The 56,326-nt window shown below is 74.0% G+C and carries 51 protein-coding genes (1 of these 51 cut by a window edge); 28 read left to right on the forward strand and 23 right to left on the reverse strand.

Annotated elements, in window-relative coordinates; genetic code table 11:
* Positions 1-377: 377 nt before the first annotated feature.
* Positions 378-1,439, reverse strand: coding sequence for a ribosome small subunit-dependent GTPase A (gene rsgA / locus ACFVU9_RS08050; RefSeq protein ID WP_380441041.1), 1,062 nt, complete (start codon positions 1,437-1,439; stop codon positions 378-380).
* Positions 1,440-1,852: 413 nt separating this feature from the next.
* Positions 1,853-2,848: a cytochrome c oxidase assembly protein gene (locus ACFVU9_RS08055; RefSeq protein WP_387591141.1), complete on the reverse strand. Its 996-nt coding sequence runs from the start codon at positions 2,846-2,848 to the stop codon at positions 1,853-1,855.
* Between the two features lie 309 nt (positions 2,849-3,157).
* Here ACFVU9_RS08055 and ACFVU9_RS08060 point away from each other — a divergent pair, with 309 nt between their 5' ends.
* The gene (locus ACFVU9_RS08060; protein WP_387591144.1) at positions 3,158-4,939 is read left to right on the forward strand and encodes an FtsW/RodA/SpoVE family cell cycle protein; all 1,782 of its coding nucleotides are present in this window, start codon (positions 3,158-3,160) and stop codon (positions 4,937-4,939) included.
* Positions 4,940-5,082: 143 nt separating this feature from the next.
* On the opposite strand, the gene ACFVU9_RS08065 is transcribed toward ACFVU9_RS08060, so the two are convergent.
* A complete protein-coding gene (locus ACFVU9_RS08065) occupies positions 5,083-6,378 on the reverse strand; it encodes a YihY/virulence factor BrkB family protein (RefSeq protein WP_380440932.1) in 1,296 nt (431 codons plus the stop codon).
* 189 nt (positions 6,379-6,567) lie between these two features.
* Between ACFVU9_RS08065 and ACFVU9_RS08070 the strand changes: the two genes are divergently transcribed.
* The 11 genes from ACFVU9_RS08070 to ACFVU9_RS08120 all read left to right on the forward strand — a co-directional run bounded on the left by ACFVU9_RS08070 (position 6,568) and on the right by ACFVU9_RS08120 (position 16,385).
* Positions 6,568-6,651: a putative leader peptide gene (locus ACFVU9_RS08070; protein ID WP_310593185.1), complete on the forward strand. Its 84-nt coding sequence runs from the start codon at positions 6,568-6,570 to the stop codon at positions 6,649-6,651.
* A gap of 197 nt (positions 6,652-6,848) precedes the next feature.
* Positions 6,849-8,573, forward strand: a complete 1,725-nt coding sequence (locus ACFVU9_RS08075; protein ID WP_387591147.1) for a nitrite/sulfite reductase — start codon at positions 6,849-6,851, stop codon at positions 8,571-8,573.
* Positions 8,570-8,767, forward strand: coding sequence for a hypothetical protein (locus tag ACFVU9_RS08080; RefSeq protein ID WP_380440937.1), 198 nt, complete (start codon positions 8,570-8,572; stop codon positions 8,765-8,767). Before ACFVU9_RS08075 ends, ACFVU9_RS08080 begins: the two co-directional genes overlap by 4 nt.
* Entirely contained in the window at positions 8,748-9,449 is a 702-nt protein-coding gene (locus ACFVU9_RS08085) for a phosphoadenylyl-sulfate reductase (protein ID WP_380440940.1), read from the forward strand. Before ACFVU9_RS08080 ends, ACFVU9_RS08085 begins: the two co-directional genes overlap by 20 nt.
* 40 nt (positions 9,450-9,489) lie before the next feature.
* Positions 9,490-10,089: an adenylyl-sulfate kinase gene (gene cysC / locus ACFVU9_RS08090; RefSeq protein ID WP_387591150.1), complete on the forward strand. Its 600-nt coding sequence runs from the start codon at positions 9,490-9,492 to the stop codon at positions 10,087-10,089.
* Positions 10,086-11,024, forward strand: coding sequence for a sulfate adenylyltransferase subunit CysD (gene cysD / locus ACFVU9_RS08095; RefSeq protein WP_380440943.1), 939 nt, complete (start codon positions 10,086-10,088; stop codon positions 11,022-11,024). Before cysC ends, cysD begins: the two co-directional genes overlap by 4 nt.
* A 2-nt stretch (positions 11,025-11,026) precedes the next feature.
* Positions 11,027-12,373: a sulfate adenylyltransferase subunit 1 gene (locus tag ACFVU9_RS08100; RefSeq protein ID WP_380440946.1), complete on the forward strand. Its 1,347-nt coding sequence runs from the start codon at positions 11,027-11,029 to the stop codon at positions 12,371-12,373.
* A 244-nt stretch (positions 12,374-12,617) separates the two neighbouring features.
* Positions 12,618-13,781 carry an aliphatic sulfonate ABC transporter substrate-binding protein gene (locus tag ACFVU9_RS08105; RefSeq protein WP_380440948.1) on the forward strand — a complete coding sequence of 388 codons (1,164 nt, stop codon included), beginning with the start codon at positions 12,618-12,620 and terminating at the stop codon, positions 13,779-13,781.
* A gap of 171 nt (positions 13,782-13,952) precedes the next feature.
* Entirely contained in the window at positions 13,953-14,756 is an 804-nt protein-coding gene (locus ACFVU9_RS08110; protein WP_380492873.1) for an ABC transporter ATP-binding protein, read from the forward strand.
* A complete protein-coding gene (locus ACFVU9_RS08115; RefSeq protein WP_380440950.1) occupies positions 14,743-15,645 on the forward strand; it encodes an ABC transporter permease in 903 nt (300 codons plus the stop codon). Before ACFVU9_RS08110 ends, ACFVU9_RS08115 begins: the two co-directional genes overlap by 14 nt.
* An 11-nt stretch (positions 15,646-15,656) precedes the next feature.
* Positions 15,657-16,385, forward strand: a complete 729-nt coding sequence (locus tag ACFVU9_RS08120) for a sirohydrochlorin chelatase (protein ID WP_380492709.1) — start codon at positions 15,657-15,659, stop codon at positions 16,383-16,385.
* 21 nt (positions 16,386-16,406) lie between these two features.
* On the opposite strand, the gene ACFVU9_RS08125 is transcribed toward ACFVU9_RS08120, so the two are convergent.
* From ACFVU9_RS08125 to ACFVU9_RS08140, 4 genes are all read right to left on the reverse strand, one after another.
* Positions 16,407-16,595 carry a hypothetical protein gene (locus ACFVU9_RS08125; protein ID WP_387591156.1) on the reverse strand — a complete coding sequence of 63 codons (189 nt, stop codon included), beginning with the start codon at positions 16,593-16,595 and terminating at the stop codon, positions 16,407-16,409.
* A 299-nt stretch (positions 16,596-16,894) separates the two neighbouring features.
* Positions 16,895-18,580: a DEAD/DEAH box helicase gene (locus ACFVU9_RS08130; RefSeq protein ID WP_387591159.1), complete on the reverse strand. Its 1,686-nt coding sequence runs from the start codon at positions 18,578-18,580 to the stop codon at positions 16,895-16,897.
* A 180-nt stretch (positions 18,581-18,760) separates the two neighbouring features.
* Complete coding sequence (locus tag ACFVU9_RS08135) at positions 18,761-18,964, reverse strand: cold-shock protein (protein ID WP_218202470.1); 204 nt, start codon at positions 18,962-18,964, stop codon at positions 18,761-18,763.
* A 404-nt stretch (positions 18,965-19,368) separates the two neighbouring features.
* Positions 19,369-21,555 (reverse strand): MMPL family transporter, encoded by a 2,187-nt coding sequence (locus ACFVU9_RS08140; protein WP_380440961.1) that lies wholly within the window; start codon positions 21,553-21,555, stop codon positions 19,369-19,371.
* Positions 21,556-22,089: 534 nt separating this feature from the next.
* Between ACFVU9_RS08140 and ACFVU9_RS08145 the strand changes: the two genes are divergently transcribed.
* The 4 genes from ACFVU9_RS08145 to ACFVU9_RS08160 all read left to right on the forward strand — a co-directional run bounded on the left by ACFVU9_RS08145 (position 22,090) and on the right by ACFVU9_RS08160 (position 27,384).
* Entirely contained in the window at positions 22,090-24,306 is a 2,217-nt protein-coding gene (locus ACFVU9_RS08145; RefSeq protein ID WP_387591286.1) for an MMPL family transporter, read from the forward strand.
* A gap of 113 nt (positions 24,307-24,419) precedes the next feature.
* Complete coding sequence (locus tag ACFVU9_RS08150) at positions 24,420-25,313, forward strand: phosphotransferase (protein WP_380440963.1); 894 nt, start codon at positions 24,420-24,422, stop codon at positions 25,311-25,313.
* A 206-nt stretch (positions 25,314-25,519) separates the two neighbouring features.
* Positions 25,520-26,518: a polysaccharide deacetylase family protein gene (locus ACFVU9_RS08155; protein ID WP_387591164.1), complete on the forward strand. Its 999-nt coding sequence runs from the start codon at positions 25,520-25,522 to the stop codon at positions 26,516-26,518.
* A 65-nt stretch (positions 26,519-26,583) separates the two neighbouring features.
* Entirely contained in the window at positions 26,584-27,384 is an 801-nt protein-coding gene (locus ACFVU9_RS08160) for a hypothetical protein (RefSeq protein WP_387591167.1), read from the forward strand.
* Positions 27,385-27,395: 11 nt separating this feature from the next.
* Here ACFVU9_RS08160 and ACFVU9_RS08165 read toward each other — a convergent pair whose 3' ends face one another.
* Positions 27,396-27,863, reverse strand: coding sequence for a GNAT family N-acetyltransferase (locus tag ACFVU9_RS08165; RefSeq protein ID WP_380501163.1), 468 nt, complete (start codon positions 27,861-27,863; stop codon positions 27,396-27,398).
* A gap of 28 nt (positions 27,864-27,891) precedes the next feature.
* Positions 27,892-28,593, reverse strand: coding sequence for an exonuclease domain-containing protein (locus ACFVU9_RS08170; RefSeq protein ID WP_380492725.1), 702 nt, complete (start codon positions 28,591-28,593; stop codon positions 27,892-27,894).
* A gap of 216 nt (positions 28,594-28,809) precedes the next feature.
* Here ACFVU9_RS08170 and ACFVU9_RS08175 point away from each other — a divergent pair, with 216 nt between their 5' ends.
* Positions 28,810-29,142, forward strand: a complete 333-nt coding sequence (locus ACFVU9_RS08175; protein ID WP_387591170.1) for a hypothetical protein — start codon at positions 28,810-28,812, stop codon at positions 29,140-29,142.
* A 33-nt stretch (positions 29,143-29,175) separates the two neighbouring features.
* Here the strand turns inward: ACFVU9_RS08175 and ACFVU9_RS08180 are convergent, their stop codons facing one another.
* The 4 genes from ACFVU9_RS08180 to ACFVU9_RS08195 all read right to left on the reverse strand — a co-directional run bounded on the left by ACFVU9_RS08180 (position 29,176) and on the right by ACFVU9_RS08195 (position 33,707).
* The gene (locus tag ACFVU9_RS08180) at positions 29,176-31,113 is read right to left on the reverse strand and encodes an FtsX-like permease family protein (RefSeq protein ID WP_387591173.1); all 1,938 of its coding nucleotides are present in this window, start codon (positions 31,111-31,113) and stop codon (positions 29,176-29,178) included.
* The gene (locus ACFVU9_RS08185) at positions 31,110-31,853 is read right to left on the reverse strand and encodes an ABC transporter ATP-binding protein (protein ID WP_387591176.1); all 744 of its coding nucleotides are present in this window, start codon (positions 31,851-31,853) and stop codon (positions 31,110-31,112) included. The genes ACFVU9_RS08180 and ACFVU9_RS08185 overlap by 4 nt, the downstream gene beginning before the upstream one ends.
* A gap of 43 nt (positions 31,854-31,896) precedes the next feature.
* Positions 31,897-32,373 carry a GNAT family N-acetyltransferase gene (locus tag ACFVU9_RS08190; RefSeq protein WP_387591179.1) on the reverse strand — a complete coding sequence of 159 codons (477 nt, stop codon included), beginning with the start codon at positions 32,371-32,373 and terminating at the stop codon, positions 31,897-31,899.
* A gap of 62 nt (positions 32,374-32,435) precedes the next feature.
* The gene (locus tag ACFVU9_RS08195; protein WP_380440981.1) at positions 32,436-33,707 is read right to left on the reverse strand and encodes an SAV2148 family HEPN domain-containing protein; all 1,272 of its coding nucleotides are present in this window, start codon (positions 33,705-33,707) and stop codon (positions 32,436-32,438) included.
* A 388-nt stretch (positions 33,708-34,095) separates the two neighbouring features.
* On the opposite strand from ACFVU9_RS08195, the gene glgX reads away from it, so the two are divergent.
* The 3 genes from glgX to treZ all read left to right on the forward strand — a co-directional run bounded on the left by glgX (position 34,096) and on the right by treZ (position 40,517).
* On the forward strand, positions 34,096-36,264 hold the full coding sequence (gene glgX / locus ACFVU9_RS08200) for a glycogen debranching protein GlgX (RefSeq protein ID WP_387591183.1): 2,169 nt from the start codon (positions 34,096-34,098) through the stop codon (positions 36,262-36,264).
* 72 nt (positions 36,265-36,336) lie between these two features.
* The gene (gene treY / locus ACFVU9_RS08205) at positions 36,337-38,787 is read left to right on the forward strand and encodes a malto-oligosyltrehalose synthase (protein WP_387591185.1); all 2,451 of its coding nucleotides are present in this window, start codon (positions 36,337-36,339) and stop codon (positions 38,785-38,787) included.
* Positions 38,784-40,517, forward strand: a complete 1,734-nt coding sequence (gene treZ, locus ACFVU9_RS08210; RefSeq protein ID WP_387591188.1) for a malto-oligosyltrehalose trehalohydrolase — start codon at positions 38,784-38,786, stop codon at positions 40,515-40,517. The genes treY and treZ overlap by 4 nt, the downstream gene beginning before the upstream one ends.
* 10 nt (positions 40,518-40,527) lie before the next feature.
* Here the strand turns inward: treZ and ACFVU9_RS08215 are convergent, their stop codons facing one another.
* Positions 40,528-41,421 carry a transketolase family protein gene (locus ACFVU9_RS08215; RefSeq protein WP_380440989.1) on the reverse strand — a complete coding sequence of 298 codons (894 nt, stop codon included), beginning with the start codon at positions 41,419-41,421 and terminating at the stop codon, positions 40,528-40,530.
* 104 nt (positions 41,422-41,525) lie between these two features.
* Complete coding sequence (locus tag ACFVU9_RS08220) at positions 41,526-42,245, reverse strand: transketolase (RefSeq protein WP_387591289.1); 720 nt, start codon at positions 42,243-42,245, stop codon at positions 41,526-41,528.
* Between the two features lie 126 nt (positions 42,246-42,371).
* On the opposite strand from ACFVU9_RS08220, the gene ACFVU9_RS08225 reads away from it, so the two are divergent.
* Both ACFVU9_RS08225 and soxR read left to right on the forward strand, forming a co-directional pair.
* Positions 42,372-42,524: a hypothetical protein gene (locus ACFVU9_RS08225; RefSeq protein WP_380440991.1), complete on the forward strand. Its 153-nt coding sequence runs from the start codon at positions 42,372-42,374 to the stop codon at positions 42,522-42,524.
* A gap of 118 nt (positions 42,525-42,642) precedes the next feature.
* Entirely contained in the window at positions 42,643-43,146 is a 504-nt protein-coding gene (gene soxR, locus ACFVU9_RS08230; RefSeq protein WP_380492742.1) for a redox-sensitive transcriptional activator SoxR, read from the forward strand.
* 12 nt (positions 43,147-43,158) lie between these two features.
* On the opposite strand, the gene ACFVU9_RS08235 is transcribed toward soxR, so the two are convergent.
* Entirely contained in the window at positions 43,159-43,680 is a 522-nt protein-coding gene (locus ACFVU9_RS08235) for a GNAT family N-acetyltransferase (protein ID WP_387591191.1), read from the reverse strand.
* Between the two features lie 103 nt (positions 43,681-43,783).
* On the opposite strand from ACFVU9_RS08235, the gene ACFVU9_RS08240 reads away from it, so the two are divergent.
* The 3 genes from ACFVU9_RS08240 (at position 43,784) to ACFVU9_RS08250 (ending at position 46,546) form a co-directional block, all read left to right on the forward strand.
* Entirely contained in the window at positions 43,784-44,215 is a 432-nt protein-coding gene (locus ACFVU9_RS08240) for an SRPBCC family protein (RefSeq protein ID WP_380440996.1), read from the forward strand.
* Between the two features lie 239 nt (positions 44,216-44,454).
* Positions 44,455-45,180: a class I SAM-dependent methyltransferase gene (locus ACFVU9_RS08245; protein ID WP_387591194.1), complete on the forward strand. Its 726-nt coding sequence runs from the start codon at positions 44,455-44,457 to the stop codon at positions 45,178-45,180.
* A gap of 106 nt (positions 45,181-45,286) precedes the next feature.
* Positions 45,287-46,546, forward strand: a complete 1,260-nt coding sequence (locus ACFVU9_RS08250; RefSeq protein WP_387591197.1) for an alpha/beta hydrolase — start codon at positions 45,287-45,289, stop codon at positions 46,544-46,546.
* 614 nt (positions 46,547-47,160) lie between these two features.
* Here ACFVU9_RS08250 and ACFVU9_RS08255 read toward each other — a convergent pair.
* Complete coding sequence (locus ACFVU9_RS08255) at positions 47,161-47,718, reverse strand: hypothetical protein (protein WP_380441002.1); 558 nt, start codon at positions 47,716-47,718, stop codon at positions 47,161-47,163.
* A 94-nt stretch (positions 47,719-47,812) separates the two neighbouring features.
* Complete coding sequence (locus ACFVU9_RS08260; RefSeq protein ID WP_380501139.1) at positions 47,813-48,712, reverse strand: LysR family transcriptional regulator; 900 nt, start codon at positions 48,710-48,712, stop codon at positions 47,813-47,815.
* Positions 48,713-48,790: 78 nt separating this feature from the next.
* Between ACFVU9_RS08260 and ACFVU9_RS08265 the strand changes: the two genes are divergently transcribed.
* On the forward strand, positions 48,791-49,522 hold the full coding sequence (locus ACFVU9_RS08265; protein ID WP_380441008.1) for a hypothetical protein: 732 nt from the start codon (positions 48,791-48,793) through the stop codon (positions 49,520-49,522).
* A gap of 37 nt (positions 49,523-49,559) precedes the next feature.
* On the opposite strand, the gene ACFVU9_RS08270 is transcribed toward ACFVU9_RS08265, so the two are convergent.
* Positions 49,560-50,111 (reverse strand): GNAT family N-acetyltransferase, encoded by a 552-nt coding sequence (locus tag ACFVU9_RS08270; protein WP_380441011.1) that lies wholly within the window; start codon positions 50,109-50,111, stop codon positions 49,560-49,562.
* A 121-nt stretch (positions 50,112-50,232) separates the two neighbouring features.
* Between ACFVU9_RS08270 and ACFVU9_RS08275 the strand changes: the two genes are divergently transcribed.
* Complete coding sequence (locus tag ACFVU9_RS08275; protein ID WP_380441013.1) at positions 50,233-51,450, forward strand: sensor histidine kinase; 1,218 nt, start codon at positions 50,233-50,235, stop codon at positions 51,448-51,450.
* Here the strand turns inward: ACFVU9_RS08275 and coaE are convergent, their stop codons facing one another.
* The gene (gene coaE, locus ACFVU9_RS08280; protein WP_380501133.1) at positions 51,451-52,044 is read right to left on the reverse strand and encodes a dephospho-CoA kinase; all 594 of its coding nucleotides are present in this window, start codon (positions 52,042-52,044) and stop codon (positions 51,451-51,453) included.
* 33 nt (positions 52,045-52,077) lie between these two features.
* Positions 52,078-52,716: an MBL fold metallo-hydrolase gene (locus ACFVU9_RS08285; protein WP_380441017.1), complete on the reverse strand. Its 639-nt coding sequence runs from the start codon at positions 52,714-52,716 to the stop codon at positions 52,078-52,080.
* Between the two features lie 75 nt (positions 52,717-52,791).
* Here ACFVU9_RS08285 and ACFVU9_RS08290 point away from each other — a divergent pair, with 75 nt between their 5' ends.
* Positions 52,792-53,217: a MarR family winged helix-turn-helix transcriptional regulator gene (locus ACFVU9_RS08290; protein ID WP_380441019.1), complete on the forward strand. Its 426-nt coding sequence runs from the start codon at positions 52,792-52,794 to the stop codon at positions 53,215-53,217.
* A 110-nt stretch (positions 53,218-53,327) separates the two neighbouring features.
* Here the strand turns inward: ACFVU9_RS08290 and ACFVU9_RS08295 are convergent, their stop codons facing one another.
* Positions 53,328-55,547 (reverse strand): MMPL family transporter, encoded by a 2,220-nt coding sequence (locus tag ACFVU9_RS08295; RefSeq protein WP_387591205.1) that lies wholly within the window; start codon positions 55,545-55,547, stop codon positions 53,328-53,330.
* Between the two features lie 198 nt (positions 55,548-55,745).
* Positions 55,746-56,326, reverse strand: partial view of a 30S ribosomal protein S1 gene (gene rpsA / locus ACFVU9_RS08300; RefSeq protein WP_218202410.1) — the final stretch only. It continues 910 nt past the right edge of the window; the window shows 581 of its 1,491 coding nt (coding positions 911-1,491); the start codon falls outside the window, past its right edge; its stop codon occupies positions 55,746-55,748.

Raw genomic sequence — 56,326 nt, forward strand, 5'->3', positions numbered from 1 at the left:
ACTCTGTGGGTGGGGGCCACCCCCCCCCCCACCCCCCCCCCTCCCCCGCCGCGTTCCCCCCCCGGGGCGCGCCCGCCCCCCGGCGGCCCCCCCCACGGGACCGCTGCTTGAGAGTTACGGACCTGACCGGCCGGGCCCCCTCCCCTCCCCCCTCCCCCTCCCACCCTCCGCCACCCACCCACCCGCGCGCGCCCACCACCCACCTCGGCCGCCTCGGCCACCTCACCCACCCACCCGCCCGCCACCCGGCGCGGCCCTCTGGCACAGCCATCAGGTACAGCCCTCAAGTGCACCCCTCTGCCACAGCCCTCCAACCCTCGCCACCCTCCGCCGGCTGGGCACCGGGCCCGGTGCCCAGCCTTGCGGGGTGTGCGGTGTCAGCGCCGGACCGGGCCGTTCTCCTTCCGCATCGACTTGGTGATCGTCTTCCACTTCTTCAGCCGCGCCGAGGCGAGCCGGGCGTCCGACCGGGACGCGATCCACTCGTTCTCGCGCTGGAGCTTGCGGTAGCTCTCCCACCTCCGCTGCGGCAGCGTGCCCTCCTCCAGCGCGGCCTGGACGGCGCAGCCGGGCTCGGTGTGGTGGCCGCAGTCGTGGAAGCGGCACTCCTCGGCCAGCTCGGCGATGTCGGCGAAGGCCAGGTCCACGCCCTCACCGCCGTAGAGGCCGACTTCGCGCAGTCCGGGGGTGTCGATGAGCACGCCGCCCCCGGGCAGCGCTATGAGTTCGCGGGTGGTCGTGGTGTGGCGTCCCTTCTGGTCGACGTCGCGGGCGGCCTGGACGGTCATGACAGCCGCGCCCGCGAGCGCGTTGGTGAGGGTGGACTTGCCGACGCCGGACTGCCCGATGAGGGCGGTGGTGCCGGGGGTGCAGGCGCGCAGGACGTCCATGCCCTCCCCGGTCTCGGCGCTGACGACGAGCACGGTGACGCCGGGGGCGACGCCTTCGACGTCGGCGCGGATGAACTCGGCGTCGTCGACGAGGTCGGCCTTGGTGAGGACGACGACGGGTTCGGCGCCGGACTCCCAGGCGAGGGCGAGGAAGCGTTCGATCCGGCCGAGGTCGGGGTCGGCGGCGAGGGAGGCGGCGATCAGGACGGTGTCGACGTTGGCCGCGAGCACCTGGCCGTCGGAGCGCTTGCCGGCGACCTTGCGGATGATCGCGGTGCTGCGCGGCAGCAGCGCCGTGACCGCGGCCATGGGCTGGGCGTCGAGGTCGACGGCGGCCCAGTCGCCGGTGCACGGGCAGTTGATCATGTCGGCGTCGCCGACCGGCCGGGTGTCGAGCCGGACGGTGCGCGCTTCGCCGGTTTCGGGGTCGGCCAGGACGGCGTCGCACTGGCCGCGGTCGACGCGGACGATGCGGGCCGGGACGAGACCGGCCTCGGCGAGCGGGTTGAACAGCTCGTCGAGCTCGGCCGTCCAGCCGTAGCCGGACAGCGCGGCGGAGAGCTCAGAGCTCTCGGCGTGCTCAGGGCGCTCGAAGTGCTCAGAGCGCTCGGCGTGCTCAGGCAGCTCGATGTGCTCAGCGGCCGGGGAGGACGAGGAGGAAGAAGAGGGGTACGACGGAACGGAGGCAGCGTTGAACAACGCAGTGGGCCCTTCGGGAGGAGATGATCCCGGCGGGCTGCGGCTGGCTCGGAACGTCAGCCGGCGGCCGGGAAAAGGAGGTGATCGCGCGTGCTGCCCAGGGCAGCTATCGGGGCAACGACGGCCATGGGGCTCACCTCCTGCTCTCTACTCCTCGGGCGGCCCGAAGAGGGCGCCCGAACCGGACGGGAGAAACGCTAGCGAAGAACAGTTCCCGCGCCAACAGGTTTTTGACCTGCGGAAATGCGCGGGTGAGGGCGGGATCAGCCGCCGTAGCGGTGCTTGAGGTTGGGGTCGTCCAGCCACCAGGGCCGCATCCCGGTCTCCTCTTCCTCCTCGCGACCCTCCGCGCGCGCCTGGGCCGCCGCCTCCTCGAAGCGGGCGTCCAGCTCGGCGTCCACGGCCTTGATCTCCTCGCGCCCCTGCACCACCATGCGCCGCACGAGCGCGGCCAGGAACGGCAGCCCGACGAGGTCCCCCAGCACCCAGAAGGCGTTGCCGCCCCAGGTCTGGTCCTGCGCGAGGCTCGGCCCCCAGGGCCGCCCGAGGGCGACGTAGTGGTGCTCGGCGACGAGGTGGCCGCCGTAGATGAGGACGATCCCGAGCCCGGCGTCGAAGATCACCTCGGCGAAGGTGATGAACAGCCCGACCAGGTGCGGGTACTCGTGCCCGACGGGGTCGATCTGGAGCCGCGGCCAGAAGTAGGCGAGCCCGAGCAGCACGAGCACCAAGTGCAGCACGAGGTTCCCGGCGCCGCTGGAGACCGACCACTCGTACCAGGGCGTGAAGTAGAGGAGCCACGGCGGCGCCATCAGCAGCGCGGTCGAGACGGCCGGGAACATCAGCACCTTGGACGGCTTGCTGCGCAGCGCCCGCAGGATCCGCTCGCGCCGCCGCTCGGACGCGGACCCGACGAGCAGCGAGACCGGCGCGCCGAGCGCGAGCAGCAGCGGGACGACCATGAGCAGCAGGACGACCTGGACGGCCCGGTCGGTGAAGAGGACGCGGTCGTAGAGGCCGAGGCCGGAGCAGGTGGCCCAGATCCACAGGAGCAGCCCGCCGAGGAAGGCCGCGGTGCGGGTGGGCTGCCAGCGTTCGCCGCCGGTGCGGTGGACGGCCCGGACGGCAAGGAGGTACCAGGCGCCGAGGAGGACGGAGAGGCCGAGGACGAGGGGTTCGGCGGTCCACGAGGTGGCGAGGTCGGACCACTGCCAGGCCGGCGGCCCGCTGTAGCCGAGCGCCTGCACCGAGCCGTCCATCCGTCCGCCACCTCGTCCACGCCGTGCTGCCGCCGGCCCCGTGCCCGGGCGGGCTCGGGGTGCGCCGGGGTCCGTTCGCGGTGTCCGGCGCCCCGCCATGATGGCCGGTGGGCAGTGGATCACCGCGGCCAGGGGGCCTCTCTATACCCCACCCTGAACAAGGCTTTGCCAAACCTTGCCGAAGCTTTGCCGAGGCAAAGTTTTCGCCCCGTTCCGTCCCCATGCGCAACCGGCGGAGGGGCACGTTCGTCTGGCAGGATGCACCGTCGGCATACCGGCCACGTGGGTGACAACAAGGGGACGACAAGGGTGCAAAGCACTGCACGCGGCGAGGGCCGCCGGCTGGCGGCGCGCCACCGCAACATCGAGCTGGGCCTGCTGGCCCTCGCGGTGGCCGTCTGTGTGGCGGGACACATCGACGCCGATCTGGCGCTGACCGGCAAGATGCCGCCGAACCTGCTGATGCGGCTCCTGCCCCTGGTCGGGCTGGTGGGCGCGGCGCACATGGCGGTGCGCCGGTTCGCCCCGTACGCGGACCCGCTGATCCTGCCGCTGGGCGTGTTCCTGACCGGTTTCGGGCTGATGCTGCTGGACCGGCTGGACATCTCCTACGCGGCGGCGCACGCGAAGAAGGGCGACTTCCAGAAGCTCCCGGCCGCGCCGCAGCAGTTCATGTGGGTGTTCATCGCGGTCGTGGTGTCCCTCGCGCTGGTGGTGTTCATCAAGCACCACCGGTTCTTCCAGCGCTACGTCTACATCCTGATGGCGGGGGCGCTCGTCCTGCTGGCCGCGCCCGCGTTCTTCCCCGGGCGTCCGGAGGACTTCGGCGCCAAGCGCTGGATCCGCCTGTTCGGGCTCTCCTTCGAACCGGACGAGTTCGTCAAGGTCGCGATCACGATCTTCTTCGCCGGCTACCTGATGGCCTCGCGGGACGCGCTCGCGCTGGCCGGCCGCAAGATCTGGGGCATGACCCTGCCGCGCGGGCGGCACGCCGGGCCGGTGCTGGCGATCTGGGTGATGAGCCTGCTGGTGCTGATCTTCGAGCGCGACCTCGGCACCTCGCTGATCTTCTTCGGCATCTTCGTCGTGATGCTGTACGTGGCGACCGAGCGCACCAGCTGGGTGGTGCTCGGCCTGCTGATGGCGGTCGGCGGCGCGGCGGTGGTCGGCACCCTGGAGCCGCACGTGCACGGCCGCGTCGAGGCGTGGCTGCACCCGCTCGACATCTACAAGCCGGTGCACGACAAGGCGATCATCTCCGACCAGCCGGCCGAGGCGCTGTTCAGCCTGGGCACCGGGCACCTGACCGGGACGGGCCTGGGCTCGGGCCGGCCGTGGCTGATCGGCTTCGCCGGGCGCAGCGACTTCGTCTTCACGACCATCGGCGAGGAGCTGGGCCTGGCCGGGGTGACGGCCGTGCTGCTGGTGTACCTGCTGCTGGTGCAGCGGGGTCTGCGGACGGCGGTCGGGCTGACCGACCCGTTCGGGAAGCTGCTGGCGACGGGTCTGTCGACGGCGCTGGCGCTGCAGGTGTTCGTGGTGGTCGGCGGGGTGAGCGGCCTGGTGCCGCTGACCGGCAAGGCGTTGCCGTTCCTGGCGGCGGGCGGTTCGTCGCTGCTGGCGAACTGGCTGACGGTGGCACTGCTGATCAAACTGAGCGACTCGGCGGGGCGGACGGCGCTGGAGCCGGCGCTGCCGAGCACGGACTTCCCGGCGCAGGTGGCCTCGAAGCGCCCGGCCCAGGGCGACCAGAGGGCCGGCCAGGCCGGTCAGGGGGACGGCCAGGCCGGTCAGACCCCGGGCCGGACGCCCGCGCACGGCACGCCGTCGGGCCCGGGGTCCGAGCCCGCGCCCGAGGCGAGTGGGCAGCAGGCAGGCCGGCCGGGCGCGGTGGCGGACTTCCCGACGGCGCCCGGCTACGGCACCGCCCCGGATCCGTCCCGGCCGGACGGCACGCTGGGCGGCGGCTTCCACACGCCGGCGCAGCCGTCCGGACCGCACTCGTCGACTCCGCACTCGTCGACTCCGCAGCCGTCGACTCCGTACCCGCCCGGCCCGTACCCGCCGAACCAGAACCCGGCGACCGCCTGACGGGCCGCAAGGGCGCCCCGGAAACACCGGGACACCGGGCACACCGGGCACACCGGGCACACCGGCCGCAGCGAAGCAGCAAGCGAAGCAGCGAACGACACAGGGCCTCCCCCGCACCCGCGGGGGAGGCCCGGTCGCACGTCCTACCGCTGCTGGTCCCAGGGCGGCCGCGGCGGGTAGCCGGGCGGCGGGTACTCCGGGGGCGGGGCGGTGGGCCGGTCGCTGTCGGGCGGCGGCGGGGTGGGCCGGTGGTGGGGGCCGCCGCGGGCGGTGAGGCGGCCGCGCACGTTGTCGGCGGCGAGGACGTCGGCCCAGCGCTCGGGGTACTCGGAGGGCACGTCGACGTCGTCGCCCTCGTCCTCGCCCCACTCCTCCTCGGCGCCTTCGGCGAGGCCGAGTTCGCGGGCCCGGCGGGCGCGTTCGGCGGCGCGCCGGGCGGCGACCTCGCGGACCGTGGCCGCGGCGGCGGCCTCGTGGGCGCGCTCGTTCTCGGCGCGGGCGTCGGCGGTCTCCAGGGTGGGCCAGCGCCGGTCTATGGCGGCGTTCATGGCGGCGCCGATGAGCACGGCGAGCGCCACGACGAAGATCCACAGCAGGACGGCGACGGGCGCGGCCAGCGAGCCGTAGACGGAGGGGCCCTCGACGGAGCTGACGAGGTACAGGCGCAGCGCGACGCTGCAGAAGACGAGGACGACGAGGGCGACGAGGGCGCCGGGGATGTCCTCGCGCCAGGGCGTGGAGACGGGCACGGCGAGGTGGTAGAGCGTCGTGAGGGAGACGATCAGCAGGGCGATGGCGACGGGCCAGTAGGCGGCGCCGACGAGCCCGGCGATGCCCGGTACGGCGTTCTCGACGAGGCCGGGCCCGGCCATGAGCAGCGGCAGCACGAGGGAGCCGATGAGGAGGGCGCCGAGGTAGAGGCCGAGGGACATGAGGCGGGTCTTGACGATGCCGCGCTTGCCGTCGAGGCCGTACATGACGGTGATGGTGTCGATGAAGATGTAGAGGGCCCTGGAGCCGGACCACAGCGAGAGCAGGAAGCCGATCGAGATGAGGTCGGGCCGGGTGGTGTCGAACACCTGGTTGAGCAGCGGCACGACGACGTCGTTGATGGAGGAGTCGGAGAGGACCGTCCCGGAGGCCGAGACGATGTCGTGCTTGAGGCGCTCGATGGTGCCGGCGCCGAGGACCTGGTCGAGGTAGCCGAGGGTCGCGGCGAGGCCGAGGAGCAGCGGCGGGATCGACAGCAGGGTGAAGAAGGCCGCCTCGGCGGCGAGGCCGGTGACCCGGTACTCGACGCAGGTGTTGGTGGTGTCCCGGACCAGTTCCCACGCCGTGCGGCGCCAGGTGGCCTGCTTGGCCGCGCGCCGGGAGCCCTTGCCCCGGCGTCGGGAGGGCCGCTCGGGGTGCGGTCTGCTCGTATCGCCTGCTGCTTGCACAGGGCTAACGGTATCGGGCCGGGCCCGGCCGGTTGATCTCAGCGGGGCCCCGGGCGTGCGTCCGCCGGTTTCCGGGCGGGCGGCGGGGGGAGCGGCGGGAACGCGGCGGCGTCCCGCATTCCGAAACCACAGCGTCCATGATGCGGACGTTAGTGGACCGCGAGTCGTGCGCCGTGCGAATCTCTTGCCATGCCTAGCGCCGGAACCACCCTGGTAGGTCGACTCCACGTCGATCTCCTTCGCGTGTCCAGCGCCATCTGTCCGGTGACCTGAGCCCCACCCCGCCGCCACCACCGCACCCCGGCGCCACCACCTCGCCATCCCCGCCGACGTGGATGCGCACGGCGCCCGCCCGGCCCGGTCACTGCCCTCACGGTCCTGAGAAACAGCAGGTCACAGGAGCACCGCCCGGTCGAGCACGCCCAGCGACCCACCCGGCGTCAGAGCCACCTGCCCCGAAGGACTTCACCATGGCCACCTCCCCCGAGACCGTCGAGCCCACGGCCGACAGTGCCGCCGAGCGCCGCCCCGCCGGGGTCCGCAAGGTGACCCGCCACCGCGGTGAGGGCCAGTGGGGCATGGGGCACCACACCCCGCTGAACGCCAACGAGCAGTTCAAGAAGGACGACGACGGTCTCAATGTGCGGACACGCATTGAGACGATCTACGCGCACCGCGGCTTCGACTCGATCGACCCGGCCGACCTGCGCGGGCGGATGCGCTGGTGGGGGCTGTACACCCAGCGCAAGGAGGGCATCGACGGCGGCAAGACCGCGATCCTGGATCCGCACGAGCTCGACGCCGAGTACTTCATGCTCCGCGTGCGCGTCGACGGCGGCCGGCTGACCGTCGCCCAGCTGCGGGCGATCGCCGAGGTGTCCGAGCAGTACGGCCGCAACACCGCCGACCTGACCGACCGCCAGAACGTCCAGTACCACTGGATCCGGATCGAGGACGTCCCGGCGATCTGGCAGAAGCTGGAGGCCGTCGGCCTGTCCACCACCGAGGCCTGCGGCGACACCCCGCGCGTCATCCTGGGCTCGCCGGTGGCCGGCGTCGCCGAGGACGAGATCATCGACGGCACCCCCGCCATCGAGGAGATCCAGCGCCGCTTCATCGGCAACCCGGACTTCTCCAACCTGCCGCGCAAGTTCAAGTCCGCGGTCTCCGGCTCCCCGCTGCTCGACGTCGCGCACGAGATCAACGACGTCGCCTTCGTCGGCGTCGTGCACCCCGAGCACGGTCCCGGCTTCGACCTGTGGGTCGGCGGCGGCCTGTCCACCAACCCGAAGCTCGGCGTGCGCCTGGGCGCCTGGGTCCCGCTGGAGGACGTGGCCGACGTCTACGGCGGCGTCATCGGCATCTTCCGCGACTACGGCTACCGCCGCCTGCGCAACCGCGCCCGCCTGAAGTTCCTCGTCGCCGACTGGGGCCCGGAGAAGTTCCGCCGGGTGCTGGAGGACGAGTACCTCGGGCGCGCGCTGACCGACGGCCCCGCGCCCGCCGAGCCGGCCGGCCGCTGGCGCGACCACGTCGGCGTCCACAAGCAGAAGGACGGCCGCTTCTACGTCGGCTTCGCCCCGCGCGTCGGCCGGGTGGACGGCAAGCTGCTCGGCCAGATCGCCGACCTCGCCGAGGCCCACGGCAGCGACCGGGTGCGCACCACCGCCGAGCAGAAGATGCTGGTCCTCGACATCGCCGAGGACCGGGTCGAGTCGCTGGTGGCCGGCCTGGAGGCGCTCGACCTGCGCGTCACGCCGTCGCCGTTCCGCCGCGGCACGATGGCCTGCACCGGCATCGAGTACTGCAAGCTCGCCATCGTCGAGACCAAGGAGCGCGGGCGCACCCTGATCGACGAACTGGAGGAGCGCCTTCCGGAGTTCGCCGAGCCGCTGACCATCAACATCAACGGCTGCCCGAACGCCTGCGCCCGCATCCAGGTCGCCGACATCGGCCTCAAGGGCCAGCTGGTCACCGACGAGCACGGCGACCAGGTCGAGGGCTACCAGGTGCACCTGGGCGGCGCACTGGGCCTGGAGGCCGGGTTCGGCCGCAAGGTCCGCGGCCTGAAGGTCACCAGCGCGGGCCTGCCCGACTACGTCGAGCGGCTCCTGACCCGCTACCAGGCCGACCGCACCGAGGACGAGCGCTTCGCCCAGTGGACGGCCCGGGCCACCGAGGAGCAGCTCTCATGAGTGAGCGAGCCGCACCGTTCTTCTGCCCGTACTGCGGGGACGAGGACCTGCGCCCCTCCGAGGCCGGGCACGGCTCCTGGGAATGCCACGGCTGCCGCAGGGCCTTCCAGTTGAAGTTCCTCGGCCTGCTGTCGCCCGCCGCCGCGGGGGGACCGAGCGAAGGGGGAAGCGCAGTTGACCGGCACGACGACTGACTACGAGGCGATCGCGACCGCCGCGGGCCGCGACCTGGAGGAGGCGACCCCGCAGGAGATCCTGCGCTGGGCCGCCGACACCTTCGGCAAGCGGTTCTGCGTCACCTCCTCCATGGAGGACGCGGTCGTCGCCCACCTCGCCTCCTCGGTGTTCCCCGGCGTGGACGTGGTGTTCCTGGACACCGGCTACCACTTCGCGGAGACCATCGGCACCCGGGACGCGGTCGCCGCGACGATGCCGGTCAACGTCATCACGCTCACGCCGCTGAGGACCGTGGCCGAGCAGGACGCCGAGCACGGGCCGCACCTGCACGACCGCGACCCGGACCTGTGCTGCTCGCTGCGCAAGGTCGAGCCGCTCAACCGCGGCCTCGGCGCCTACGACGCGTGGGCGACGGGCCTGCGCCGCGACGAGTCGCCGACCCGGGCGAACACCCCGGTGGTGTCGTGGGACCCCAAGCGCCGCAAGGTCAAGCTCGCCCCGATCGCCCGCTGGACGCAGGACGACGTGGACGCCTACGTCGCCGCGAACGGGGTGCTGCTCAACCCGCTGCTGTGGGAGGGCTACACCTCGATCGGCTGCTCGCCGCTGTCCTGCACCCGCAAGCCCGCCGAGGGCGAGGACGCGCGGGCCGGCCGCTGGTCCGGCTCCGGCAAGACCGAGTGCGGCATCCACCTCTGAACCTCCGAACCACCCTCAACCGACCAGAAGGAACCCCACCGTGACGACAGCCGACACACCGGCCGCCAACGGAGCCGCAGAGGCGGCCCGCGCGGCCGCCCCCTGCGAGCGCGGCGCCACCGTGTGGCTGACCGGGCTGCCGAGCGCGGGCAAGACCACGCTCGCCTTCGCCCTCGCCGAGCGGCTGCGCGCCGAGGGCCACCGGGTCGAGGTCCTGGACGGCGACGAGATCCGCGAGTTCCTCTCCAAGGGCCTCGGCTTCTCCCGCGAGGACCGGCACACCAACGTCACCCGGATCGGCTTCGTCGCCGAGAAGCTGGCCGCCAACGGCGTCAAGGTGCTCGCCCCGGTGATCGCCCCGTTCGCCGACTCGCGCGCCGCCGTCCGCGAGCGCCACGCCGCCGCCGGCACCGAGTTCCTGGAGATCCACGTCGCCACCCCGGTCGAGCTGTGCGCCGAACGCGACGTCAAGGGCCTGTACGCCAAGCAGGCCGCCGGGGAGATCTCCGGCCTCACCGGCGTCGACGACCCGTACGAGGCGCCGGAGCACCCGGAGCTGCGCCTCCAGACGCAGGGCCGCGCGGTCACCGAGTCCGCCGCCGAGCTGCACGCCTTCCTGACCGAAAGGGGCCTCGCATGACCACCGCGACCCAGCACACGGTGCAGGCCGACGACACCCCGTTCGCGCTGTCCCACCTGGACGCGCTGGAGGCCGAGTCGGTGCACATCTTCCGCGAGGTCGCGGGGGAGTTCGAACGCCCGGTGATCCTCTTCTCCGGCGGCAAGGACTCCATCGTCATGCTGCACCTGGCGCTCAAGGCCTTCCGGCCCGCCGCGGTGCCCTTCTCGCTGCTGCACGTCGACACCGGGCACAACTTCCCCGAGGTCATCGCCTACCGCGACCGCGTCGTCGCCGAGCACGGCCTGCGCCTGCACGTCGCCCACGTCCAGGACTTCATCGACCGCGGCGTCCTGCGCGAGCGCCCCGACGGCACCCGCAACCCGCTGCAGACCGTCCCGCTGCTCGACGCGATCGAGACCAACCGCTTCGACGCCGTCTTCGGCGGCGGGCGCCGCGACGAGGAGAAGGCCCGCGCCAAGGAGCGCGTCTTCTCCCTGCGCGACGAGTTCGGCGCCTGGGACCCGCGCCGCCAGCGCCCCGAACTGTGGTCGCTCTACAACGGCCGGCACGCCGTCGGCGAGCACGTGCGCGTCTTCCCGCTCTCCAACTGGACCGAGCTCGACGTGTGGCAGTACATCGAGCGCGAGGGCATCGACCTGCCGGAGATCTACTACGCCCACGAGCGCGACGTCTTCTCCCGCAGCGGCATGTGGCTCACCGCCGGCGAATGGGGCGGGCCCCGCGAGGACGAGCCCGTCCAGCGGCGCCTGATCCGCTACCGCACCGTCGGCGACATGTCCTGCACCGGCGCCGTCGACTCCGACGCCACCACGATCGAGGCCGTGATCGCCGAGATCGCCGCCAGCCGCCTCACCGAGCGCGGCGCGACGCGGGCCGACGACAAGCTGTCCGAGGCCGCGATGGAAGACCGCAAGCGCGAGGGGTACTTCTAGCCATGACCAGCACCACCCAGGCCGGCATGACCCAGACCGGCACCGCCACGTCGCTGCTGCGCTTCGCCACCGCCGGCTCCGTCGACGACGGCAAGTCCACCCTCGTCGGCCGCCTCCTGCACGACTCCAAGTCCGTGCTCGCCGACCAGCTGGAGGCCGTCGCCCACGCCTCCCGCAACCGCGGACAGGCCGCGCCCGACCTCGCGCTGCTCACCGACGGCCTGCGCGCCGAGCGCGAGCAGGGCATCACCATCGACGTCGCCTACCGCTACTTCGCCACCCCCCGGCGCCGGTTCATCCTCGCCGACACCCCGGGCCACGTGCAGTACACGCGGAACATGGTCACCGGCGCCTCCACCGCCGAGCTCGCCGTCGTCCTCGTCGACGCCCGCAACGGCGTCGTCGAGCAGACCCGCCGGCACGCCGCCGTCGCCGCCCTGCTGCGCGTGCCGCACGTCGTCCTCGCCGTCAACAAGATGGACCTCGTCGACTACGCCGAGCCCGTCTTCGCCGCCATCGCCGCCGAGTTCACCGCCTACGCCGCCTCCCTCGGCGTCAAGGACGTCCTCGCCGTGCCGATCTCGGCCCTCGCCGGCGACAACGTCGTCGAGCCCTCCGCCCACATGGACTGGTACGGCGGCCCGACCCTGCTGGAGCACCTGGAGACCGTCCCGGTCGGCAGCGACCCGAGCGCCGAGCCCGCCCGTTTCCCCGTCCAGTACGTCATCCGCCCGCAGACCGAGGCGCACCCCGACTACCGCGGCTACGCCGGCCAGCTGGCCTCCGGCGTGCTGCGCGTCGGCGACGCCGTCACCGTCCTGCCCTCCGGCCACACCACCACCGTCGCCGGCATCGACGCGCTCGGCGAGGAGACCGACATCGCCTGGGCCCCCCAGTCGATCACCGTGCGCCTCGCCGACGACATCGACGTCTCCCGCGGCGACCTCATCGCGGCCGGCCCCGCCCCCGTCCCCACCAAGGACATCGAGGCGACCGTCAGCCACCTCAACGAGCGCCCGCTGCGCGCCGGGGACAAGGTGCTGCTCAAGCACACCACCCGCACCGTCCGCGCGCTCGTCAAGGAGATCTCCTACCGGATCGACATCGACACCCTGGAGCGTCGTTCCGGCGCCGACGGGCTGAACGTCAACGACATCGGCCACGTGGTGCTGCGCACCGCCGAGCCGCTGGCGCTCGACACCTACTCCGCCAACCGCCGCACCGGATCGTTCCTGCTGATCGACCCGGCCGACGGCACCACCCTCACCGCCGGCATGGCGGGCGAGGCCTTCGACACCGTACGCAGCACCGACGTCAACGACGCCACCGAAGAGGAGGACTGGGTCTGATGCCCAGCGAGGCGTTCTCGGGCATGGACAAGGAAGGCGGCCGCATCGGCAGCGGCGTCCTCGGCAGTGGCCAGGGCGGACTGACCCGATGTGTGGGCCGACAGGGCTGAGAACGCCCTGTCACCGGGCCGCCTCCCCCGCAGCCGCCCGGCTTGCCCGGCATCCGCGATGCCGCAAGCACCACCTTCCGAACTCCAGCCCCGAGACCGCCTCCTGACGGTCCGTCCGCGAACGGGACATCACCATGGCACCGATCCAGGCCCTCCTGCATACCCGCATCCGCCCCAACGCCGGGCGGATCAGACGCGCCGCCGCGGCCGCCGTCGCCGGCCTGGCGACCGTCGCCCTGCTGTCCGCGTGCAGCTACGGTTCCAAGGCCGAGGGGAAGTCCTCCGGCGACGCCGGCTCCTCCGCCGCCGGGGCTTCGGCCGCCGGCGACAAGCTCTCCGCCGACACGGTCAAGATCGGCTACTTCGCCAACCTGACCCACGGCACCGCCCTGGTCGGCCTCCAGGAGGGCCTCTTCCAGAAGGAGCTCGGCGCCACCAAGATCAAGACCCAGGTCTTCAACGCGGGCCCGGCCGAGATCGAGGCGCTCAACGCCGGCTCCATCGACATCGGCTGGATCGGCCCCTCCCCCGCGATCAACGGCTACACCAAGTCCGACGGCAAGTCGCTGAGGATCATCGGCGGTTCGGCCTCCGGCGGGGTCAAGCTGGTCGTCAACCCGGACAAGGTCTCCTCCCTCGACGACCTCAAGGGCAAGAAGATCGCCACCCCGCAGCTGGGCAACACCCAGGACGTGGCGCTGCTCAACTACCTGGCGGGCAAGGGCTACAAGGTCGACCCGAGCACCGGCGCCGGGGACGTCTCGGTGGTGCGCACCGACAACAAGGTCACCCCCGACGCCTACAAGCAGGGCTCCATCGACGGCGCCTGGGTGCCCGAGCCCACCGCCTCCAAGCTGGTCACCCTCGGCGCGAAGGTCCTGCTCAACGAGAAGGACCTCTGGCCGGACAAGAAGTTCGTGATCACCAACATCATCGTCTCGCAGAAGTTCCTCAAGGAGCACCCGGACGTGGTGGAGGCCGTGCTGCGCGGCTCGGTGAACGCCAACGCCTTCATCAAGGCCAACCCGGACAAGGCCAAGGCCGACGCCAACGAGGCCATCAAGAAGGAGTCCGGCAGCGCGCTGGAGCCGGCCATCCTCGACCCGGCCTGGGCGGACATCGACTTCCTGGACGACCCGCTGGCCGGCACCCTGCAGGCCGAGGCCGACCACGCCGTGACCGCGGGGCTGCTCAAGAAGCCCAACCTGAACGGGATCTACGACCTCGGCCCGCTGAACAAGGTGCTCGCGGCCAAGGGCCAGGCCCCCGTGGCGGACGCCGGACTCGGCGCCAAGTAGCGCCGTCTCCCCTCCAGTTCCGCGGTCCGGACCCCCGCCCGCCCGGTCGATCCCCGATCGATGCCCACCGGACGGGCGGGGCCGGACCCCGGCTCCCAAGCTCCCCGCCCCTCCCTCCTGCCCGCCGACGGGCAGGAGGGGCCCATGACCACTCACGCAGGAGGTGCCCGGATGACCTCGGCACTGACCACCTCGGCGGACGCCCCCGGCACCGCCGGCGCCGCGCCCGCGCCCGCCGTCCGGATCTCGCACGTGCACAAGTCCTTCGGCCGCCCCGGCGCGCAGACCCACGTCCTGGACGACATCACCCTCGACGTGGCGCCCGGCGAGTTCGTCACGCTGCTCGGCGCCTCGGGCTGCGGCAAGTCCACCCTGCTGAACCTCGTCGCCGGCCTCGACCGCCCCACCCGCGGCAGCATCGAGGTGCCCGGCGCCCGGCCCGCCCTGATGTTCCAGGAGCACGCGCTGTTCCCCTGGCTCACCGCCGGGCGCAACATCGAACTCGCCCTCAAGCTCGCCGGCGTCCCCCGCCCCGAGCGGCGCGCCGAGGCCGAGCGGCTCCTCGAACTCGTGCGCCTGAGCGGCTCCTACGGCAAGCGCGTGCACGAGCTGTCCGGCGGCATGCGCCAGCGCGTCGCGATGGCCCGCGCCCTCGCCCAGGGCAGCAAGGTGCTGCTGATGGACGAGCCGTTCGCCGCGCTCGACGCCATCACCCGCGACGTCCTGCACGACGAGATCACCCGGATCTGGGCCGAGCGGCAGCTGTCCGTCCTGTTCGTCACCCACAACGTGCGCGAGGCCGTGCGCCTCGCCCAGCGCGTGGTGCTGCTCTCCTCCCGCCCCGGTCGCATCGCCCGCGAGTGGCACATCGACCTGCCGCAGCCGCGGCGCATCGAGTCCGCCGGCGTCGCCGACCTGTCCATCGAGATCACCGAAGAACTGCGTGGGGAGATCCGTCGCCATGTCCAGCACTGACACCACCCCCGTCCTGGACAAGCGCGGAGCCGCCGACACCGCCGACGTCGGCGCCGGCCTGGACGCCCTGGACGCCGTCTCCGCCCGGCGCAGCTCGCTCGGCGAGGTGCTGCGGCAGAAGGCGCTGCCGCCGCTGCTCGGCGTCCTGGTCGTGCTCGCGCTGTGGCAGGGCGCGTACAGCCTGCACCTCACCACGTCCGACAAGCTGCCCAGCCCGGCGGCCGTGTGGCACTCCGCGCAGGACCTCTGGTACCAGGGCACGCTGTTCTCGATCATCTGGACGAGCGTGTGGCGCGGCCTGTCCGGCTTCCTGCTGGCCGTCGTCATCGGCACCCCGATCGGCCTGGTCGTCGCCCGCGTGAAGCCGGTGCGCACCGCGATCGGCCCGGTCCTGCAGGGCTTGCAGTCGCTGCCGTCGGTCGCGTGGGTGCCGGCCGCGGTGATCTGGCTCGGCATCAACGACTCGATGATGTACGCGGTGATCCTGCTCGGCGCCGTGCCGTCCATCGCCAACGGCCTCGTCGCCGGGATCGACCAGGTGCCGCCGCTGTTCCTGCGCGCCGGGCGCACCATCGGCGCCACCGGCCTCACCGGTGCCCGGCACGTGCTGCTGCCCGCCGCGCTGCCCGGCTACCTGGCCGGGCTCAAGCAGGGCTGGGCGTTCTCCTGGCGCTCGCTGATGGCCGCCGAACTCGTCGCCTCCTCCCCCGACCTCGGGCTCGGCCTCGGCCGGTACCTGGAGAACCAGCGCGAGTTCTCCGACATGCCGGGGGTGCTGCTCGGCATCCTCCTGATCCTGTTCGTCGGGATCGCCATCGAGCTGCTCGTGTTCACCCCGGTCGAGCGCCGGGTGCTGCGCAACCGCGGCCTGCTGGCCGCCGCGAAGTAGGGACGCACCGCATGACCGCCCTCCTCCTCATCGCCCACGGCAGCCGCGACCCGCGGCACGCCGCGACGGTGGCCGCGCTCGTCGACCGGGTGCGGGCGCAGCGGCCCGGGCTCGACGTCGCGACGGCGTACCTGGACCACTGCGCGCCGCGGATCCCGCAGGTGGTCGGGCGGCTCGGGGCGGCGGTGGCGGTGCCGCTCCTGCTGAACCGGGCGTTCCACGCCAAGCACGACATCCCGGCGGCCCTGCGCGCGGCGGGCGCGGGGCTGCCGGTGGCGGACGTCCTCGGTCCGTCGCCGCTGCTGCTCGCCGCGCTCGACCGGCGGCTGGCGGGGGCGGGCCTGGACGTCGCGTCGGCGGCGGTGCGGGCCCGCACGGGCGTGGTGCTCGCGGCGGCGGGTTCCTCCGACCCGGCGGCGGACGCCGCCACCCGCGCGGTGGCCGCCGAGTGGCGCCGCACCCGCGGCTGGGCCGCGGTCGAGGTCGCCTACGCGGCCGGCACGGGCCCCCGCGTCCCCGAGGCCCTGGCCGCCCTGCACGCCGCGGGCGCCGCGCGCACCGCCGTGTCCCCCTACCTCCTGGCGCCCGGCCGCCTCCCGGACCGTATCGCCGAGGCGGCCACCGAGGCCGACCTTTGCGCCGACGTCCTGGGCGCGGCCCCCGAACTGGCCACCCTCCTCCTGGAGCGCTACGACGAGGCCCTGCGGACGTCGCGAGCAATCCCCGCCCTCACGGCCTGAGCCCGCGAGCCGACGGTCACCTCACAGCCTTCCTGCCCAGTGCGTCTCCTCGGCGTCCTCAACGGCCGCCCAGCGGCGCGCCCGCTTGAGGTGGCGTTCGAGCGCCGGCACCGGCTCGGCCGGCTCGGCACTCATGATCTCCTCCTCGGTCAGCTCGTGCGTCTCGTAGTACTCGGCGATCGCTTCGAGATCCGCTTCACTGTCGGTCATCCTTCGCCACCCTCTCCTCCATGCGCGACGGCACTCTCGACAGGATGCTGACGAACGGCCGCATCTCTCAAGTCGTGTAATCCCGAAGGGTGATGACGCCCAAGGTCACCAGGCTGCCGCTGGCCACGGTGCGCCCCTGAGCGCCGCCGACACCTCATGGGCGGACGGGCGGTTGCGGCTGCTCGCGCCGGCCCCCGCCACGGTCTGAGCGCGGCCCTGAATGCGGCCCGACGACGGCGAATACGGCGAAGGGCGCCCTCCGGAGTCCCGGAGAGCGCCCTTCCGCGCGTGTGTGTGCGTCAGTCGAACGTGCGGCGCTGGCGGCCCGTCCCGTAGTTGGAGCCGGACTTGGCGCCGCTTCCGGGCTTGGCACGGCCGGAGGAGCGGCCGATGAAGCCGGCCGCCTGCGGGCGCTCGCCCTGGGCCTGGGCGGCGGCGCCCATGCGCTGCTTGGGGCGGGGGCGGCGCGGGTTGCCGTTCATGTCGACGTCGGCGGGCAGCCCGGAGCGCTTGCCGGGGCGGCGGCGCGGGGCGCCCTTGCCCTCGGCCTTGGGCTTGGCGTCGGCCTCGGCGGCGGGCACCGGGACGGCGACGGTGACGGCGACGCCGCTCGGGGTGCGGGCGCCGGTGATCTTGGCGAGGTCGGCGTCGCCGGGGCGGACCTTGGTGACGGTCGGGCGGATGCCGGCGACCGTCATCAGCCGGTTGACCTCGCGGCGCTGCTCGGGCAGGACGAGGGTGACGACCGTGCCGGACTCGCCGGCCCGGGCGGTGCGCCCGCCGCGGTGCAGGTAGTCCTTGTGGTCCACCGGCGGGTCGACGTTGACGACGAGGTCGAGGCCGTCGATGTGGATGCCGCGGGCGGCGACGTTGGTGGCGATCAGCGCGGTGACGTGGCCGTCGCGGAACTGGTCGAGGACGCGGTTGCGCTGCGGCTGGGACTTGCCGCCGTGCAGCGCGGCGGCCTTGACGCCGTTGGCGAGCAACTGCTTGGCGAGCCGGTCGGCGCCGTGCTTGGTGTGCACGAACATGATCAGGCGGCCGTCGCGGGAGGCGATGTGCGCGGTGGTGGACGCCTTGTCGGCCGGGTCGAGCTGCAGGACGTGGTGGTCCATGGTGCTGACCGCGCCGGCCGAGGGGTCGACCGAGTGGGTGACCGGGTCGGAGAGGAAGCGCTTGACCAGGCGGTCGACGTTGCGGTCCAGGGTGGCGGAGAAGAGCATCCGCTGCCCGCCCTCGGCGACCTGCTCCAGCAGCTTGGTGACCTGCGGCAGGAAGCCCATGTCGGCCATCTGGTCGGCCTCGTCGAGGACGGTGATCGCGACGTCGGACAGGATGACGTCGCCGCGGCCGATCAGGTCGTCGAGCCGGCCGGGGGTGGCGACGAGGACCTCGGTGCCACGGCGGACGGCGTTGGCCTGGCGCCCGATCGACATGCCGCCGACGACGGTGGTGATCCGCAGGTTGACGGCGGTGGCGTAGGGGGTGAGCGCCTCGGTGACCTGCTGGGCGAGCTCGCGGGTGGGCACCAGCACGAGCGCGAGCGGGTGCCGGGCGTCGGCGCGGCGCCCGGCGGTGCGGGCGAGCAGCGGCAGGCCGAAGGCGAGGGTCTTGCCGGAGCCGGTGCGGCCGCGGCCGAGCACGTCGCGCCCGGCGATCGAGTCGGGCAGCGTGGCGCCCTGGATCGGGAACGGCTCGGTGACGCCCTCGCGGCCGAGCGCGGACAGGATCGCCTTCGGCAGGTCGAGCTCGGCGAAGGTGGCCGCCGGGGGCCGCGACGGGGTGCCCTGGACGACGGTGAAGTCGGCGGGCGCGGCGGCGGTGGCGCGGGAGGTCTTGGGGGCGCGGGATCCGGCGGTGCGGGATCCGGCGGCGGGGCCGGCGCCGGTGCGGCCGCGCGGCTTGCGGGTGCGCGGGGCGCCTTCGGTGCGGGCGCCCTCGGAACGGGCGCCGCGGTCGCGCGGCGTGCGGGCAGGGGTGGTCACGGGTTCTCCGTCGGTCGGTCGGCGGCAGCCCGGGGTACGGGCTGGTCGGCCGTCGGTGGGAGATACGCCGCCCCGGCCGTATGGCGGCTTCTGCCGCCGTGTGGCGGCATGCGCGAGGGCCCGCACCGAGCGGTGCGGGCCCCCGCTACGCGAGATCGCGAGTCAGCTCGGGGGCTGGACTCAGATGACGCGGATGTTCTCGGCCTGCGGGCCCTTCTGGCCCTGGGTCACGTCGAACTCGACCTGCTGGCCCTCGACGAGCTCACGGAAGCCCTGAGCAACGATGTTCGAGTAGTGCGCGAACACGTCCGGGCCGCCCTCGGCCTGCTCGATGAAGCCGAAGCCCTTTTCGCTGTTGAACCACTTCACGGTGCCGGTAGCCATAACCGTCTCCTCTAAAACTGGGGCATCAGGGATCCACACCGCGTGAACCCCTAAGTAGCCGCGATCCCCATCCGGAGACTGAAACACCGGACAAAACAAATGCGCCTGTTGGTTGGGACCAGCAGGCGCACACAAGCGTTCATGGGAACCAAAACTGCAACTGGTTCGACTGTAGCACGGGGACACCCCGATTGACCGGGGGATTTTGTGCTCTGGAGATCACGTTTGCGGGCCCCGGGAAGCGGGCAGGCGGCGCCCCGCCGAAGCGGGACGCCGCCTGTGGACCACCGGGTCGGTCCGGTGGGCCGCACCCGTGGTCCGGCCCGGTGAGTCGGACCACCGGGTCGGACCAGTGGGCCGGGTCACCCGGCCGGACGAGCCGGCCGGACGGGTCGGCCGGGCGCTCAGCGCCGCCCGGCCGGCTCCGGCACGCCGTGCGCGTCCTGGAGCGGCACGGAGCCACCGCCGTGGCCGCCGCCGTCCCCGTGGCCGGGCCACCAGGCGCGATGGCCCAGCAGCGCGGTGAGCGACGGGGTGAAGAACATCGCCATCACGAAGGCCGCCAGCACGATGCCGAAGGCCAGCGAGAAGCCGAGCTCCATGAACAGGACGTTGCCCGCGAGCATGAAGGTCGCGAACGAGGCCGCCAGGATGAAGCCCGCCGCTGCGACCGTCGGGCCGCCGTGCTTGATGGCCTCGCTGGCCGCCTCGCGCGGGCTGCGGCCCTCGCGGGCCTCCTCGCGGAGGCGGGCGATGATCAGGATGTTGTAGTCGGTGCCGATCGCCACCACGAACAGGTAGATGAAGATCGGCAGCATGAACATCAGACCCGGCTCGCCCTTGATGTTCTGGAACAGCAGGGTGGTGGCGCCGAGGGTGCCGCCGAAGCCGAGGCCGACCGAGGCCATCAGGTACCAGGGGGCCACGACGCTGCGCAGCTGCAGGCCCAGGATGAGCATGATGAGCAGGGCCGCGATCGGGAAGACCAGCGTGTAGTCGTGCACCATCGCGGTGTTGATGTCCTTGTACACCGAGGTGATGCCGCCGACCAGCGACTTCGAGTCGGCCGGGGCGGCCGCGTGGGCGGCGTCGCGGACCTTCCCGATGGTGTCGATCGCCTTGTTGGAGGCCGGGGCGTCCTTGAGCAGCACGGTGAAGTCACCGGTGGTGCCGTCGGCGCTGATCGCCTTGTTCTCCGCGCTCGGCGTCACGACGCCGGCCACGCCGTCGACCGCGCCGAGCTTGCCGGCGAAGTCCTTCAGGGCGGCGTCGCTCAGCTTGGCGCCGTTGGTGGAGGTCAGGTAGACGTGGCTCGGGTCGGCCGCGCCGGCCGAGAAGGCCGTCATCAGCTTGTCCTGGACGACCATCGACTCCTTGTTCTTCGGCATGGAGCTGCCGGCGAGGTCGTAGGTGCCGTTGTAGTTGAGGCCGGCCAGGGCCAGCACCACGAGGACGCCGCCGGAGACCAGGGCGACCAGGCCGGGCTTCTTGCCGGTCATCCGGCCGAGCGCGGCGAAGCGGGCGTTCTTGGGCTCCTGCATCCACTTCTTGCCCGGCCAGAACACGGCCTTGGACGGGATGACGGTGAGCACGGCCGGGGCCAGGGTCAGCGAGACCAGGGCGGTCGCGACGACGGCGATGGCGAGCGCCGGGCCGAGCGCGGTGAACATGCCGAGGCTGGAGAGGATCAGCACCGCGAAGGCCACGGCGACCGCGCCAGCGGCGGAGGCGATCGCCTCGCCGACCCGGCCGACGGCGTTGGCCACGGCGGTCTTGCGGTCCTCGCCGGTGCGCAGCCGCTCGCGGTAGCGGAAGGCGAGGAACAGGAAGTAGTCCGTGCCGACGCCGAGCACGACGATGATCAGGATCGCCGAGGTCATCGGGGAGGACTTGAGGTCGAACATCTTGATCGCGTCGGCGATCAGGCCGTTGGCCACCGGCATCGCGATGACCAGCGAGAGCAGCACCGGCAGGATGCCCGCGAGGATGCTGCGGAAGATGATGCCGACGATCAGGATGACGAGCAGCAGGCTGCCGAGCATGACGATCATGTCGGTGGCGCCGGAGGCGTCCTGCTGGTCGAGGCTGCTGGCGGCCTGGCCGCCGACCTGGAACTTCAGGCCGGTGCCGTCGGCGAGCTTGGAGCCGTCCTCGCGCAGCTTCTTGGCCGCGTCGGTGTACTCCTTGTCCTGCATCTTGGACTTGTCGATGGCGACCATGGACAGCGCGTACTTGCCGTCCGCGGACTTCGCCTTCTCGGAGACCGGCAGGATCTGCTGGACGGCCGGGATGTTCTCGTCGGTCAGGCCCTTGACGACCTTCTCCATCGAGGTCTGGTCCTCGGCGGTGAGCTTCTGGCCGTCGTTGCGCTCGAAGAGCAGCAGGGCGGCGGGGGTGAAGCTCGACGGGAACGCCTGCTCCTGGAGCTGCGCCGCCTGGATCGACTCGTAGTGCTTGGGCAGGAACGCGGACTCGTCCGTCTGCGAGGTGACGGCGGGCGCGCTCGCGACGATGGCGATCATCGCGACGACCCACGCCGCGATCACCCACCAGGCGCGGCGGACGACGAAGTGTCCTAGTCGGTGGAACATGCTCGTGATGCCTCCTGGGCATGGTTCACCGCAGCCCTTGGGGACGGGACGCCGGGCGACGGCAGGACCGGCCGAGGACGCGCGCGGGCGCCCCCTTACCGGTCGGCAGGTAAGTTGGTCTGGAGACTCATCCTACGAGTACTTGCTTGCCGCCCGGCAAGTTGTTTTCGCAGGCCGCCCCCGTGAGGCCCCCCGTGTCCGCGGCCCCGCACCAGTCTCGCCCGTCCGCATACCCCTTGACCTCGTGCTCCGGGTGGAGACCGCTCCCCCTCAGGGTGGAGCTTGCCCCCACCCCCGGGGATGAGGGATCAGGGTCGGAAGGTAGGGAAAACCCCGCCCCGGCCCCGAGGCGGGCACCAGGGCCGGGTACCCCGCCAGCCGGATTACGGCCCGACTCGCCTTTCCCTACCGTCTTTCACGACGCCGGAACGCGACCCCGGCGCCCGGCGGCCGGGGGCCGCCGACCACCCGGCGCACGACCGCCGTTCTCCCAGGGGGAAGTCCGTGAAGACCAGGCTCGGCACGGCCGCCGCGATGGGCGCCTGGAGCGCCCGGCACAGAAAGACCGCCGTCTTCGGCTGGCTGCTGTTCGTCGTCCTCGCCGCCGTGCTCGGCGGGATGCACGGCGGCACGAAGGTGGGCCGCGACGAATCGGTGCCCGGCGAGGTGTCCCGGGCCGCGCGGATCCTCGACGACGCGGGGATCAAGGCCCCGGCCGGCGAGACCGTCCTCGTCCAGAGCCCGGAACTGACCGCCGACGCACCGGCGTTCCGCGCCGCCGTCGCCCAGGTGGTCGCCGCGGTCGACGGCACCGGCAAGGCCGCCGCCGTCCGCTCCCCCTACGACACCAAGGCCGTTTCCGCGGACGGCCACTCCGCGCTCGTCCAGCTGACGCTCAAGGGCGACCGCGACGAGGCCGTCGCCGACGTCCCCGCCGTCATGGACGCGGTGGCCGGCGTGCAGAAGCAGCACCCCGAACTGACCGTCGTCGAACTCGGCGACGCGAGCTCGGGCAAGTGGATCCAGGACCAGTTCGCCGACGACTTCACCCGCGCCGAGTGGACGGCCGTCCCGCTCGCGCTCGGCATCCTGCTGGTCGCCTTCGGCGCGCTGGTCGCCGCCGTCCTGCCGGTCGTGCTCGCGCTCACCGCGTTCGTCGCCGCCGGCGGCCTGGTCGCCCTCGCCAGCGGGCTGCTGCACACCAGCGACGACGCGAGCTCGGTGATGCTGCTGGTCGGCCTCGCCGTCGGCGTCGACTACTGCCTCTTCTACCTGCGCCGCGAGCGCGAGGAGCGGGCCGCCGGACGGGACCTCGCGGACGCGCTCGCCGTCGCCGCCGCCACCAGCGGCCGGGCCGTGCTGGTCTCGGGCGTCACCGTGGTCGTCGCCATGGCCGGCATGTTCCTCACCGGCATCGCCGACTTCCGGGCGATGGCCTTCGGCACCATCGTCGTCGTGGTCACCGCCGTCCTCGGCTCGCTCACCGTGCTGCCCGCGCTGCTGTCGATGCTCGGCGACCGCGTCGCGAAGGGCCGGGTGCCGTTCCTCGGCAGGCTGCGCCGGCCGGAGGCGGCCACCACGGGTGGGCGCTTCTGGAACGCCGTGCTCACGCCGGTGCTGCGCCGGCCGCTGGCGGCCACCCTGCTCGCCGGGGCGTTCCTGCTCGGGCTGGCCGCGCCGCTGCTCACCATGCACACCGCCAACCTGACCTTCCAGCAGCAACTGCCGCGCGGCAACGCCCTCGTGACCGCCTCGCAGAAGATCGAGGCCGCCTTCCCCGGCAGCCCGGCCCCCGCGACCGTCGTCATCAGGGCCACCGACATCTCCTCCCCCGCGATGACCGCCGCGATCGCCGACCTCAAGGCCCGCGCCCTCGCCAGCGGCCGGATGCACGGCCCGGTGGACGTCACCGTGCACCGCGAGCAGAACGTCGCCACCGTCGACATCCCCCTCGACGGCAGCGGCAACGACGCCACCAGCAACGCCGCGCTCAAGGCCCTGCGCGACGACATCGTGCCCGCCACCGTCCTCAAGGTGCCCGGCACCGAGGCCCCCGTCACCGGGCAGACCGCCGGCTCGCACGACTTCAACGCGAAGATGACCGGCTCGCTGCCCGCCGTGTTCGGCTTCGTCGTCGCCTTCGCCTTCGTCCTGATGCTCACCTCCTTCCGCTCGCTGGCCGTCGCCGCGACCGCCGTCGTGCTCAACCTGCTCTCGGTGGGCGCCGCCTACGGGGTGCTGACGCTGGTCTTCCAGCACGGCGTCGGCGCCTCGCTGCTGGGCACCGCCGGGGTCGGGGCGGTGGAGTCCTGGGTGCCGCTGTTCCTCTTCGTGATCCTCTTCGGCCTCTCGATGGACTACCACGTCTTCGTGGTCTCCCGGATCAAGGAGGGCCGCGACCGCGGCCTGCCGACCCGCGCCGCGATCGCCCACGGCATCCGCTCCACGGCCGGGGTGGTCACCAGCGCCGCGGTGATCATGGTGGCGGTGTTCGCGGTCTTCGGCACCCTCTCGATGCAGGCGATGAAGCAGATGGGCGTCGGCCTCGCCGTCGCCGTCCTGATCGACGCCACCGTGATCCGCGCGGTCCTGCTGCCCGCCGTGATGACCCTGCTCGGCGAGCGCAACTGGTACCTGCCGCGCCTGCTCCACTGGCTGCCCGACCTCTCGCACGGCGAGCCCGCCGCGCCGGTCGGCACCGGCGGCGCCCTCCACGGCCCGGCCGCACCGCGCCACCGGATCGAGGTCTGAGCCACCCGCTCACCGGCGCCGGGCTCCGCATCGCGCGGGGCCCGGCCTCCGTGCGTCATGATGATCACCGTCCGGAGGCCTCCGGACGAACGCCGGCGGAACGGAGCCAGGTCATGACCGCCTTCGACGAGGGCCGCGCCCGGGTCCTGCTCGCCGACGCCTGCGCCTCGGCCGGCCTCCCGGACCCCGGCGACGCGCGGCTGCTCGCGCTCGGCGAGAACGCCGTCTTCGACCTCGGCGAGCCCGCCGTCGTCGCCAAGGTCGGCCGCGGCCCCGGGCTGCGGGAGCGGGCACGGCACGAACTCGCCGTCGCGAACTGGCTGGCGGGGCAGGGCATCCCGGTGGTCCGCCCGTACGACGCCGTCGCGCCCGGACCGCAGCTCGCCGACGGGCACCCCGTCACCTTCTGGCACCGGCTCGCCCCCGCCGTCCGCCCCGCCCGGCCCGCCGACCTCGCCCCGCTGCTGCGCGACCTGCACCGGCTGCCGCTGCCGCCCTTCCCGCTGGCCCGGCGCGACCTGCTCGCCCCGGTCGAGCGCTGGCTGGCCTCCGCCGAGGGCCACGTCGACCCGGCCGACGTCGCGTTCCTGCGCCGCCGCCGGGACGCCTTCGCCGCCGCCCTGCCCGACCTCGCCCCGCACCTGGAACCCGGGCTGATCCACGGCGACGCGCTGCCGCGCAACGTCCACGTGGGCCCGCAGGGGCCCGTCCTGCTCGACCTGGAGAACGTCTCGCGGGACCTGCGCGAGCACGACCTCGTGGTGCTCGCGCTCAGCCACGACCGGTACGGCGTGCCGGGCGAGGAGTACCTCGCGTTCACCGCCGCGTACGGGTGGGACGTGCGCGACTGGCCGGGGTTCGCGGTGCTGCGCGGCGCCCGCGAGACGGCCAGCGCCTCGTGGGTCGCGCAGCAGGCCGCGGGCAGCCCGGCGGCGCTGGCGGAGTTCCGGCGGCGGGTCGACTCGCTGCGCGACGGGGCGACGGACGTGCGCTGGTACCCGTTCTGAGGGTCTGGGAGTGACCCGGCGGGACTCGGCGGGACGGGTGGGGTAGCCGTGGCGGCGGGCGGACGCCAACCCGGGCGGCTGTGAGAAGACTCCTACGACGGAGCGGTCCGGCACGCAACCGGGGCAACTACGATCGGCGTCCTATCGGACAGTCATCCTGACCGAGAGGATCGGCACCCGCCGCCAGTTCCCCAGGAGCCGCCGCCATGCCCCAGTCCGCCGCCCGCCGGCCCGCTTCCCCGAACCGCTCGGCCCGCCTCCGCCGCCGGCTGATCATGGGCAGTGCCGCCGTCGCCGCCGCGCTGGGCGTCGCCGCGTGCGGGACGGCCAGCGGGGCCCTCCAGCCGAGCGCCTCGCCGTCCGCGAAGGGCGCGATCACGATCTCGCCGAGCACCGACCCGGCGCCCGGCGCCCCGGGCACGCCCGGTTCGGACGGCGTGCCCGTCACCGCGGGCGCGGGCGGCCAGGCCGCGCCGCCGGTCACCCCGCGCACGCCGAGGACGCCGGACACCACTGCCGGCACGAGCCCGTCCAACGCGAGTCCGTCGACCGCGAGCCCGTCCACCGCCGCTGCCGCCCCGGCCGTGCCCGCCACACCGCTCTCGGCGACCAGCGTGATCGGCTCGACCGCCTCCGGCGGCCGGACCGTCGCCCTCACCTTCGACGACGGCCCCGGCCCGGCCACCCAGCAGATCCTCGACCTGCTCGCCCAGTACAACGTCAAGGCCACCTTCTGCGAGATCGGCCAGAACGCCGCCGCCAACCCGGGCCTGGTCAAGAAGGTCCTCGCGGCCGGGCACCGGCTGTGCGACCACAGCGTCCACCACCCGCAGCCGTTCCAGAAGCTTCCGCACGACAAGGCCGTGGCCGAGATCTCCGGCGCGAAGGACATGATCGTCAAGGCCGCCGGCCCCGGCACCCAGGTCACCTGGTTCCGCGCGCCCGGCGGCGGCTTCAACGCCGACAACGAGCACATCGCCGCGGGCCTCGGCATGAAGTCCCTCGGCTGGTCGGTCGACCCGCGCGACTGGTCCCGCCCGGGCGTGCCGGCGATCGTCTCCACCGTGCAGAGCCAGCTCAGGCCCGGCGGCGTGATCCTCATGCACGACGGCGGCGGCGACCGCAGCCAGACCGTGGCCGCGCTCAAGCAGCTGCTCCCGTGGCTGGTCGCCCAGGGCTACACCTTCGACTTCCCGGCAGCCTAGGGACGTTGGCGCACCGGCGGACGGCGCTCCGGGTGACCGGGACGCCGTCCGCTACGGTGAGCCGCGTGACGGACCCCACCCCCGCCGGCCTCGTCGACGCCGTGCCCGCCCTCGCCTCCTACCTGCGGCCGGCCACCCTGCTGCACCCCGAGGCCAAGGCACCCACCGCACACGGGAGTTCGCTCGGCGGACCCGCGCTCTGGCCCGACGGCGCACCCTGGCCGCACTGCACCGCCGGGCACCCCGACGATGCCTACGAGGACGCGGCCCCGCGCGACCGGGAGACCACGACGGCGATCGCCCTCGTCCCGGTCCTGCGCGTCCGCGCCGCCGACGCACCCCACCTGCCCTGGCCCGACGGTGCCGACGTGCTCCAGGTGCTCTGGTGCCCCAACGACCACGACGACATCCAGGGCGAGCGCTACTACTACGGCCCCGCCGTCGAACTCCATTGGCAGCGCGCCGACGGCCTCGCGCCCCGCACTCCCCCGCGGCCCCGGCGCTCCGACGACGAATACCTGCCCACGCCGTGCGTGCTGCGCCCCGAGCAGATCCGCGACCTCCCCGACCGCGACGAACTGCCCGGCGAACTCCGTTCCGCCGCCGAGGAGTTCGCCGAACGGAACGGCACCGAGTACCACCGTGACCTCGCCTGCGCCGGGGGCTGGAAGCTCGGCGGCTGGCCGTCCTGGCGCTCCACCGACCTGATCCCCGTCGACTGCGGCGCGTGCGGCGCCCGGATGCGGCACCTGCTCACCGTCGAGAGCGGCGACGACCCGGACGTCAGCGTCGGCCGCCACGGCGAACTGCACGTCTTCGTCTGCCCGCAGGACCTCGGCCACCCCGTCGGGCTCGACCTCCAGTAGGCCCCCGGCCGTCAGAGCAGGTGGAGCCGGTACACCTGCCGGGAGCCGCCCTCCGGCCCCGGCTCCGCCGGCTCGGCCGGCGTGAAGCCCAGCCGTTCGTAGAACACCCGGGCCCCGCTCACGACCGCCCCGGGGTGGTCCGCGCCGAACGTCACCACCTCGACGGTCGCCGGGCGGACCCGGACCCGCCGGCGCAGCACGTCCTCGACCAGCGCCCGGCCCACGCCCGTCCCCCGGGCCCGCTCGGCGACCACCAGCCAGTGCAGGTGGTGCACCGGCGGCTCACCACCGAACAGCAGGGCGCCGAGCAGGCCGCCGTCCGGGCCGTCGACCACCGTGGCGCGCCCGCGGTCGATGTTCCGGACGACGGCCCGGCGGAACCCGGGGTCGTCCACCATCGGCCCGAACCAGTGCTCGACCTCGGCGGCGAGGGCGAGGAAACCGGGCAGGTCGGCGGGCCGCGCGAGGCGTGTGATCACCCGGAGAGTCTGGCAGGCGCGCCGCCCGCTACCGCAGCGGCCAGCGGGGGTCCACCACCGCCTGCGGGTCCTTGCCGCGGCGCAGCCAGGCCTGGAGGCCCTCGGCCCACTCCCGGTACCAGTGGACCTGACGCCCGTGCAGGTCGGCCGGGGCCACGTCGCCGACCTCGGAACGGTAGCGCTCGGCGAGGGCGACGGCGACGCGGACAGCGGCCAGGGCGTCGCTCCCGGCCTCGTGGGCGTCGGTCAGCTCGACGCCGTACACCTCGCAGACGCGCTGCAGGGTGCGGGAGCCCTTGCGGTACTTGTCCACCGCCCGGTCGATCACCAGCGCGTCCAGCACCGGCCCGACCGGACGGCCGAGGCGCTCGGCGAGCGTCGCCAGCCCGTGCCGGCGCAGCTCGGCGTCGAGGAGGGAGAGGTCGAAGGGCGCGTTGAACCCGACCACCGGCCGCCCCGCCGCGAGCCGCTCGCAGAGCGCCGCGGCTATCTCCTCCACCGCCTCCTTGGCCGGCCGCCCCTTGCGCCGGGCGACGTCGTCCCCGATCCCGTGGATCGCCTCCGCCTCGGCGGGGATCGGCACCCCGGGATCGAGCAGCCAGCCGGCGACCCCCACCCGGCGGGCCCCGACGGTGTCCACGAGCGCGGCCGTGACGATGCGGTCCACGGCCGGGTCCGTGCCCGTGGTCTCCAGGTCGAAGCCGACCAGTGGCTGCTGCCACCAGCTCATGCGCCCGCCTCGCTTCGCTCGACAGGGGCACTCGCCCACGCGCGCCTCTCAACGATTCGCTCGCTCCGCTCGCTCATGGGGTGCGTCCTTCCGTCCTGCTGTGCGAAACAGCCCCTATCATGACCCGCCCCACCGACAACCCGGCCGCCCAGGGGTCCGCTCCGGCGGTCCGCCGGGCCCTAGGCTGGTCCCCGGACCCGATCGGAGGAGCCGACGATGAGCACCGCCCCGAACCTGCCCGTGCCCCCGAACCGGCCCGACGAGGCCCACCCGCTGCGGACGATCAGAGAGATCCGCGCGTCCTTGCCCGGGGACCAGGTGGAGCACTTCGACGCCGAGCTCGCCGACACCGACATCGACGAGCTGCCGGCGATACTGCACCGCTGGGCCACCCTGGGCACCGACGGCTTCGTCGACTTCCTGCTGTCGGCGCCCCTCGAAGGGCTGGAATTCGGATCCCGGTCCTACGACAACGAGGCCGGCCCGGGCACCGGTGTCGTCGCCGAACCCACCGCCCGGCCGAAGGCGGTCAACCCGGCGGAGTACTGAGGGTCCGCCGGGTCTCCGGGCCGGGCGGGGCGGTTACCGGGCCCCGTGGGTGAGGGCGAGGCGGCTGGGGATGACGCTGGACAGGACGGCGAGGACCAGGCAGACGGCGGCCGCTCCGGCGAGCGGGGTCCAGGGGAGGCGGAAGGCGATCGCGGTCTGGCCGGCCAGGATGCGGTGGTCGATCAGTGCCGTCGCGCCCCACTGGGTGAGCGCGGTGACGGCGAGGGCGAGGACGGCCGCGGTGGCGACGACCAGGACGGCCTCCAGGGCGACCATCGACAGCACCTGCCGGCGCACCGTCCCGGCGAGGCGCAGGACGGCGAAGTCGCGGCGGCGGTCCGCGGCCGACATCACCATGGTGTTGACGATGGCGATGAGCGCGTAGAGCAGGGCCGGGCCGAGGATCGTGCTGGTGGCGATCCACGCGTAGTGGGCGCCGGGGTCGGGGCCGGGCGTGCGGGCGTCGGTGAGCGTGCCGCCGTAGGTCGCGGCCGGGGCGTCGGAGAGGTGGACGGCGCCGGGGCGGGCGCCGTCCAGGTGCGCGGTGACGGCGTCGCCGCTGAGCAGCACCTCGTCGAGGCCGAGCTGGGTGCGGTAGACCAGGGCGAGCCGCAGGCTGGTGACGGTGCCGTCGGCGAGCCGCAGGTTGACCTGGTCGCCGAGCTTCCAGCCGTGGCCGCGCACCTGGTGGACGGAGGCGGCGAGGGTGGCGCCGTGCAGGTCGGCGGGGCTGCCCTCGACGGCGGGCAGGGTCCAGGCGGTGGCGAGGTCGCCGGTGACGACGGTGGCGGCGGACGGCGCGGAGGCGGCCGAGTCCTCGCTGTGGTCGGCGAAGGACGCGGTGTCGGCGCCGAGGCCGGTGATCACGGTGGGGGTGGTGGCGGTGGCGCGCAGGCCGGGCCGGTCGGCGGTGAGCCGGGCGAGGGTGTCGACGGGCAGCGGGACGGCGCCGGGCCGCAGCACGTAGCGGGCGGCGGCGGTGGCCCGGCCCTGGGCGGTCATGGCGTCGGCGAAGGCGGCGGTGGCGCCGATGGCGGTGCCGGTGAGCGCGATGGTGAGGAAGGCGGGGGTGGCGGTGGAGACGGTGCGGCGGACGGCGGTGAGCGCGTTCTGCCGGGCGAGCAGGGGGGCGGCGGCGACGGTCCAGCGCAGTGGGGCGCTGAAGGCGCGGACGAGCAGCGGGACGAGCAGCGGCGCGAAGAGGGCGAGCGCGGCGATCGTCATGAGGTCGGCGGCCATGACCCACTGGGAGGCGAGTTGCGGGTCGTCGGGCTGGTCGCCGGGGGCGGGGGGCATGCTCGGGGCGGCGAGGTAGTAGCCCACCGCGCCTGCCAGGGCGAGGAGTTGGGCGGCGGCGCAGGCCCAGCGCAGTGGCGTCATGACCTTGCGGTCGACGGCGGCGTCGCCGAGGGCCTCGACGGCGCGGACGCTCCCGGCCCGCAGGGCGGCGCCGAGGGCGCCGAGCAGGGCGACGAGCAGGCCCACGGCGGCCGCGACGAGCATCGGGGTGAGCGCGGGGTGGGAGGTGAAGCCCGCCTGGGCGGCGCCGCGGGCGACGAGCCAGGCGGCGAGCGCGGGTGCGGCGGGCAGGGAGAGGAGGCAGCCGCAGACGGCGGCGGCGAGGGCGACGGCGGCGGCCTCGCCGGTGATCAGCAGCACGACCTGGCGGGGCGTCGCGCCGACGGCGCGCAGCATCGCGATCTCCTGGCGGCGCTGGGCGACGGCGAAGGCGAAGGTGCCGGCGACGACGAAGACGGCGACGAAGGCGGCCATGCCGGCGGTGAAGGTGAGCACCTTGTGCAGGGAGGGCGCGCCGAGCGGGGAGTCGTCGCCGGCGGTGTCGTCGAGGAGGGTGCCGGTGGTGGCGACGAGGGTGACGCCGAGGGTGAGCGCGACGTAGGAGCCGGCGAAGGCGGCCTTGCGGCGGCGCAGGCTCGCGGTGGCGACGGGCAGGAGCGTGGCCATGGTCATGCCGCCGTCTCCAGGGCCGTCATCCGCTCGGCGACCTGCTGGGCGCTGGGGCGGGCGAGGTCGTCGGCGAGGCGGCCGTCGGCGAGGAAGAGCACGCGGTCGGCGTAGGAGGCGGCGACCGGGTCGTGGGTGACCATGACGGTGCTCTGGCCCTCGCGGTCGACGAGCTCGCGCAGGAGGGCGAGGACGTCGCGGCTGCTGGAGCTGTCGAGGGCGCCGGTGGGCTCGTCGGCGAACAGGACCTGCGGGCGGGCGATGAGGGCGCGGGCGATCGCGACGCGCTGCTGCTGGCCGCCGGAGAGCTGGGAGGGCAGGTGGCCGGTGCGCTGACCGAGGCCGACCTGGTCGAGGGCGCGGTGGACCTGCGCGCGGTCGGGGCGGCGCCCGGCGAGGCGCAGCGGCAGGCCGACGTTCTGTTCGGCGGTGAGCGAGCCGACGAGGTTGAAGGCCTGGAAGACGAAGCCGAGCTTCTCGCGGCGCAGCACGGTGAGCCGGGTCTCGGTCAGCGTGGCGAGGTCGGTGCCGTCGAGGGTGACGCGGCCGGTGTCGGGCCGGTCGAGGCCGGCGGCACACTGGAGCAGGGTGCTCTTGCCGGAGCCGGAGGGGCCCATGACGGCGGTGAAGGTGCCGCGCGCGAACTCGACGTCCACCCCCCTGAGCGCGTGGACGGCCTCCGGGCCGGTTCCGTAGGTGCGGTGCAGTTGTTCGAGGCGCAGGACGGCCTCATCCCCCGTGATCATCACGGGGGCTATGCCTACCACGAGCGGGCCTGCTGAGGCCATCTCAAGTGGCGAAACGATTCTGCTGCGTCCGGGGTTCACGAACGAGGAGGACGTCGACCCGGTCCTCGCGTTCCAGGACGAAGTCGTGGCGCTCGTACAGGCGCTGGGCGGCGCTGCCCCGCAGGACGACGAGGCGCACCGGCTCCCCGGCCGCGTCGGCCTCGGCGAGGACGTGGCGCAGCACGGCCGTGCCGAGGCCCCGGCCCTGGAGGTGCGGGGCGAGGTAGAACAGCTCCAGGTGGCGCCCGCCCCGCTCGTCGGGCCGGACGCTGAGGGAGCCGGCGAAGGCCCCCTCGACCAGCAGGACGGACGTGTGCGCGGTGGAGAAGGCGTCCCGCACGCGCCGGCGGGAGCGCTGCGGGTCCCAGCGGCCGAGGCGTTCCAGGTCGGCGCGCATGACCTGGTCCTTGAGGTCGCAGACGCGGTCGACGTCCTCGGGCCGGGCGGGCTCCAGGGTCCAGTGCGGGAGGCTGTTCACGGCGCGCAGTCTGGCAGCGTCCGCACCCGCCCCACCAGCGCCGCCCGAGAGGTGGACGCGGCTCAGGACACGGGCCGGGAGTCCGCCCAGACCCCCTCGAACTCCTCGCGGTAGACCTCCAGCAGGCCCGCCTCCGTGCCGCCGGGCTGCTGGCCGGCGCCGCCGCGCAGGACGAGCGCGGGGGACTCCATGCCGCGGGCGCGGCGCAGGTAGGGCTGGACGACGCCGAGGTCGCGGCCGGCCCGGCGGCCGCCGCGGCCCTCGGGGCGCGGGCCCTCGACGAGGTAGGCGGTGAAGCGCGGGGTCTCGTCGAAGACCCGGATCTCGAAGCCGCCCGGGTCGCGCAGCCGGGCCCGAACCCGGCGGACGTGCATGATGTTCATCTCGATCGAGCGGGACAACTCGCCGCGGCCGAGGCCGAGTTCGCGCTCACGGCGGCGCACGGCGCTGCTCGCCGGGTTGAGGAACAGCAGCCGCATCCGGCAGCCTTCGCCGGCCAGGCGCACCAGGCGCTTGCCGGTGTAGTTCTGGCAGAGCATGCCGAGGCCGATGCCGAGCGCGTCCAGCCGCCGGGCGCCGTCCAGGAGGTCCTCGACGGGCAGGTCGCGCTGGAGGCGGACCCGGTCGGCGTGCACCGCGACGACGTCCGCGTACCGGCCGGCGACCAGCGACTCGACGACGTCGGCGGGCACCCCGCCGGCGCCGCCGTCGAGCAGGGCGAGCAGGCGGGCGGCGGCGCGCTCGGTCTGGGCGAGGACGGTCTGGGTGAGGACGCGGTTGCGGGAGACCACGTGCCGGGCCACCTCCAGCTCGTCCAGGGCGAGTTCGATCTCGCGCCGGTCGGCGAGGTAGGGCTCGAAGCACGGCCAGTGCTGGACCATGAGCTCGCGCAGCTGGGGCAGGGTGAGGAAGACCAGCGGGTCGTCGTCGGCGGGGTCGAGCAGGTAGCCCTTGCGGCGGCTGACCTCCCGGACGGCGCCGGCGCGGTGCGCCCACTCCTCGCCCGCCGGGCCGGCGGCGGCGGTGACCCAGTCCTCGCCGTGGGCGGGGGCGTAGATGGGGTGCAGGACCTCGTCGACGAGGGAGCGCAGCCGCTGCTCGACCAGGTTGAGCCAGACGTAGGCGCGCCCGGACAGGCGCACGCGCTGGTAGGCGTCCTCCCACTCGGCGCCGGACCAGGCGAGGGCGGGGATCTCCACCGGGCCGCCCTGGGCGGGCACCAGGGAGCGGCCGGTCATGGTGGGGCGCATGACCACCGTGGGCGCCTCGCTGCGGGCGCCGCCCCGCTCGGGGCCGTCGGGCCCGGCGCCACGGCCGCCAGCAGGGAACACCATGCGCCACCTCATCTGCGGCTGACCCCCGCGGGTGCGGGGACCGTTGACGGGCCGTTGACTAGCACCGGTCGGCCGGGGCGGCCGGACGATCAAGGGTACTGCCCGCCGAGAGCCGTCCGCAGCCGGTTGCCCGAGGGGGCGCGGACGCACCAGGGGACCCACCCGTCACAGCGCCGGGCTTAATCGGAGGAATACCGCCCGGACGCCCGTTCGGGCTAACGCAGGGCACGGGTCCCGGCGACCGGGGGAAGGGTCGTGGAGTATGCGGACTGTGCCGTGCGTCACGGCGCGCGAACGCCGCACATGCCCGGCCGCACGGCCGGGAAGACAGCCGCTGATTCTTGGACTGGACGTCAGTTTTCTTTTTTGGCAAGGAAGTTGAGGACTCATGCAGGTCTGGCCCGGCAAGCCCTACCCCCTCGGCGCCACCTACGACGGGGCCGGTACCAACTTCGCGGTGTTCTCCGAGAGCGCCGACCGGATCGAGCTGTGCCTGATCGACGGGGACGGCTCGGAGAGCGCCGTCGAGCTGCGCGAGACGGACGCCTTCGTGCGCCACGCCTACCTCCCGGGCGTCCAGCCCGGCCAGCGCTACGGCTTCCGCGTCCACGGGCCGTACAACCCGGGGCTCGGCCAGCGGCACAACAGCGCCAAGCTGCTCCTGGACCCGTACGCCAAGGCGATGAGCGGGAACGTCGACTGGGACGAGTCCGTCTACGGCTACCACTTCGGCGCCCCCGAGCGCCGCAACGACCTCGACTCCGCCCCGCACACGATGCACTCGGTGGTCATCAACCCCTACTTCGACTGGGGCACCGACCACCCGCCGCGCACCGACTACCACCGGACCGTCATCTACGAGGCGCACGTCAAGGGCCTCACCCGGCTGCACCCCGGCATCCCCGAGGAGATCCGCGGCACCTACGCGGGCCTCGCCCACCCGGCGGTGATCGAGCACCTCGCCAAGCTCGGCGTCACCGCGATCGAGCTGATGCCGGTGCACCAGTTCGTCCGCGACCACCGGCTGCGCGACCTCGGCCTCGCCAACTACTGGGGCTACAACACGATCGGCTTCTTCGCCCCGCACTCCTCCTACTCCTCCGACGGCGACCGCGGCCAGCAGGTGCAGGAGTTCAAGTCGATGGTCAAGGCGCTGCACGCGGCCGGGATCGAGGTGATCCTGGACGTCGTCTACAACCACACCGCCGAGGGCAACCACCTCGGGCCGACGCTCTCCCTGCGCGGCCTGGACAACGTCTCCTACTACCGGCTCGCCCAGGACCAGCGGTTCTACGAGGACACCACCGGCACCGGCAACAGCCTGCTGATGCGCAGCCCGCACGTGCTCCAGCTGATCATGGACTCGCTGCGCTACTGGGTCACCGAGATGCACGTCGACGGCTTCCGCTTCGACCTGGCCGCCACCCTGGCCCGGCAGTTCCACGAGGTCGACCGGCTCTCCTCCTTCTTCGACCTCGTCCAGCAGGACCCGGTCGTCTCCCAGGCCAAGCTGATCGCCGAGCCCTGGGACCTCGGCGAGGGCGGCTACCAGGTCGGCAACTTCCCGCCGCTGTGGACGGAGTGGAACGGCATGTACCGGGACACCGTGCGCGACCTGTGGCGCGGCGAGACCGCCGCGCTCGCCGAGTTCGGCTCCCGGCTCACCGGCTCCTCCGACCTCTACCAGGACGACGGCCGCCGGCCCATCGCCTCCATCAACTTCGTGACCTGCCACGACGGTTTCACCCTGCGCGACCTCGTCTCCTTCAACGAGAAGCACAACGCGGCCAACGGCGAGGACAACCGGGACGGCGAGTCCTTCAACCGCTCCTGGAACTGCGGCGTCGAGGGCCCGAGCAACGACCCGGCCGTCGAGGAGCTGAGAGCGCGCCAGCAGCGCAACCTCATCGCCACCCTGATGCTCTCCCAGGGCGTGCCGATGCTCTCCCACGGCGACGAGCTCGGCCGCACCCAGCACGGCAACAACAACGCCTACTGCCAGGACAACGAGCTCACCTGGGTGCGCTGGCCCCAGGAGGACGGGCCGCAGGCGCGGCTGCTGGAGTTCACCCAGGGGATGATCTGGCTGCGCCGCGACCACCCGGTGTTCCGCCGCCGCCGCTTCTTCCACGGGCGGCCGGTCTCCGGGCGGGTGGTCTCCGGGCAGCCGGCCGCCGGCCGCGCGGCGGCGGAGGCGGGCGGCTACGACGACCTCACCGACATCGCCTGGTTCACCCCGAGCGGGGAGGAGATGACCAAGCGCAACTGGGGCGCCAGCTACGCCAAGTCGCTCACCGTCTTCCTCAACGGCTACGCGATCTCCGAGCCCGACCGGCGCGGCGGGCGGATCGTCGACGACTCCTTCCTCCTCATGTTCAACGCGCACTTCGAGCCGCTGGAGTTCACCGTCCCCGCCGACCACGGCCAGGAGTGGCAGGTCGTGGTGGACACCGCGCAGCCCCGGCTGCCCGCCCCCGGTACCGGCGCCCGGGTCAAGGCCGGCGACACGCTCTGGCTCACCGACCGGTCGCTCATGGTGCTCCAGCGCCCGGCGTGAACCCGCGGGCGGTCACCTGTTCGGATCAGCAGCGGGTCTTGGCGGCGGGCTCCCCCGGGTACTCATGGAGCTATGACCTCCGCCGCCGAGCCCGCACGGACCCGCCCGGCCGCCAGTGTCCCCCCGTCCTGGACGCCGACCGCCGGCTACCGACTCCAGCTCCAGCCCGGCTTCACCCTCCGCGACGCCACCGCCGCCGTCCCCTACCTCGCCGCCCTCGGCGTCTCCCACCTCCACCTGTCCCCGCTGCTGGAGGCCGCCCCCGGCTCGACCCACGGCTACGACACCGTCGACCACGGCCGCGTCAGCGAACAGCTCGGCGGCGAGCCCGCCCTGCGCGAGCTGGCCGCCGCCGCGCACCGGCACGGCCTGCGGCTGCTCGCCGACGTCGTGCCCAACCACATGGCCGTGCCCGTCCCCGAACGGCTCAACCGGCAGCTGTGGGAGGTCCTGCGCGACGGGCCCGACTCCCCGTACGCGCGCTGGTTCGACATCGACTGGGCCGCCCAGCCCGGCCCCGCCGACGCCCCCGGACGCGGCCGGGTGCTGCTGCCGCTGCTCGGCGGGCGGCTCGGCGACGAACTCGGCCGGATCACCGTCGACGGCGACGTGCTGCGCTACCACGACCACGTCCTGCCGCTGCGCCCCGGCACCGGGCACCTGCCGCTCGGCGAACTCCTCGCCCGCCAGTGGTACCGCCTCGCCTGGTGGCGCCTGGCCCGCACCGAGCTCAACTACCGGCGCTTCTTCACCGTCAACGAGCTGATCGCCGTGCGGGTCGAGGAGCCCGAGGTCTTCGACGCCACCCACGCCGTGCTGCTGCGGCTGCACGCCGACGGCGTCCTCGACGGCTTCCGGATCGACCACCCCGACGGCCTCGCCGACCCGCGCGGCTACCTGGCCCGCCTCGCCGCGGCCACCGGCGGCGCCTACACCGTCGTCGAGAAGATCCTCACCGGGGACGAGCGGCTGCCCGCCGACTGGCCGTGCGCCGGCACCACCGGGTACGACGCGCTGCGCCGCATCGACGGGGTGCTCACCGACCGGGCCGGCGCGGGCCGGCTGGCCGCGGCCTACGAGGCGTTCCTGCACGGGACCGCCGCCCCCGCCGAGCTCCGCCCGGACCCCCACCCGGCGGTCGCCGCGGCCCTGCGCGGCCGGGCCGAGATGACCGCACCGCGCGGCGAGCTCGCGGCCGAGGTCGACCGGCTGGTCCGGCTCGCGGTGCGGGTCGGGGCCGCCGAGCCCGAGCACGCCGACCACGCGCCCTGGCAGCTGCGCGCCTCGCTGGAGCGGCTCCTCACCGGCTACCCGGTCTACCGGCCGTACGTGCGGCCCGGCGAGGCCGGCGACGACGGGTACCTGCGCGCGCTGCTCGACGGCGCGGCGGACCCCACCGACTCCCTCGTCGCCGCCCTCGCCCTCGGCGAGCTCGGGCGCGGGCCCGAGAAGGACGAGTTCTGCGCCCGCTTCGCCCAGACCGCCGCCGCCGTCGCCGCCAAGGGCGTCGAGGACACCGCCTTCTACCGGTGGAACGCCCTGCCCGGCCTCAACGAGGTCGGCGGCGAACCCGCCCGCCCCGGACTGGAGCCCGCCGGCTTCCACGACTGGTGCCGGTACCTGGAAGGCGCCTGGCCGCTCAGCATGACCGCGCTCTCCACCCACGACACCAAGCGCAGCGCCGACGCGCGCGCCCGCCTCGCCGTCCTCGCCGAGCAGCCCGAGGCGTGGGCCGCCGAGGCCGCCGCGTGGTCCGCCGCGGCCGGGCCCGGCGGCGACCGGGACGGCGACTGGCTGCTGTGGCACACCCTCGTCGCCGCCTGGCCGATCGGCCCGGACCGCCTCGTCGCCGCCCTCCTCAAGGCCGCCCGCGAGGCCAAGCTGCACACCTCGTGGACGGCCCCCGACGCCCCCTTCGAACGCGCCCTGGAGGAGCGCGCCCGCGCCGTGTACGACGACCCCGGGCTGCTCCCCCGCATCGAGGGCCGGGTGCACGCGCTCGCGCCGTACGCCCGCTCCAACACGCTCTCCGCCGCGCTGCTGCACCTCACCGTGCCCGGCGTCCCCGACCTCTACCAGGGCAGCGAGGAACCGCTGTACACCCTCGTCGACCCCGACAACCGGGGCGTCGTCGACCTCGGCGCCCTCGCCGTCCGGCTCACCGACGCCGCCACCCCGCGCCCCGGCGACCTCGCCCGCGAGAAGCTCCACCTCACCGCGACCGCCCTGCACCTGCGGCGCGCCCGCCCGCTCGGCCCCTACCGGCCGCTGCCCGCCACCGACCTCGCCTCCGACCACCTGCTGGCCTTCGCCCGCGGCGACGACGTCGTCACCGCCGTCACCCGCCTCCCGTACGGCCTGGAGCGCGCCGGCGGCTGGCGGGACACCTTCCTCGACCTGCCCGCGGGCGGGCCGTGGACGGACGAACTGACCCACCGCACGCACCCGGCGGGACCGGTGCCGGCCGCCGACCTGCTGGCGACGTACCCCGTGGCACTGCTGACGAGGAGGAGCCCGGCGTGAGGCCGTACGAGGTGTGGGCGCCGTTCGCCGCCCACCGGGTCGAGGTCGAAGTCGACGGCATCCCCCACCCGTTGGACCGCCGCCCGGACCGGGACGGCTGGTGGGGCGGCGAGGCGCCGGAGGGCGACTACGCGTTCCGCCTCGACGGCGGCCGCCCCCTGCCCGACCCGCGCTCGGCCCGGCAGCCGCACGGCCCGGACGGCCCGAGCCGGGCCGTCGACCACGCCGCGTTCCGCTGGTCGCACACCGGCTGGCGCGGCCGCCCGCTGCCCGGGGCGGTGGTCTACGAGCTGCACGTCGGCACCTTCACCGCCCGCGGCACCTTCGACGGCGCCGCCGAACACCTCGACCACCTCGTCGGCCTGGGCGTCGACTTCGTCGAGCTGATGCCCGTCTGCCCGTTCCCCGGCAAGCACGGCTGGGGCTACGACGGCGTCTCCCTGTGGGCCGTCCACGAGCCCTACGGCGGGCCCGAGGGCCTGAAGCGCTTCGTCGACGCGGCGCACCGCGCGGGCCTCGGGGTGATCCTCGACATCGTCCACAACCACCTCGGCCCGTCCGGCAACCACCTTCCGGCGTTCGGCCCGTACTTCACCGACCGGCACCACACCCCGTGGGGCTCCGCGATCAATCTGGACGGCCCCGGCTCCGACGACGTGCGGACGTACCTCATCGGCAGCGCGCTCTCCTGGCTGCGCGACTACCGCATCGACGGGCTGCGCCTGGACGCCGTGCACGCCCTCGCGGACGACCGGGCGGTGCACTTCCTGGAGGAACTGTCCGGCGAGGTCGAGAAGTTGGCGGCGGCCACCAACCGCCCGCTGTTCCTGATCGCCGAGTCCGACCTCAACACCCCGCACACCACCACGCCGCGCGAGGCCGGCGGCCAGGGTCTCGACGCCCAGTGGAGCGACGACTTCCACCACGCCCTGCACGCCGCCCTGACCGGCGAATCCCAGGGCTACTACGGCGACTTCGCGCGGGCGCCGCTCGCCGCCGTCGCCAGGACGCTCACCCGCGGGTTCTTCCACGACGGCACCTGGTCCGCCTTCCGCGGGCGCCGCCACGGGCGCCCGTTCGCGCCGGCCGGCGCCGGGCACCGGCTGCTCGGCTACCTGCAGACCCACGACCAGATCGGCAACCGGGCGCTCGGCGACCGGATCTCCACCACGCTCACCCCCGGGCGGCTCGCCGCCGGCGCCGCGCTGGTGCTCACCTCGCCGTTCACGCCGATGCTGTTCATGGGCGAGGAGTGGGGCGCCGCCACGCCCTGGCAGTACTTCACCGACCACACCGACCCCGACCTCGCCGAGGCCGTCCGGCGCGGCCGGCGCCGGGAGTTCGCCGAGCACGGCTGGCGCGCGGAGGCCGTCCCGGACCCGCAGGAGCCGGCCACCGTGTTGCGCTCGGTGCTCGACTGGACCGAGCCGCGGCGCCGGCCGCACGCCGAACTGCTCGACTGGCACCGGCGGTTGATCCGGCTGCGGCGGGAGCGGCCCGAGCTGTCCGATCCGGACCTGGGCGCGGTGCGGGTCGAATTCGACGAGGCCGCACGGTGGTTGGTCGTCCACCGGAGGCCGTACCGGGTGGCGGTCAACCTCGGGTCCGGCGAGGCCGCGCTGCCGCTGGGCGGCGAAGGGCGGGAGGTGGTGGCCGCGTTCGGGCCGGCCGCACTGGACGGTCCGACGGTGCGGCTGGGGGCGGACGCGGTGGCCGTCGTCCTGCTGTGACCGGCCGCGGCTACCACAGGAAGGTGGCGATCCGCTCCCGCAGCGAGGCCGCGTCCAGGCCGTAGGCCGCCAGGTGCTCGGGGATCGAGCCGTAGTGCCGGTGCTCCTCGCGCGGCACGCCGAGACCCAGCACCCGGTGCGGGCGGTCGGCCAGCGCCGCGTGCGCCTCGTTCGCCGACGTCCCGGCCAGGTACGGCTCCACCAGCACGACGTCCGGCCGGTCGCCCAGGGCCGCGCGCAGCCCGGCCGCGTCGAACGGGCGGACGGTGGCGGCGTACAGCACGGTCACGTCCAGGCCCTCGGTCGCCGCCAGCACCGCGTCCAGCATCGGGCCGACGGCGACGACCACCCCGCCCGAGCCCTCGCGCACGGCGGTGAACCGGCCCGGCTCGACGGCCACCGGCGCCTCGTTCTGGTGCGCGGACAGGCGGACGTACACGTTGCGGTCGCCGTCCGCGACGGCGTGGCGCAGCAGCGTCTCGGCCTCGTCCGGGTGGCCCGGCACGTGGACGGTCCAGTCCGGCAGGGTGTCCAGCAGCGCGACGTCACCGGGCGACATGTGGGTGCGGCCGCCCGCCGGCCAGTCGTACGAGCCGGCCGCGCTCACCAGGACCGCGCCGACGCCCTGGTGGACCAGGTCCAGCTTGACCTGCTCGAAGGGCCGCTCGACGAGGAAGCTGGCGAAGGTGTGGGCGATCGGGCGCATCCCGGTCAGCGCCAGGCCGCCGGCCGCACCGATCAGCAGCTGCTCGCGGATACCGACGTTGATCACGCGGTCTGGGTGGCGCCCGGCCGCCGGGGCGAAGGAGGCCGCGCTGATGTCGGCGAGGACGAGGGCGACGCGCGGGTCCTGGTCGAGGAGGTCGGTCGTGACGTCGAAGAAGCGCTCGCGCATGGTTTCCATCGGTGAAGTCCCCTTGTGTATCGGCGGGTTGTACGTGACGGCGGTGGTGCTCGGCCGGGAGTGCCCGGCGGTGCTCGGTAGTGCCTGGGAGTGCTCGGCAGTGCTCAGGAGTCCTTGGGCTCGACGCGGGCCACCACGACCCGCGGGCGGCCCGGGTGCGCGGCGGTGTAGGCCGCGTGCAGCGCCTCGTGGTCGCGGCCGTCGACGGTCTGCGCCGACCAGCCCTCGGCCGCGAACCGGGCCGCGATGCCGCCCTGCCAGCCGTGCGTGGCCGAGGAGTTGTCGATGACCACGGCGTGCAGCCGGTCCAGCCCGTAGGCGCCGGCGAAGGCCACCGCCTCGTGGTTGGAGCCCTCGTCGAACTCCGCGTCCCCGAGCAGCACCCACACCGCCGGATCGGCCAGGCCCTGGGCGCGCAGCCCGAGCGCCGTGCCGACGGCCAGCGGCAGGCCGTGGCCGAGCGATCCGGAGGCGATCTCGACGCCCGGGACCAGCATCCGGTCGGGGTGGTGGCCGAGTGGGGAGTCGTAGGCGCCGAAGCTCGGCAGCACCTCGGGGTCGATGAACCCCTTGGCGGCGAGCACGGCGTAGTACGCCATCGGACCGTGGCCCTTGGAGAGCAGGAAGCGGTCGCGGTCCTGGTGCTCGGCCGTCCCCGGGGTCACCCGCAGGATCCGGTCGTAGAGCACCCAGAGCGCGTCCAGCGTGGAGGTGGCGGCGGGGCCGTGCTTCTCGTCGCCGGTCATCAGCGCCATGAGGGCCGGGAGGTCCTCGAAGCGGGCGCCGGCCCGGGTCCCGCTCGCCGTCTGCGTCGTGTGCGTCATCTGCTTCGTCATGACGATGATGGTGCAACTTAAAGCCAGCTTGAAGTCAAGCGATCACCGACGGTGTCCGCGGCCCGGCCGGAAAACCGGTTGCCGCAAGGCCGTTCGCACGCCTAGCGTCCTGCCGTGCTGCCTGTGGTGGAGACGGAAGAGCAGTGGGACGCGGTCGTGCCCGACGAATCGGTGATGCGGCCGGGCGCCGCTGCGCTCTGTGACCGGCTCGGCATCGGCGGCCTCCCGCTCGACGACCTCGCGGAGGAGTGGTTCGGCACCGACTGACCGGGCCTCCGAACCCGCCCGCGGCCCACCCGAAGCCCCCTGGAGCCCCCTGGAGCCCCCTGGAGCCCCTTGCAGTCCGCTTGAAGTCCGCTTGAAGTCCATGGATAGAGTGGGCCGCATGACCGCAGCGCCCGGCCACGGCCCCACCCGCCACGACCTCCTCACCATCGGCCAGCTCGCCGAACGCAGCGGCCTCGCCACCTCCGCCCTGCGCTACTACGAGAGCCTCGGCCTCATCCACGCCACCCGCACCGCCGGCGGCCAGCGCCGGTACAACCGCGCCACGCTGCGCCGCGTCGCCTTCGTCCGCGCCGCGCAGCGCGTCGGCCTCTCCCTCGACGAGGCCCGCGTCGCCCTCGACCGCCTCCCCGAGCACCGCGTCCCCACCGGCACCGAGTGGGACGCGGTCGCCACGTCCTGGCAGAGCCGGATCGACGAGCAGATCGCCGAACTGGAGCGCCTCAAGGCCAAGCTCACCGGCTGCATCGGGTGCGGCTGCCTCTCGCTCTCCCGCTGCGCGCTCTACAACGCGGCCGACCGCGCCGCCGCCTCCGGCCCCGGCGCCCGCTACCTCCTCACCCGCGACCCCGGCACCGGCCCGGAGCCGGCCGTAGCGCCGTAGGGCCCCAGGGCCTCAGGGCCTTGGGTCCGTCCGCAGGATGCTGTAGCGCACGACGTCGCGCCAGGCGCCGTCGCGGAAGGCCAGGGCCCGCTGGACGCCCTCCCGGGTGAAGCCGCACTTCTCCAGGGCGCGCTGCTCGGCGAGGTTGGTGGCCTCGGTGTCCGCCTCCAGCCGCATCACCGGGGTGTGCGCGAACAGGTAGGCCACGAGCTGCCGTTGGGCCTCCGTGCCGACGCCCCGGCCGCGCGCCTCCGGGCGCAGCTGCACGCCGATGTTCCAGTACGCCGACGCCGACCGCGGGCTCGCCTGCCGCCAGGAGACGAAGCCCGCGAACGCGCCGGCGCTCTCCACCGCGAGCACCGAGCGGTGGTCCGCGAGCAGGCCGTCCTCGGCGAACTGCCGGCGGATCGGCCCGAAGTCCCGCCAGCCGTACCACTGGAACTCGCCGAGCGCGTCGGGGTCGTTCATCATCGTATGGAGGACCGGAAGGTCCGCCTCGGCGATCGGGCGCAGGGTCACCGGTTCTTCGTTCATGTCCGCCCGAACGCGCGAGTTTCCCTGACCGTTCCTCATATCGTCTCGCCGCAGGCCAAGATGGTCGGGGACGCACGGGATCCGGCGACGAAGGGGAACGGCCATGGCGGGGACGACGGTCAGCACGGTGGTGGAGGCTCCGGCCGGCAAGGTGTGGGAGCTGATCGGGGACTTCCACGCCCTCGGCGCGTGGCACCCGGACCTGCCCCCGAGCCGGCGCGGCAACGACCTGGGCGGCACGGCCGTCGGCGCCGTCCGCCTCTTCGAGCTCGGCGACACGGAGCTGAGCGAGACGCTGCTCGGCTACGACGACGGGGCCCGGAGCTACACGTACGGCTTCGCCGACGGCACCTTCGAGCTGAGCGCCTACCGGGCGACCCTGCGGGTGGTGCCGGTCACCGAGTCCGACGCGGCGTTCGTCGAGTGGAGCGCCACGTACGACGTCGAGCGCGAGCACCGCGAGGCGTCGACGGCCCTGGTGCACGGCGTGTTCACGGCCGGCCTGCGCGCCCTGCGCGAGCGCTTCGCGGGCTGACGGCAGGCCGCGGCGGGACCGTCGCGAAAGCGTTATCCGGGGCCGTTCCCTGGCACCTCCCAGCCCCGCCCGGAAACGGCCCTTCCCGCCCCCTGGCGCCCGCGCCGCCACCTGCACACCCCGGGGCCGGTGCGGCCGGAGGCCCCCCTTCGCAGCCCACCGCCAGGAGCCGCTACACCCCTTCCCACCAGGGGAGTTGGCCCTGGGAAAGACTCTCGCGGCCGCCTAGGCTCGACCCCATGAACCGCACGATCCGCACGACCGAAGACGTCCTCGCCCTCCTCGACCGCCTCTTCCCCCCGGCCGCCGACCGCTGGACCTCCGACGCCTCCGCCTGGTGGGACGGCTTCTACGCCGACCGGAGCGCCGGGCGCCCGTTCTTCGTGCCGAAGCCGGACGAGCACCTCGTCTCCTACCTCGACCGCGGCCTCGTCGCCCCCGGCGGCCGGGCGCTCGACCTCGGCTGCGGTCCGGGGCGCAACGCCCTGCACCTGGCCGCGCTCGGCTTCGACGTCGACGCCGTCGACCTCTCGCCCGCCGCCGTCGCGTGGGCCGAGGAGCGGGCGGCGGCCTCCGGGCTCGGCCCGCGCTTCCACTGCGGGAACATCTTCGACGTCGAGCTCCCGCACGCCCGGTACGACCTCGTCCTCGACTCCGGCTGCCTCCACCACCTGCCGCCGCACCGCAGGATCGGCTACCTCGCCCTGCTCGACCGGGTCCTCGCGCCCGGCGGCCACTTCGTGCTCAGCACCTTCGCCGCCGGGGCGATGGGCTCGGAGCGGCCCGACGAGGACCTGTACCGCGTCGGCGGCCTGGAGGGCGGCCTCGCCTACGCGCCCGAGGAACTGCGCGCCCTCTTCGCGGACTTCGAGCCGGTCGAGATCCGTCCGATGGCCGAGCAGTCCCCGGACTCGCCGCTCTTCGGCGTGCCGTTCCTGCTCACCGCGCTGTTCCGGCGGCCCTGAGGCCCGACGCCCGGCACTGACGGGCTCCCAGGCACCTCCCAGCGGACCATCAGACGATCACCAGCCTTTAAGCGCCCTCTCATGTCCCCGTCCTAGCCTCCGCCGCATGAACGTCTCACTGCTCGGCGGCTGGTTCCCGTGGACCGTACAGGCCGTCGCCGTCGCCCTGTTCGTCACCGCCGTCGGCTGGCGGGACCGGACCTGGCGCGTCAAGTGGGGTCCGATCGCCTTCGGGGCGGCGGCGGGCCTGACCGCGCTCGCGGCGGTCGGGGTGCTGACCCTGTCCGGCATCACCGACCCGATCCCGTTCGGCGTCTGGCTGTGGAGCGGCGTGGCGGTGGGGGCGTTCAGCGTGCTCGGGTTCGGCTGGCGCGGCGCCCGCTGGTGGCGGCGGGCGCTGGCGCCGCTCGCCGCCGTCCTCGCGCTGTTCGCGGCGGCCAACAGCCTCAACGTGGCCACCGGCTACTACCCGACCATCGGCGACGCGGTCGGCGAGCTGAGCGGCGACCCACTGCCGGACCAGATCACGCTCGCCCAGCTCGGCTCGATGCACGGGAAGACGAAGACCGGCCGCATCGTCCAGGTCGACATCCCGGACACCGCCAGCGGCTTCGCGCACCGCCAGGAGCTGGTCTACCTGCCGCCCGCATGGTTCCGCAGCCAGAGCCGGCCCAAGCTGCCGGTCCTGGAGATGATCGGCGGCGAGTTCTCCGCGCCGGACAACTGGATCCGCTCCGGCGACGCGGTGAAGACGGCGGACGCGTTCGCCGCCAAGCACAACGGCTTCGCGCCGATCCTCGTCTTCGTCGACGCGACCGGCGGCTTCCGGGTGGACACCGAGTGCGTGGACGGCCCGCACGGCAACTCCGAGAGCCACCTGGTCAAGGACGTCCCGCCGTTCGTCCAGAAGACCTTCAACGCCGCCACCGACCCGCACAAGTGGGGCGTGGCCGGCTGGTCGATGGGCGGCACCTGCGCCTTCGACCTCACCGTCGAACACCCCACGGTCTTCACCCACTTCGGCGACTTCTCGGGCGACAAGGGCCCGTACATCGGCGACAAGGACCACACCGTCCAGGAGCTCTACGGCGGTGACGCCGCCGCGTGGTCCGCGCACGACCCGGTGACCGTCCTCGCCCACCACCCCAAGTACCAGGGCGTGTCCGGCTACTTCGGCCAGGGCGACGAGGAGCACGGCCAGATCGAGTCGGCCAAGGTGCTGAACGACGCGGCGAAGAAGGACGGCATCCGCACGACGACGGCCGTCGGCTCCGGCAAGCACACCTGGCAGACCGGCGCCGCGACCTTCGTCCAGGCCCTGCCCTGGCTCGCCGCCCAGCTCGGCGTCCCGGGCACCCGGGCGTAGGGGCAGCTGGTCCCCACACGAACCTCGCCGGGGAAACCCTTGACGTCCCCGACCCCGCCCCGCCTCCCCGCAACGGCCGTTCACCAGGCGGCAGAAGGGCCGACCGGCCGTGCGGGGCCGCCGGAGGGCGGCTCCCACCTCCGGCCCGCCATCGCTTCTTCCGCGGGCACGCACACCTTCGCCACCGGGCGGCTGCAACTGTCCGGCACCCCGGGCTACCAGCCGGTTTTCCACTTTGCAAGGGATGGCCGGATAGCACTAAGTTTCGACCGCTGTCGATGCCGCGCAGGGCTGAGTACCCCTCAAGCCCAGGTCGGAAACGGTGTCGTGCCCCCGGACGTACGGGGGAAGGACCAGCCATGCCGCGTGCCCACCAGGCGCCGGGAGCCACCGGGCACCCGACCCCGATCCGGCACACCGGACACGTGAGGAGCCGTCGGTTGCGCACCACCCGCCCGGCCGGCGTCACCGGTGCGGCCCCGCCCTGCGAGGCCCTCCCGGGCTGCTGAGCAGCCCGCACAGACCGCCCCGGTCGCGATACCGGGGCACGACGGGTCGGCCCGTCCGGCACAGGGGACCGGACGGGCCGGCCCGTCACCACGCGCCGCCGGCCGTCAGAGGCCGAGGCGGCTCAGCGCGGTCGTCCAGTCGGAGGCGATCGCTCTGCGCGCGGCGTCGAGCGTGACCTGCCCGCCGCACACCGCCTTCTTCAGCCGGTTCTCGACGGTGTCCTTGCTCTGCGCGGGCTCGTTGCCGTACCGCGGCTCGGGCCACAGGTTCCGCGGGTCGCGCGGGGCGCCGCCGAGCTCCAGGGGGACGAAGTGGTCCTCCTCGTAGTCGGCCGGGTTGGTGTCCGAGTAGCCGTACTGCGCGATCTGCTGCACCTTCAGGGCGTTGGTGTAGCTCGCCGGCGGGCGCACGGTGGCGGTCCAGCCGGAGACGCAGATCGTCTTCTGGATGGTCGCCTGGGTGACGGCCGGGTTGTACGCGCCCGGCGTGCAGGACGGGTCGGGCAGCGGCAGGTACGCGCGCGAACAACCGGCCGCACGGGCACCGGACTTGTGGGCGGACGGGTGCGAAGCGGCCTGCGCGGTCCCGGTTCCGGCGGCGATCCCGGCGGCGGCGAGGGCGGTGGCCGCGGCGACCACGGTCAGGCGCTGACGAAGCATCATGGAGGCTCTCTCCTGGGCCGGCCCGGCCGAATGCCGGGCGACTGTGCCCATGACAGCAGCGCCACCACGAACACCGTCAGCCCCGGGACGTGAACTACTTGGTAAGAGTTTGCCGGTGCGTCAACTCCCGGGCCAGCAGGGCCGCCGGGCCCTCCGGGAGGCTGCCGTGCACGAGTTCGGTGCGGTGCACCAGGCGCGGCAGCGTGACCGGCACCCCGACGACGCCGGGGGCGGCGGCCAGGGCGGACGGCGGCAGCAGGGCCAGGCCGTGGCCGGTGGCCACGAGCGCGAGCAGGGCGTGCACGTCCGTACCGCGGTAGCGGGTGGCGGGGCGGAAGCCGTCGGTGCCGGTGGCCGCGCGCAGGCGGGCGGGCGGCGGGGTGAGGTCGGGGGCGTCGAGCCAGCGGGCGGCGGACAGGTCGGCGAGGGCGACCCCGGGCCGGCCGGCCAGCGGGTGCCCGGCGGGGAGCGCCACGACGACCGGCTGCTCGGCGACGGCGACGGTGCCGAGCGGGCCGACGTCGGGCAGCGGCAGCGGGTCGCTGGGCGCGGCGAGCCCGTCGACGAGGGCGAGGTCGACGTCCCCGGTGGCGACCAGCGCGGGCAGCACGTCCTGGGCGAGCACCCGGACGTCCACCTCCGCGCGCGGATACGTCCGGCGCACCTCGCCGAGCGCACGCCCGACCGCGGTGCCGAGCGCCAGGGGGGTGGCACCGAGCACCAGCCGGGCACTCGCGGCACCGACCAGGCGCGCGACGTCGGCGCGCGCCGCCTCCAGCCGCACGAGCAGCGGCGCGGCGTGCTCCAGCAGCCGCACGCCCGCCTCGGTCGGGCCGACCGGGCGGCGGACGAGCAGCGGCGCCCCGAGGTCCGCCTCCAGCGCGGCGATCTGCTGCGAGACGGCGGACTGCGTGTACCCGAGCTCGCGCGCCGCCTCGGAGAACGAGCCGAGGCGGACGACGGTGACGAAGGTGCGCAGCTGCTGCGGATCCACAGTCTCATCAGCCGATCTGATCGAGGGGTAAGAAATCATCGTTGGCGGTGATCTCGGGTGCCGGGCCAGGATAGCCGCATGACCTACCAGACCCCGCGCATCGCCCTGGTCGGCGACCGCTCCCCCGCCGTCCGCTCGCACGCCCGCATCCCCGGCCTGCTCGACGCCCTCGCCACCCGCGACCAGCTCGACCTGGACGCCTACTGGATCCCCACCGAGGACGCCGGGGCACCCGGCGCACTCGACGGCTTCGACGCGATCTGGCTGCTCCCCGGCAGCCCCTACCGCAGCGAGGACGGCGCCCTGGCCGCCGTCCGGACCGCCCGCGAGCTCGGCATCCCGTTCCTCGGCACCTGCGCCGGCTTCCAGCACGCGGTGCTGGAGTTCGCCCGCGACGTCTGCGGCATCGGCGACGCCGTCCACGCCGAGCAGGACCCGGACCGGGACGAGCAGGTCATCGAGCCGCTCGCGTGCTCGCTGGTCGGCCACGAGGGCGCGGTGAACGTCACGCCCGGCACGCTCGCCGAGCGCGTCCTCGGCACCACCCGCACGCTGGAGCGCTACCACTGCGCGTACGGGCTCAACGCCGCCTACCTGGACCGGCTGCGCGAGCACGGGCTGCGGTTCAGCGGCGCGGACGAGGCGGGCTCGGTGCGCATCCTGGAGCTGACGGACCACCCGTTCTTCCTGGCCTCGCTGTTCCAGCCGGAGCTGTCCGGCGACGGCACCCGCCCGCACGCGATGATCCGCGCCCTGGCCGCCGCCGCGGTCGAGCGGGCCGCCTCCGTCGAGCGCGCCGCCTCCGCCTGACGGGCCCGCCCGGCCCGCCCGCCCTGGTGCCGGCCCGTCACATCGGCAGCGACCGCAGCCGCACCGCCCCCTCCGGCCAGGCGGCGCCGGCCCGCAGCGGCGCCCACATCGTGCGCAGTGGCATCACGGCGAGCAGCCCGCCGGGCTGCTCGACCGTCACCTCGCCGGGCACCTCCCGGAAGCCCAGCCGCTCGTAGAGGCCGACGAGCGGCGGACGGCAGAACAGCAGGGCGTAGGCGGGGCCGAGCGTGCGGGCGTGGTCGAGGGCGGCCCCCACCACGGCGCGCGCGAGGCCGCCGCCGCGCCGGTCGGCGGCGACGGCGACGCCCCCGACGCCGACGGCCGGCACCTCCGCGCTCCCGATCGTGAGGGGCAGCGGCAGCAGGCCGGTGTGCGCGACGAGCCGGCCCCCGGCGGACCGGACGCCGAAGTGGATCTCCTTGGGCAGGAACGTCAGCCCGGTGTGCGCCACTCCGTAGGGGTCGTCGCCGGGCCCGAGGATCTCGTCCTGGTCGGCACGGGTGTACTGCGGCAGCCGCACGACCTCGACCGGCGCGGCGGGGCTCCCGGAGGGAAGATGATCGGTCATCCCGCCATGGTCGCTTCCGGGGCTCACGGAATCCAGGGCCCGCCGGGATCCAGGGCCGGCCGGATCCAGGGCCGACCGTGATCCAAGGCCGACCGGAACCCCGGTGTGGAAGCATGCCCCCATGCGCCAGCCCACCGACCAGCAGCCCGGGCACCGCCCGGTCCCCGGCCTGCGGGCCGCCCACCGCTCCACCATGCTGGTGAGCCTGCCGGTCCGGCTGCCCGCCCCGGTCGTCGCGCTCGCCCCGACCGTCCTCGCCCTGCTGATCCTGGTCCCGCTCGCCGCGGGCGACCCGGACGTCGGGCCGACGTCCTCCCGCGGGGTCAACGCCACTCTGATGGCGATCGGCGCGCTCGCCCTGGCCTTCCGCTGGCGGGCCCCGGCGACGGTCACCGCGCTCACCCTGCTGAGCGGCCAGCTCCCCCTCGCCGTCGCGCTCTACGGGTTCGCCGCGCGGCGCGGCCGGACCCGGGCGCTCGTCGTGATCGCCGTCCTCGCCGAGATCCGCCTGCTCATCCCGTTCGACCTCGGCGACCTCAGCACGCTGAACAACATCGCCAACATCATCGAGGACCCCCTCGTGTACGGCGCCGTGCCGCTCGCCCTCGGCCTCACCGCCCACCAGCGCGCCCGCGCCGTCGACCTGCTCGAAGACCGCAACCGCCTCCTGGAGGCCGCCCGGCAGCACGCCGAGGAACGCGCCGCCGCCGCCGAACGGGCCAGGCTCGCCCGGGAGATGCACGACGTCGTGTCCAACCGGGTCTCGCTGATCACCCTGCACGCCGGTGCCTGCCAGGTCGCCGCGCCGAACGACCCGGCCGTCGTCAAGGAGACCCTCGGGCTGATCCGCACCCTCGGCCTGCAGGCCCTCACCGAACTGCGCGGACTGCTGGGCGTGCTGACGCCCGCCTCCGACGAGGGCCCGTCCCTGGGCGGACTGCCCGCGCTCGTCGGGGAGTCCCGCCGGGCCGGCCTGTCCGTACGGCTGAGCGTCGACGGCCCGGCCGACGGCGGGCCCGAGCCGAGCCCCGCCGTCCAGTACGCCGCCTACCGGATCGTCCAGGAGGCGCTCACCAACGTGCACAAGCACGCCCCCTCCGCCACCGTCGCCGTCACGGTCGAGATCCGCGCGGACGGGCTGCGCCTGTCCGTCGTCAACTCCCCCGGCGACGGCGGCGAGGATCCGCACCTGCCCTCCGGCGGACACGGCCTGGAGGGCATGCGCACCCGCGCGGACGACCTCGGCGGCACCCTGGAGGCGGGCCCCACCCCGGAGGGCGGCTTCGCCGTCCGGGCCCGCCTGCCGCTCACCGCCGACGTGCCGGCCGGCGCGGCCTGATCAGGAGCGGGGCCGCAGCCGCGCCCACACCTCGGCGACGCGGGCCGGCAGTTCCTCCAGCGGGCCGCTGTTGTCGATCACGACGTCCGCGATCGCGAGCCGCTCCTCGCGGGTGGCCTGCGCGGCCATCCGGGCCCGGGCCTCGTCCTCGGTCATGCCGCGCAGCTCCACCAGCCGCGCGACCCGCACGTCGTCCGCCGCGTCGACCACGACGACCAGGTCGTACAGCGGGCCGAGCCCGTTCTCGGCGAGCAGCGGCACGTCGTGCACGACGACGGCGTCCGGCGCGGCGGCGGCCTCCAGCTCGGCCGAGCGGGCCCGCACCAGCGGGTGGACGATCGCGTTCAGCGCCTGGAGCCGGTCCGGGGCGGCGAACACGATCGCACCGAGGGCCGGACGGTCCAGCGAACCGTCCGGCCGCAGCACGGCGGGCCCGAACTCGGCCACCACGGCGGCGAGTCCGGCCGTCCCGGGCGCGACCACCTCGCGGGCGAGCACGTCGGAGTCCACGATCACCGCGCCGTGGGCGGCGAGCAGCCGGGACACCTCGCTCTTGCCGGCGCCGATGCCACCCGTCAGTCCGATCTTCAGCATGGCGCCAGGCTACCGGCGCCGCCCTCCCGGCGGTCAGCCGAGGTCGAGGCTCTCGCCCTCGCCCAGCGCCCGCAGCCGGGCACCGCCCGGCCCGTCCTCGCCGACCAGGCGGGAGTGCACGGCGAGCCCGATCGGGCTGAGCACCGCGTCGTGCACGGGCACCGCCACGCGCGGGGCAGCCTCGCGGACGTAGTCGACCAGTTCGCCCGCCTTGCTCCAGGGCGCGCCGATCGGCAGCAGCAGCGTCTCGACGGCGTGCGGCGGCACGGTGAGCGCGTCGCCGGGGTGGAAGAGGCGGCCGCCGAACAGGAAGCCGATGTTCTTCACGAGCGGGACGTCCCGGTGGATCTCCGCGTGCCACTCGCCGTGCACCGACACCTCCAGCCCGCCGAGCTCGAACGCGTCGCCCTCGCCGACGGCGCTCACGCGCTGCGCCACGCCGTCGAGCTGGGCGGCCACCGCGTCGTTGGTCCACACCCGCAGGGCCGGGTCGGCCTCCAGCGCGGCGCGCAGCCGGGACTCCTCGAAGTGGTCCATGTGCTCGTGGGTGATCAGGACGGCGTCGGCCCCGGCGAGGGCGGCGGGGTCGGTGAACATCCCGGGGTCGATGACGACGGTGGTGCCGTCGTGCTCCAGGCGTACGCAGGCGTGTCCGAACTTGGTGATTCGCATGGGAAAAACAATACAGCGAAACTGCGCAGCATGCCTACACAGTTTTGCTGCACAGATTCCCGGTAGGCTTCTGCCATGAACAGTCCGGCCCCCGAGACCCTCGAACTCGCCGCCGACCTGCGCGCCGCCCTCGGCGGCCTGGTCCGCTCCCTGCGCGACAACGACGAGCTGCCCCAGAACCAGGCCGCCGTCCTCGGCCTCCTCGTCCGCGACGAACGCGCCTACACCGTCGCCGAGCTCGCCGAGCGCCAGCGCGTGCGCCACCAGTCGATGGCCCGCACCGTCGCCCTGCTCACCGAGGCCGGCCTGGTCACCCAGGGCCCGCACCCCACCGACGGCCGCAAGCTGCTCGTCACCGCCACCGGGGCCGGCCACGACGCCCTCCTCGAACAGCGCGCCCGCCGCGAGGCGCAGATCGCCGCCGCCATCGAGACCCGCCTCACCCCCGAGGAGCGGCAGACCCTGCGCGCGAGCGTCGCCCTGCTGAGCCGACTGCGCTGAGCCCGTCACCGGGCCGGGCCGTACCGGGCCCGTCACCGAGTCGCCGGCGCTGGGCCCGTCACCAGGCCTCCGGCCCTCATCCGGTCATCGGGCCGGCCGTGCCGGGCCCGTCACTGAGCCGCCGGCGCCGAGCCCGTCCCCGTGCCCACGAGCTCGGGACGCTGCGCCGGGATCACCGCCGGTGCGATCGGCGGCAGCTCGACGTGCTCGCTCAGCCCGAAGCGCCGGTGCAGCCGCCGCAGCGGCGCCGGCGCCCACCAGTTGAACTCGCCGAACAGGCTCATCGCGGCCGGCACCAGCAGACAGCGCACCAGCGTGGCGTCCACCGCGACGGCGACCGCCAGGGCGATGCCCATCTGCTTGACCATGAGCATGTCCCCGAGCGCGAACCCGGCGAAGACGATCACCATCAGCAGCGCCGCCGAGGTGATGATCCGCCCGCTGCGCTGCACGCCCAGCTCCACGGCCTTCGCACAGCTGTAGCCGCGCGAGTGCAGTTCCTTGATGCGGGCGAGCAGGAACACCTCGTAGTCCATGGACAGCCCGAACGCGAACGCGAAGACCAGCACCGGGATGAAGGTCTCCAGCCCGCCGGTCGGACTGAACCCGAGCAGCCCGCTGAAGTACCCGTCCTGGAAGATCAGCGTGAGCGCGCCGAGCGAGGCGCCCAGCGACAACAGGTTCATCAGCAGCGCCTTGACCGGCATCACCACCGAGCCGGTCATCAGGAACAGCAGCACCAGCGTCCCGAGCGCGACCAGCCCGAGTGCCCAGGGCCCGCGCGAGGTCAGCTCGTTCGAGAAGTCGACCACCGAGGCGGCGCCGCCGGTCACGTAGGTCTTCAGCCCGCCGCGGTCGGCCCGCAGCTCGTCGACGACCTGCTTGGCCGTCCCGCCCTGCGGGTCCCCGTGGACGAGCACGTCGATCGTCGAGACGGAGTCGCTCACCGGCGTGACCGCCCGCACCCCGCTCACCCCGGGCAGCTTGGCGACGACCTCGTCCGCGTACGCCTGCGCGACCGGCGCCCCGCCCTCGACCACCACCGTGATCGGCGCGGCCGCGACCTGCGGGAAGCGCTGGTCGATCGCGTCCGCGACCTGCCGCCCGGCCGAGGAGGCGGGCAGCACGGCCGCCCCGGAGTTGCGCATCTCCGCGTGCAGGAACGGCGCCCCGGCCGCCATCAGCAGCGCGGTACAGGCGAGTGCGACGGGCACCGCCCGTTTGCGGACCCGGCGGACGGTCCGGCTGAAGAAGCCCTCGTCGGGCACCGGCGCGGCGGGCGCCTTGATCCGCGAGCCGGCGAAGCCGAGCAGCGCGGGGATCAGGGTGAGCGCCGCGGCGACGGCGATCACGACCACGCTCACGCCGGCGGCGGCGACGGCCCCGAGCACCGGACTGGTGAAGACGAAGAGACCGGAGAGCGCGACGGCGACGGTCAGCCCGGAGAACGCGACGGTGCGCCCGGCGGTCGCGGCGGTGCGCTCGACGGCGGCGGCGATGCCGGCGCCGTGCCCGCGTTCCTCACGGAAACGGTTCACCATGAGCAGCGCGTAGTCGATCGACAGCCCGAGCCCGAGCACGGTGGCGATCGGCAGCACGCTGGTGTCGATGTCCATGATCCGGCTGAAGCCGAACATCGCCAGCAGTGCCCCGCCCACCGAGGCGACCGCGCCGATCACCGGCAGGCTGGCCGCGGCGAGCCCGCCGAAGACCAGCACCATGACGACCAGGGTGAGCGGCAGGGTCACGATCTCGCCGAAGCGGGTGTCCTGCTCGGTCTGCTTCTTGACCTCCTGCTGGAGCACGAGGTCGCCACCCACCGTGACGTGCGCGCCGCCGGTGCCGTTCAGCGCGGCCAGCCGCTGGGTGACGGCGTCGGCCTGGGCGGCCGTGCTCGTGTCGGCCATCCGGACGGTCACCAGACTCGCGTTCCCGTCGGCGGACCGCAGCGCGGCGGCGGCCGGCCCCGGCCCGTACGCGTCGTTCGCGGACGCGACGCCGGGCAGGGCGGCGATCTCCCGGGTGGCCGTGGCGACGGCCGCCCGTACCGCCCCGTCGTCCACCGGCCTCCCGTCGACGACGGCGGTGACGACTCCCCGGGCCGGATCGGCCGCGGTGGCGACCGCACCGCCCCGGTCGGCCTCGGAGCTGGCCGAGGAGGCCCCGGCCACCGACCCCTCGAAGACCCGGCCCCCGATCACGACACCGACGACCAGGACGACGGCCCAGAAGCCGAGGACCCAGCGCCGGTGCCGGAAGCAGAACCGCCCGAGGGCGGCGAGCCGCCCGCGGACCCGGAGGTCGGCGGCAGCGGCGGAAGGCTTGTGCATGAAGGAGCCTTTCGGGCAGTTCCACTCAATGTAGGTGGAACCCGAACTCCGGCCTAGAGAAGGGCGATGAGCCTCATCTCACACTTTCCTGCACATAAACACCACATAAGTCAAATCGGAAAACGAAAGGGGCCCCACCCGGATCGGAATCCGGGTGGGGCCCCTCCCCTAGCTAGTCGCTAGCGGGAAGCGAGAGCCTCAGCTCTGGCCGCCGGCCAGCTTCTCGCGCAGGGCGGCCAGGGCCTCGTCGGAGGCCAGGGCGCCCGAGCCCTCGTCGCTGCTGGACGAGTAGGAGCCACCGGCGGCGGCGGCAACCGCGTCGCCACCCTCGGCAGCGGCCTCGGCGTCGGCCTCGCGGCTCTTGATGACCTGGGCCTGGTGCTGCTCGAAGCGGGCCTGCGCCTCGGCGTACTGGCGCTCCCACTCCTCACGCTGCTTCTCGAAGCCGGGCAGCCAGTCGTTCGCCTCGGGGTCGAAGCCCTCCGGGTAGATGTAGTTGCCCTGGTCGTCGTACGAGGCGGCCATGCCGTACAGGGTCGGGTCGAACTCGACCTCGGCCGGGTTGGCACCCAGGGCCTCGTTGGCCTGCTTGAGCGACAGGCTGATGCGACGACGCTCGAGGTCGATGTCGATGACCTTGACGAAAATCTCGTCGCCGACCTGGACGACCTGCTCCGGGATCTCGACGTGGCGCTCGGCCAGCTCGGAGATGTGGACCAGACCCTCGATGCCCTCGTCCACGCGGACGAACGCACCGAACGGAACCAGCTTGGTGACCT

The sequence above is a fragment of the Kitasatospora sp. NPDC057936 genome (genome assembly GCF_042887525.1).
Taxonomy (GTDB): Bacteria; Actinomycetota; Actinomycetes; order Streptomycetales; family Streptomycetaceae; genus Kitasatospora.

Bases quoted from the DNA above. Each gene is read 5' to 3' on its own strand.
- ACFVU9_RS08055 (WP_387591141.1), bottom strand. From the start codon at position 2,848: ATGGACGGCTCGGTGCAGGCGCTCGGCTACAGCGGGCCGCCGGCCTGG.
- ACFVU9_RS08070 (WP_310593185.1), top strand. From the start codon at position 6,568: ATGCCTAGCGCCGGAACCACCCTGGTAGGTCGACTCCACGTCGATCTC.
- ACFVU9_RS08075 (WP_387591147.1), top strand. From the start codon at position 6,849: ATGGCCACCTCCCCCGAGACCGTCGAGCCCACGGCCGACAGTGCCGCC.
- ACFVU9_RS08080 (WP_380440937.1), top strand. From the start codon at position 8,570: ATGAGTGAGCGAGCCGCACCGTTCTTCTGCCCGTACTGCGGGGACGAG.
- cysD (WP_380440943.1), top strand. From the start codon at position 10,086: ATGACCACCGCGACCCAGCACACGGTGCAGGCCGACGACACCCCGTTC.
- ACFVU9_RS08100 (WP_380440946.1), top strand. From the start codon at position 11,027: ATGACCAGCACCACCCAGGCCGGCATGACCCAGACCGGCACCGCCACG.
- ACFVU9_RS08105 (WP_380440948.1), top strand. From the start codon at position 12,618: ATGGCACCGATCCAGGCCCTCCTGCATACCCGCATCCGCCCCAACGCC.
- ACFVU9_RS08110 (WP_380492873.1), top strand. From the start codon at position 13,953: ATGACCTCGGCACTGACCACCTCGGCGGACGCCCCCGGCACCGCCGGC.
- ACFVU9_RS08115 (WP_380440950.1), top strand. From the start codon at position 14,743: ATGTCCAGCACTGACACCACCCCCGTCCTGGACAAGCGCGGAGCCGCC.
- ACFVU9_RS08120 (WP_380492709.1), top strand. From the start codon at position 15,657: ATGACCGCCCTCCTCCTCATCGCCCACGGCAGCCGCGACCCGCGGCAC.
- ACFVU9_RS08125 (WP_387591156.1), bottom strand. From the start codon at position 16,595: ATGACCGACAGTGAAGCGGATCTCGAAGCGATCGCCGAGTACTACGAG.
- ACFVU9_RS08135 (WP_218202470.1), bottom strand. From the start codon at position 18,964: ATGGCTACCGGCACCGTGAAGTGGTTCAACAGCGAAAAGGGCTTCGGC.
- ACFVU9_RS08140 (WP_380440961.1), bottom strand. From the start codon at position 21,555: ATGTTCCACCGACTAGGACACTTCGTCGTCCGCCGCGCCTGGTGGGTG.
- ACFVU9_RS08145 (WP_387591286.1), top strand. From the start codon at position 22,090: ATGGGCGCCTGGAGCGCCCGGCACAGAAAGACCGCCGTCTTCGGCTGG.
- ACFVU9_RS08150 (WP_380440963.1), top strand. From the start codon at position 24,420: ATGACCGCCTTCGACGAGGGCCGCGCCCGGGTCCTGCTCGCCGACGCC.
- ACFVU9_RS08155 (WP_387591164.1), top strand. From the start codon at position 25,520: ATGCCCCAGTCCGCCGCCCGCCGGCCCGCTTCCCCGAACCGCTCGGCC.
- ACFVU9_RS08170 (WP_380492725.1), bottom strand. From the start codon at position 28,593: ATGAGCTGGTGGCAGCAGCCACTGGTCGGCTTCGACCTGGAGACCACG.
- ACFVU9_RS08175 (WP_387591170.1), top strand. From the start codon at position 28,810: ATGAGCACCGCCCCGAACCTGCCCGTGCCCCCGAACCGGCCCGACGAG.
- ACFVU9_RS08180 (WP_387591173.1), bottom strand. From the start codon at position 31,113: ATGACCATGGCCACGCTCCTGCCCGTCGCCACCGCGAGCCTGCGCCGC.
- ACFVU9_RS08185 (WP_387591176.1), bottom strand. From the start codon at position 31,853: ATGATCACGGGGGATGAGGCCGTCCTGCGCCTCGAACAACTGCACCGC.
- ACFVU9_RS08195 (WP_380440981.1), bottom strand. From the start codon at position 33,707: ATGGTGTTCCCTGCTGGCGGCCGTGGCGCCGGGCCCGACGGCCCCGAG.
- glgX (WP_387591183.1), top strand. From the start codon at position 34,096: ATGCAGGTCTGGCCCGGCAAGCCCTACCCCCTCGGCGCCACCTACGAC.
- treY (WP_387591185.1), top strand. From the start codon at position 36,337: ATGACCTCCGCCGCCGAGCCCGCACGGACCCGCCCGGCCGCCAGTGTC.
- ACFVU9_RS08215 (WP_380440989.1), bottom strand. From the start codon at position 41,421: ATGGAAACCATGCGCGAGCGCTTCTTCGACGTCACGACCGACCTCCTC.
- ACFVU9_RS08220 (WP_387591289.1), bottom strand. From the start codon at position 42,245: ATGACGCACACGACGCAGACGGCGAGCGGGACCCGGGCCGGCGCCCGC.
- soxR (WP_380492742.1), top strand. From the start codon at position 42,643: ATGACCGCAGCGCCCGGCCACGGCCCCACCCGCCACGACCTCCTCACC.
- ACFVU9_RS08235 (WP_387591191.1), bottom strand. From the start codon at position 43,680: ATGAACGAAGAACCGGTGACCCTGCGCCCGATCGCCGAGGCGGACCTT.
- ACFVU9_RS08240 (WP_380440996.1), top strand. From the start codon at position 43,784: ATGGCGGGGACGACGGTCAGCACGGTGGTGGAGGCTCCGGCCGGCAAG.
- ACFVU9_RS08245 (WP_387591194.1), top strand. From the start codon at position 44,455: ATGAACCGCACGATCCGCACGACCGAAGACGTCCTCGCCCTCCTCGAC.
- ACFVU9_RS08250 (WP_387591197.1), top strand. From the start codon at position 45,287: ATGAACGTCTCACTGCTCGGCGGCTGGTTCCCGTGGACCGTACAGGCC.
- ACFVU9_RS08255 (WP_380441002.1), bottom strand. From the start codon at position 47,718: ATGATGCTTCGTCAGCGCCTGACCGTGGTCGCCGCGGCCACCGCCCTC.
- ACFVU9_RS08265 (WP_380441008.1), top strand. From the start codon at position 48,791: ATGACCTACCAGACCCCGCGCATCGCCCTGGTCGGCGACCGCTCCCCC.
- ACFVU9_RS08270 (WP_380441011.1), bottom strand. From the start codon at position 50,111: ATGACCGATCATCTTCCCTCCGGGAGCCCCGCCGCGCCGGTCGAGGTC.
- ACFVU9_RS08275 (WP_380441013.1), top strand. From the start codon at position 50,233: ATGCGCCAGCCCACCGACCAGCAGCCCGGGCACCGCCCGGTCCCCGGC.
- coaE (WP_380501133.1), bottom strand. From the start codon at position 52,044: ATGCTGAAGATCGGACTGACGGGTGGCATCGGCGCCGGCAAGAGCGAG.
- ACFVU9_RS08285 (WP_380441017.1), bottom strand. From the start codon at position 52,716: ATGCGAATCACCAAGTTCGGACACGCCTGCGTACGCCTGGAGCACGAC.
- ACFVU9_RS08290 (WP_380441019.1), top strand. From the start codon at position 52,792: ATGAACAGTCCGGCCCCCGAGACCCTCGAACTCGCCGCCGACCTGCGC.
- ACFVU9_RS08295 (WP_387591205.1), bottom strand. From the start codon at position 55,547: ATGCACAAGCCTTCCGCCGCTGCCGCCGACCTCCGGGTCCGCGGGCGG.